This is a genomic window from Streptomyces sp. NPDC015144 (assembly GCF_043079735.1).
Classification (GTDB): domain Bacteria; phylum Actinomycetota; class Actinomycetes; order Streptomycetales; family Streptomycetaceae; genus Streptomyces.
Genome location: NZ_JBIBUU010000019.1, coordinates 1 through 55,998, shown reverse-complemented (window position 1 = coordinate 55,998; position 55,998 = coordinate 1). Strand labels below are relative to the sequence as shown.

The 55,998-nt window shown below is 71.4% G+C and carries 51 protein-coding genes and 1 pseudogene; 28 read left to right on the top strand and 24 right to left on the bottom strand.

Annotated features, from left to right (window positions below):
* Nucleotides 1-156: 156 nt before the first annotated feature.
* Together ACF08W_RS27495 and ACF08W_RS27490 are read left to right on the top strand one after the other, a co-directional pair.
* Nucleotides 157-1,722 (top strand): APC family permease, encoded by a 1,566-nt coding sequence (locus ACF08W_RS27495; protein ID WP_352278602.1) that lies wholly within the window; start codon nt 157-159, stop codon nt 1,720-1,722.
* Nucleotides 1,723-1,970: 248 nt separating this feature from the next.
* Nucleotides 1,971-3,170, top strand: coding sequence for a macrolide family glycosyltransferase (locus ACF08W_RS27490; protein ID WP_392280847.1), 1,200 nt, complete (start codon nt 1,971-1,973; stop codon nt 3,168-3,170).
* A 91-nt stretch (nt 3,171-3,261) separates the two neighbouring features.
* Here ACF08W_RS27490 and ACF08W_RS27485 read toward each other — a convergent pair whose 3' ends face one another.
* Nucleotides 3,262-3,840, bottom strand: a complete 579-nt coding sequence (locus tag ACF08W_RS27485) for a DNA polymerase ligase N-terminal domain-containing protein (RefSeq protein ID WP_392280846.1) — start codon at nt 3,838-3,840, stop codon at nt 3,262-3,264.
* 273 nt (nt 3,841-4,113) lie between these two features.
* Between ACF08W_RS27485 and ACF08W_RS27480 the strand changes: the two genes are divergently transcribed.
* From ACF08W_RS27480 to ACF08W_RS27465, 4 genes are all read left to right on the top strand, one after another.
* Nucleotides 4,114-5,457: an MFS transporter gene (locus ACF08W_RS27480; protein WP_392280845.1), complete on the top strand. Its 1,344-nt coding sequence runs from the start codon at nt 4,114-4,116 to the stop codon at nt 5,455-5,457.
* 35 nt (nt 5,458-5,492) lie between these two features.
* Nucleotides 5,493-6,158 (top strand): TetR/AcrR family transcriptional regulator, encoded by a 666-nt coding sequence (locus tag ACF08W_RS27475; RefSeq protein ID WP_392280844.1) that lies wholly within the window; start codon nt 5,493-5,495, stop codon nt 6,156-6,158.
* A gap of 83 nt (nt 6,159-6,241) precedes the next feature.
* Complete coding sequence (locus ACF08W_RS27470; RefSeq protein ID WP_392280916.1) at nt 6,242-7,174, top strand: DMT family transporter; 933 nt, start codon at nt 6,242-6,244, stop codon at nt 7,172-7,174.
* A gap of 177 nt (nt 7,175-7,351) precedes the next feature.
* Nucleotides 7,352-7,885 carry a DUF1062 domain-containing protein gene (locus tag ACF08W_RS27465; RefSeq protein WP_392280915.1) on the top strand — a complete coding sequence of 178 codons (534 nt, stop codon included), beginning with the start codon at nt 7,352-7,354 and terminating at the stop codon, nt 7,883-7,885.
* A gap of 75 nt (nt 7,886-7,960) precedes the next feature.
* On the opposite strand, the gene ACF08W_RS27460 is transcribed toward ACF08W_RS27465, so the two are convergent.
* Entirely contained in the window at nt 7,961-8,518 is a 558-nt protein-coding gene (locus ACF08W_RS27460; protein ID WP_392280843.1) for a DinB family protein, read from the bottom strand.
* Nucleotides 8,519-8,666: 148 nt separating this feature from the next.
* Between ACF08W_RS27460 and ACF08W_RS27455 the strand changes: the two genes are divergently transcribed.
* Both ACF08W_RS27455 and ACF08W_RS27450 read left to right on the top strand, forming a co-directional pair.
* On the top strand, nt 8,667-9,512 hold the full coding sequence (locus tag ACF08W_RS27455; RefSeq protein WP_385214645.1) for an LLM class F420-dependent oxidoreductase: 846 nt from the start codon (nt 8,667-8,669) through the stop codon (nt 9,510-9,512).
* A gap of 293 nt (nt 9,513-9,805) precedes the next feature.
* On the top strand, nt 9,806-10,540 hold the full coding sequence (locus tag ACF08W_RS27450; RefSeq protein ID WP_392280842.1) for a flavin reductase family protein: 735 nt from the start codon (nt 9,806-9,808) through the stop codon (nt 10,538-10,540).
* Nucleotides 10,541-10,606: 66 nt separating this feature from the next.
* On the opposite strand, the gene ACF08W_RS27445 is transcribed toward ACF08W_RS27450, so the two are convergent.
* From ACF08W_RS27445 to ACF08W_RS27435, 3 genes are all read right to left on the bottom strand, one after another.
* A complete protein-coding gene (locus ACF08W_RS27445) occupies nt 10,607-11,044 on the bottom strand; it encodes a MarR family transcriptional regulator (protein WP_352278614.1) in 438 nt (145 codons plus the stop codon).
* A 183-nt stretch (nt 11,045-11,227) separates the two neighbouring features.
* Nucleotides 11,228-11,590 (bottom strand): hypothetical protein, encoded by a 363-nt coding sequence (locus tag ACF08W_RS27440; protein ID WP_352278616.1) that lies wholly within the window; start codon nt 11,588-11,590, stop codon nt 11,228-11,230.
* Nucleotides 11,591-11,649: 59 nt separating this feature from the next.
* Nucleotides 11,650-12,306, bottom strand: coding sequence for an HAD family hydrolase (locus tag ACF08W_RS27435; protein ID WP_392280841.1), 657 nt, complete (start codon nt 12,304-12,306; stop codon nt 11,650-11,652).
* 60 nt (nt 12,307-12,366) lie between these two features.
* Here ACF08W_RS27435 and ACF08W_RS27430 point away from each other — a divergent pair, with 60 nt between their 5' ends.
* From ACF08W_RS27430 to ACF08W_RS27400, 7 genes are all read left to right on the top strand, one after another.
* On the top strand, nt 12,367-13,482 hold the full coding sequence (locus ACF08W_RS27430; protein WP_392280840.1) for a methyltransferase domain-containing protein: 1,116 nt from the start codon (nt 12,367-12,369) through the stop codon (nt 13,480-13,482).
* A 284-nt stretch (nt 13,483-13,766) separates the two neighbouring features.
* Nucleotides 13,767-16,748 carry a hypothetical protein gene (locus tag ACF08W_RS27425; RefSeq protein WP_392280839.1) on the top strand — a complete coding sequence of 994 codons (2,982 nt, stop codon included), beginning with the start codon at nt 13,767-13,769 and terminating at the stop codon, nt 16,746-16,748.
* 176 nt (nt 16,749-16,924) lie between these two features.
* On the top strand, nt 16,925-17,212 hold the full coding sequence (locus tag ACF08W_RS27420) for a lactococcin 972 family bacteriocin (protein ID WP_392280838.1): 288 nt from the start codon (nt 16,925-16,927) through the stop codon (nt 17,210-17,212).
* A gap of 108 nt (nt 17,213-17,320) precedes the next feature.
* Entirely contained in the window at nt 17,321-19,435 is a 2,115-nt protein-coding gene (locus tag ACF08W_RS27415; protein WP_392280837.1) for a hypothetical protein, read from the top strand.
* A complete protein-coding gene (locus tag ACF08W_RS27410) occupies nt 19,432-20,109 on the top strand; it encodes an ABC transporter ATP-binding protein (RefSeq protein ID WP_392280836.1) in 678 nt (225 codons plus the stop codon). Before ACF08W_RS27415 ends, ACF08W_RS27410 begins: the two co-directional genes overlap by 4 nt.
* Entirely contained in the window at nt 20,106-20,228 is a 123-nt protein-coding gene (locus tag ACF08W_RS27405) for a hypothetical protein (protein ID WP_392280835.1), read from the top strand. Before ACF08W_RS27410 ends, ACF08W_RS27405 begins: the two co-directional genes overlap by 4 nt.
* 202 nt (nt 20,229-20,430) lie before the next feature.
* Nucleotides 20,431-21,429, top strand: a complete 999-nt coding sequence (locus tag ACF08W_RS27400; protein ID WP_385214628.1) for an ArsR/SmtB family transcription factor — start codon at nt 20,431-20,433, stop codon at nt 21,427-21,429.
* Nucleotides 21,430-21,441: 12 nt separating this feature from the next.
* Here the strand turns inward: ACF08W_RS27400 and ACF08W_RS27395 are convergent, their stop codons facing one another.
* The 5 genes from ACF08W_RS27395 to ACF08W_RS27375 all read right to left on the bottom strand — a co-directional run bounded on the left by ACF08W_RS27395 (nt 21,442) and on the right by ACF08W_RS27375 (nt 26,037).
* Nucleotides 21,442-22,134, bottom strand: coding sequence for a hypothetical protein (locus ACF08W_RS27395; protein WP_392280834.1), 693 nt, complete (start codon nt 22,132-22,134; stop codon nt 21,442-21,444).
* 224 nt (nt 22,135-22,358) lie between these two features.
* A complete protein-coding gene (locus ACF08W_RS27390) occupies nt 22,359-22,787 on the bottom strand; it encodes an SRPBCC family protein (protein ID WP_392280833.1) in 429 nt (142 codons plus the stop codon).
* Nucleotides 22,788-23,030: 243 nt separating this feature from the next.
* Complete coding sequence (locus tag ACF08W_RS27385; RefSeq protein ID WP_392280832.1) at nt 23,031-23,990, bottom strand: helix-turn-helix domain-containing protein; 960 nt, start codon at nt 23,988-23,990, stop codon at nt 23,031-23,033.
* Between the two features lie 322 nt (nt 23,991-24,312).
* The gene (locus tag ACF08W_RS27380) at nt 24,313-25,110 is read right to left on the bottom strand and encodes a S1 family peptidase (RefSeq protein WP_392280914.1); all 798 of its coding nucleotides are present in this window, start codon (nt 25,108-25,110) and stop codon (nt 24,313-24,315) included.
* A 282-nt stretch (nt 25,111-25,392) separates the two neighbouring features.
* Entirely contained in the window at nt 25,393-26,037 is a 645-nt protein-coding gene (locus ACF08W_RS27375) for a hypothetical protein (RefSeq protein WP_392280831.1), read from the bottom strand.
* A gap of 286 nt (nt 26,038-26,323) precedes the next feature.
* Between ACF08W_RS27375 and ACF08W_RS27370 the strand changes: the two genes are divergently transcribed.
* Complete coding sequence (locus tag ACF08W_RS27370; protein WP_392280830.1) at nt 26,324-27,055, top strand: DUF4097 domain-containing protein; 732 nt, start codon at nt 26,324-26,326, stop codon at nt 27,053-27,055.
* A gap of 130 nt (nt 27,056-27,185) precedes the next feature.
* A complete protein-coding gene (locus ACF08W_RS27365; protein ID WP_385214612.1) occupies nt 27,186-27,809 on the top strand; it encodes a histidine phosphatase family protein in 624 nt (207 codons plus the stop codon).
* Nucleotides 27,810-28,089: 280 nt separating this feature from the next.
* On the opposite strand, the gene ACF08W_RS27360 is transcribed toward ACF08W_RS27365, so the two are convergent.
* A complete protein-coding gene (locus tag ACF08W_RS27360; RefSeq protein ID WP_352278635.1) occupies nt 28,090-28,314 on the bottom strand; it encodes a hypothetical protein in 225 nt (74 codons plus the stop codon).
* Nucleotides 28,315-28,533: 219 nt separating this feature from the next.
* On the opposite strand from ACF08W_RS27360, the gene ACF08W_RS27355 reads away from it, so the two are divergent.
* A complete protein-coding gene (locus ACF08W_RS27355) occupies nt 28,534-28,917 on the top strand; it encodes a cold-shock protein (RefSeq protein WP_352278636.1) in 384 nt (127 codons plus the stop codon).
* A 96-nt stretch (nt 28,918-29,013) separates the two neighbouring features.
* Here ACF08W_RS27355 and ACF08W_RS27350 read toward each other — a convergent pair whose 3' ends face one another.
* The 4 genes from ACF08W_RS27350 to ACF08W_RS27335 form a co-directional block, all read right to left on the bottom strand.
* Nucleotides 29,014-29,892: a 1,4-dihydroxy-6-naphthoate synthase gene (locus ACF08W_RS27350; protein WP_385214608.1), complete on the bottom strand. Its 879-nt coding sequence runs from the start codon at nt 29,890-29,892 to the stop codon at nt 29,014-29,016.
* A complete protein-coding gene (locus tag ACF08W_RS27345) occupies nt 29,873-30,583 on the bottom strand; it encodes a futalosine hydrolase (RefSeq protein WP_392280829.1) in 711 nt (236 codons plus the stop codon). The genes ACF08W_RS27350 and ACF08W_RS27345 overlap by 20 nt, the downstream gene beginning before the upstream one ends.
* Nucleotides 30,584-30,645: 62 nt before the next feature.
* Nucleotides 30,646-31,125 (bottom strand): DUF2771 domain-containing protein, encoded by a 480-nt coding sequence (locus ACF08W_RS27340; protein WP_385214603.1) that lies wholly within the window; start codon nt 31,123-31,125, stop codon nt 30,646-30,648.
* A 27-nt stretch (nt 31,126-31,152) separates the two neighbouring features.
* Nucleotides 31,153-32,550 carry an MFS transporter gene (locus ACF08W_RS27335; protein ID WP_392280828.1) on the bottom strand — a complete coding sequence of 466 codons (1,398 nt, stop codon included), beginning with the start codon at nt 32,548-32,550 and terminating at the stop codon, nt 31,153-31,155.
* Nucleotides 32,551-32,956: 406 nt separating this feature from the next.
* On the opposite strand from ACF08W_RS27335, the gene ACF08W_RS27330 reads away from it, so the two are divergent.
* The 4 genes from ACF08W_RS27330 (at nt 32,957) to ACF08W_RS27315 (ending at nt 39,471) form a co-directional block, all read left to right on the top strand.
* Nucleotides 32,957-33,901: a DUF3027 domain-containing protein gene (locus tag ACF08W_RS27330; RefSeq protein WP_385214597.1), complete on the top strand. Its 945-nt coding sequence runs from the start codon at nt 32,957-32,959 to the stop codon at nt 33,899-33,901.
* Nucleotides 33,902-34,218: 317 nt separating this feature from the next.
* On the top strand, nt 34,219-37,476 hold the full coding sequence (locus ACF08W_RS27325; protein WP_392280913.1) for a sacsin N-terminal ATP-binding-like domain-containing protein: 3,258 nt from the start codon (nt 34,219-34,221) through the stop codon (nt 37,474-37,476).
* 215 nt (nt 37,477-37,691) lie between these two features.
* On the top strand, nt 37,692-38,561 hold the full coding sequence (locus tag ACF08W_RS27320) for a DUF5707 domain-containing protein (protein ID WP_392280827.1): 870 nt from the start codon (nt 37,692-37,694) through the stop codon (nt 38,559-38,561).
* Between the two features lie 136 nt (nt 38,562-38,697).
* Nucleotides 38,698-39,471: a DUF5707 domain-containing protein gene (locus ACF08W_RS27315; RefSeq protein ID WP_392280826.1), complete on the top strand. Its 774-nt coding sequence runs from the start codon at nt 38,698-38,700 to the stop codon at nt 39,469-39,471.
* Nucleotides 39,472-39,537: 66 nt separating this feature from the next.
* Here ACF08W_RS27315 and ACF08W_RS27310 read toward each other — a convergent pair whose 3' ends face one another.
* A complete protein-coding gene (locus ACF08W_RS27310; RefSeq protein WP_392280825.1) occupies nt 39,538-42,018 on the bottom strand; it encodes a cation-translocating P-type ATPase in 2,481 nt (826 codons plus the stop codon).
* A gap of 145 nt (nt 42,019-42,163) precedes the next feature.
* Nucleotides 42,164-42,454, bottom strand: coding sequence for a DUF2530 domain-containing protein (locus tag ACF08W_RS27305; protein ID WP_392280824.1), 291 nt, complete (start codon nt 42,452-42,454; stop codon nt 42,164-42,166).
* A gap of 272 nt (nt 42,455-42,726) precedes the next feature.
* Here ACF08W_RS27305 and ACF08W_RS27300 point away from each other — a divergent pair, with 272 nt between their 5' ends.
* Entirely contained in the window at nt 42,727-44,181 is a 1,455-nt protein-coding gene (locus ACF08W_RS27300) for an NCS2 family permease (protein WP_352278651.1), read from the top strand.
* Here the strand turns inward: ACF08W_RS27300 and ACF08W_RS27295 are convergent.
* Entirely contained in the window at nt 44,174-44,398 is a 225-nt protein-coding gene (locus ACF08W_RS27295; protein WP_352278653.1) for a ribbon-helix-helix protein, CopG family, read from the bottom strand. The genes ACF08W_RS27300 and ACF08W_RS27295 overlap by 8 nt on opposite strands.
* A 144-nt stretch (nt 44,399-44,542) precedes the next feature.
* Here ACF08W_RS27295 and ACF08W_RS27290 point away from each other — a divergent pair, with 144 nt between their 5' ends.
* From ACF08W_RS27290 to thpR, 3 genes are all read left to right on the top strand, one after another.
* On the top strand, nt 44,543-44,983 hold the full coding sequence (locus ACF08W_RS27290) for a MarR family transcriptional regulator (protein ID WP_352278655.1): 441 nt from the start codon (nt 44,543-44,545) through the stop codon (nt 44,981-44,983).
* A gap of 93 nt (nt 44,984-45,076) precedes the next feature.
* Nucleotides 45,077-46,411: an MFS transporter gene (locus tag ACF08W_RS27285; RefSeq protein ID WP_392280823.1), complete on the top strand. Its 1,335-nt coding sequence runs from the start codon at nt 45,077-45,079 to the stop codon at nt 46,409-46,411.
* 72 nt (nt 46,412-46,483) lie between these two features.
* A complete protein-coding gene (thpR, locus tag ACF08W_RS27280; protein WP_385214574.1) occupies nt 46,484-47,059 on the top strand; it encodes an RNA 2',3'-cyclic phosphodiesterase in 576 nt (191 codons plus the stop codon).
* A 298-nt stretch (nt 47,060-47,357) separates the two neighbouring features.
* Here thpR and ACF08W_RS27275 read toward each other — a convergent pair whose 3' ends face one another.
* Complete coding sequence (locus ACF08W_RS27275) at nt 47,358-48,197, bottom strand: alpha/beta fold hydrolase (RefSeq protein WP_392280822.1); 840 nt, start codon at nt 48,195-48,197, stop codon at nt 47,358-47,360.
* Between the two features lie 86 nt (nt 48,198-48,283).
* Here ACF08W_RS27275 and ACF08W_RS27270 point away from each other — a divergent pair, with 86 nt between their 5' ends.
* Nucleotides 48,284-48,811, top strand: coding sequence for a PadR family transcriptional regulator (locus ACF08W_RS27270; RefSeq protein ID WP_385214568.1), 528 nt, complete (start codon nt 48,284-48,286; stop codon nt 48,809-48,811).
* Between the two features lie 61 nt (nt 48,812-48,872).
* On the opposite strand, the gene ACF08W_RS27265 is transcribed toward ACF08W_RS27270, so the two are convergent.
* From ACF08W_RS27265 to ACF08W_RS27255, 3 genes are all read right to left on the bottom strand, one after another.
* The gene (locus ACF08W_RS27265) at nt 48,873-49,238 is read right to left on the bottom strand and encodes a hypothetical protein (protein WP_392280821.1); all 366 of its coding nucleotides are present in this window, start codon (nt 49,236-49,238) and stop codon (nt 48,873-48,875) included.
* Nucleotides 49,239-49,400: 162 nt separating this feature from the next.
* On the bottom strand, nt 49,401-50,396 hold the full coding sequence (locus tag ACF08W_RS27260; protein WP_385214562.1) for an aldo/keto reductase: 996 nt from the start codon (nt 50,394-50,396) through the stop codon (nt 49,401-49,403).
* A 117-nt stretch (nt 50,397-50,513) separates the two neighbouring features.
* A complete protein-coding gene (locus ACF08W_RS27255) occupies nt 50,514-52,892 on the bottom strand; it encodes an N-acetylmuramoyl-L-alanine amidase (RefSeq protein WP_392280820.1) in 2,379 nt (792 codons plus the stop codon).
* A 192-nt stretch (nt 52,893-53,084) separates the two neighbouring features.
* Between ACF08W_RS27255 and ACF08W_RS27250 the strand changes: the two genes are divergently transcribed.
* Nucleotides 53,085-53,576, top strand: coding sequence for a cupin domain-containing protein (locus ACF08W_RS27250; RefSeq protein ID WP_392280819.1), 492 nt, complete (start codon nt 53,085-53,087; stop codon nt 53,574-53,576).
* An 80-nt stretch (nt 53,577-53,656) separates the two neighbouring features.
* On the opposite strand, the gene ACF08W_RS27245 is transcribed toward ACF08W_RS27250, so the two are convergent.
* Together ACF08W_RS27245 and ACF08W_RS27240 are read right to left on the bottom strand one after the other, a co-directional pair.
* A complete protein-coding gene (locus ACF08W_RS27245) occupies nt 53,657-54,355 on the bottom strand; it encodes a hypothetical protein (protein ID WP_392280818.1) in 699 nt (232 codons plus the stop codon).
* Between the two features lie 45 nt (nt 54,356-54,400).
* Nucleotides 54,401-55,998: pseudogene (locus tag ACF08W_RS27240) on the bottom strand (hypothetical protein); the annotation flags it as partial.

Sequence of the window (55,998 nt, the reverse complement as noted above, 5' to 3'; positions counted from 1 at the left end):
CGCTGCGATCTCGACTTGGCCTTGCATCAGAAGGCCGAAAACGCATGTACCCTTCAATTAAATCCTGCGACGCCGAATCGTCGCCCAAAATTCAAGGATGAGACGGCCGAGTCTCACCCCCGAAATGTGGAAATCGCAGGGTTTATCGTCCTTTTCATGACTGAGCTGGACGTGCGGCCACGGGCCGGAGACTCGGCACGGAGCACCGCTCCGGCCGACGGGGGCGTGCGGGGGAAGGGGCTCGGCGGGAACTCCGTCGGGCTGATGGGCAGTGCGGTGATCGGCATCTCCACCGTCGCCCCGGTCTACTGCCTCACCTCCACCCTCGGCTCCACCGCCGGTGAGGTCGGGCTCCAGATGCCCGCCGTCTTCCTCGCGGGCTTCCTGCCGATGCTGCTCGTCGCCTTCGCGTACCGCGAGCTGAACAAGGCGATGCCGGACTGCGGCACCTCCTTCACCTGGACGGTCAAGGCGTTCGGGCCCAAGCTCGGCTGGATGTGCGGCTGGGGCCTGGTGATCGCGACGATCATCGTGCTGTCCAACCTGGCGGGCGTCGCCACCTCGTTCTTCTGGCTCCTCGCCGGTGAGGTCACCAACAGCGACGCGATCGCCGCGCTCGACCACAACAAGGCCGTCCACATCGTGACCTGCCTCGCCCTGATCGCGGTCGCCACGGCGATCAGCTACCGGGGGATGACGGCCACCAAGGGGCTCCAGTACGGCCTGGTGGCGCTCCAACTCGTGGTGCTGGCGCTGTTCGTGGTGATGGCGGTGCAGAAGGCGAAGAGCGGGGCGTTCGCCACCTCGATGGACTTCTCCTGGTCCTGGCTCAATCCGTTCGCGGTGAAGTCCTTCGCCACGTTCACCGCCGGCCTCTCCCTGTCGATCTTCATGTTCTGGGGCTGGGACGCCTGTCTGACCGCGAACGAGGAGACCGTCGGCAGCGAGAAGACCCCGGGCCGGGCCGCGCTGATCGCGATGGTCGTGCTCGTCGGCTCCTACCTGGCGACCGCGGTCGCCGCGCAGATGGCCGTCGGCTCAGGCACCACCGGCCTGGGCCTGGCCAACTCCGACACCTCGGACAACGTCTTCGCCAACCTCGCGGGCCCGATCATGGGGCCGGGCCTGGGCGTCCTGCTCTTCGTCGCGGTGCTCGCCTCGGCCGCCGCGAGCCTCCAGACCACCTTCATCCCGGTGGCCCGCACGGTCCTCGCGATGTCCACGTACGAGGCCCTGCCCGCCTCGTACGCCCGTGTCCACCCGCGGTTCCGCACCCCGGGGAAGGCCACCATCACGGCGGGTGTCGCGACCGGCGTCTTCTACACGGTGATGACTCTGGTCAGCGAGCACGTCCTGGTCGACACGATCTACGCGCTCGGCCTCATGATCTGCTTCTACTACGCGCTGACCGCCTTCGGCTGCGTCTGGTTCTTCCGCGCCGACCTGACCCGCTCCTTCCGCGACCTGGTCTTCAAGGGCCTGTTCCCGGGCGTCGGCGGCCTCCTGCTCACCGCCGTGTTCGGCAAGACCCTCTACGACATGTGGAACCCGGCGTACGGCTCCGGCTCCTCGGTCTTCGGGGTCGGCTCGGTCTTCGTCATCGGGGTCGGGCTGCTGGTGCTCGGGGTGGTGCTGATGCTGGTGATGCAGCGGCGCAGCCCGGCGTTCTTCCGCGGCGAGGTCCTGACCCGCGAGACGCCCTCGCTGGTCGTCGAGGACTGAGCCCGTCTCCTGCCTGTACGGGCCGTGCGTGGCCGGAATTAATCCGGTGCGCGCGGCCCTGGGTCGGGTTACGGTTCCCGGCATGTTCTTCATGTTCCAGATCTACGGCTGACACGGGGCGGGGCACGCTCCCCGCCCGGCCCGATCGCGCCCCCGCGGTGTTTCGTCCCCGCGCGGCCGGTGCGTCGGGCTGTCGTGTCTTCATCCACCACGGATATCCGCCACGGATCTGAAACGAGTGATCTCCCATGTCACGCACGCCCCGTACGTCCCGTCGCCGCGCCCACATCGCGATGATCGGCATTCCGGCCGTCAGCCACGTCCTGCCCAGCCTGGAAGTCATCCGTGAGCTGGTCGCCCGGGGCCACCGGGTGACGTACGCCAACTCCCCGGCGGTCGCCGAGCTGATCGAGGCCACCGGCGCGGAGTTCGTCCGCTGCGACTCCGTCCTCCCGGTCGCCGACAACGACTGGCCCGAGGACCCCATCGGCGCGATGGGCGTCTTCCTCGACGACGCGGTCCAGGCCCTTCCGCAACTGCGAGCCGTCTACGACCCCGACCCCGCCGACCTGTACCTGTACGACATCGGAGCCTTCGCCGCGCGCGCCCTCGCCGAACTGCAGAACCGCCCCCTCCTGCAGCTGTCCCCGACGTACGTGGCCTGGGACGGCTACGAGGAGGACGTCGCGGCCCACATCTGGGCGCTGCCCGGCGCCGACGAGTACCGCGCCCGGTTCGATCGCTGGCTGGCCGAGTGCGGGGCGACGACCACGAAGATGGAGGTCTTCTGCGGCCGGCCCCAGAACACCGTGGCGACGGTTCCGCGGGCGATGCAGCCGCACGGCGACCGGGTCGATACCAGCACCGTCACCTTCGTCGGCCCCTGCTTCGGTACCCGGGTGCAGGACGGCGACTGGAGGCGTCCGGCCGGGGCGGAGAAGGTGCTGCTCGTCTCGATGGGCTCCGCGCTCACCCGGCTGCCCGCGTTCTACCGCCAGTGCCTGGCCGCCTTCGGTGACCTGCCGGGCTGGCACGTGGTGCTCCAGATCGGGAAGTACACCGACCCGGCGGAACTCGGTGAGATCCCGGCCAATGTCGAGGTGCACTCCTGGGTGCCGCAACTCGCGATCCTGGAGCAGGCCGACGCCTTCGTCACCCACGCGGGCATGGGCGGCAGCAGCGAGGGGCTCTACGCCGGCGTGCCGATGATCGCGGTGCCCCAGTCGGCCGACCAGCCCACCAACGCCGACCGGCTGGTCGAGCTGGGCGTGGCCCGCCGCATCGACACCGAGGACGCCACCGCCGAGGCGCTGCGCACGGCCCTGCTGGAACTCACCGCCGACCCGGAGGTGGCCCGCCGCTCGGCGCAGCTGCGGGCCGACGCGCGGGCCGAGGGCGGCACGGAGCGGGCCGCCGACCTGATCGAGGAGATGCTCGACCGGGGGTGACGCGGGTCGGCCGGGCTGATGGCCTGAGCGGTGGCTTGAGCCGGTTGGCCTGAACAGGTCTGCCGGTCCGGTTCGCTGGTCCGGGTCGTGGTCAGGAGGGTGCGCCGCCGCCCTCCTCGGCCGCGACCTGGGCCAGCGTCCGCCCCGTACGGGCGGAGCGGGCGCGGTACGGGTCGGGGGCGTCCGGCCCGGCGTGGGTGGCCCGGCCGTCCTTGGCCTTGATCAGCAGCCACACCTCCTCGCCGGGGACGGAGGGGCCGTCGCCGCCCTTGAAACGGGTGAGGGCGAACTCGCCGTGCAGCTTGGTCCCGTCGAGCCAGAACGTCGCGTGCCCGTCCGCCAGGGACTGCTCGAACGGCACGGGCGCGCCCCACCGGTCGTGGCTGAGCGGTCGGTAGGTGCCCTGGTCCCAGACGATGACGGTGCCGCCGCCGTACTCGCCCTGGGCGATCACGCCCTCGAAGGTGCGGTACTCCAGCGGGTGGTCCTGGGTCGGTACGGCCAGCCGTCGCACCCGGGGGTTCTCCGAGGGCCCGCGCGGTACGGCCCAGGACTTCAGCACACCCCCGACCTCCAGCCGGAAGTCGAAGTGCATGCGCCGTGCCTGGTGGATCTGAACGACGAAACAGGGGGCTGGGCCCGCCGGTCCGCCGTTGCCGGTCCCGTTCATCCGACACCTCCTCCGGCCGCCCCCGCCCGGTGGTTCTTTTCCACTCTCCCGCAGCTGCCCGTCTCCCGCACCGCAGGTATCTCGCCATCAAGTATCTCGTTATCGACTATCTCGTCGTCGACTATCTTGACATCGAGAGTGATTGTCGGGGAGGCTTCCCCGGGTCCGGGTCCGGGTCCGGGTCCGGGTCCGGGTTCGGGTCCGGGTTCGGGTCCGGGTTCGGGTTCGGGTCCGGGTTCGGGTCCGGGTCCGAGGTCTTCGGGGGAGTGTGGGATGCGACGAGACGGTGGAGCGGTGCGCGGTGGTGGCCGTGGGGCGGGGCTGCTGGCCCAGCTACGTGATCCGCCGGGCGGCCGCGACGCCCGGATCATGCTGCTCGCCCTGGCCGTGGACCGGACCGGTTCGGGGCTGTGGGCCGCGTCCTCGGTCCTGTACTTCACGTTCGTCACGCAACTGAGCGCCCAGCAGATCGGCGTCCTGCTGGGCGCCGCCGGGGTCGCGGGCATCGCCGGATCGCCGCTGGCCGGGTGGCTGGCCGGCCGCCTCCCGGTCCGTACTCTGCTGATCGGCTGCCATCTGCTCCGGCTGGTGACCCTCGCTCTGATCCTGGTCTGTGCGGGCTTCGGCGCGCTGCTGCCGGTCGTCGCCCTGACGTACCTGGGGGACAGGGCCGCCAAGACCCTGGAGATGCTCTTCGCCACCCGGGCCGCCGGTGAGCGGCGCGTGGCCTACCAGGCCCTGTCGCGCAGCGCCGCCAATGCGGGCTACGGCGTCGGCGCCGGGATCGCCGCCCTCGGCCTGGCGGTGGGCACCCTCGACGCCTACCGTGCGCTGATCCTGGGCAACGCGCTCTCCTTCGTCGTCGCGTCGGCGCTGGTGTGGCGCACGGTCGAACCGGCGCGGGGGCCGGTGCCCGGGGCGTCGACGGGTCCGGCGTCGACGGGTGGGGCACCGGCGGACGTGGCGTCGGGGGTCCGTCCGGCGGCGGGCCGGAGTCCCTGGCGGGACCGGGGCTACCTCCGCTTCGTCCTCCTGGACATCCCGATGAACCTCGACGACTCCGTCCTCGGCGTCGGCCTCCCGCTGTGGCTGGTGAGCTCCACCTCCGCCCCGCACGCCCTGGTCCCGGCGTTCCTCGTCCTCAACACCGTGCTGGTCGTGGTCTGCCAGCTGAGCGTGTCCCGGCGCGCCGAGGGCCCGCGCGGGGCGGCCCGCGCGGTACTGCTCTACGGGGTCCTGATGCTGGTCACCTGCCTCTTCATGGCCCTGGCGACCCGGGGCGGGGCGTGGGTGGCGGCGGTGGTGCTGCTCGCGGCGGCGCTGCTGGTGACGCTGGCGGAGCTGATGCGCTCGGTGAGCTCCTGGGAGTTGGCGGTGCTGCTCGCGCCGGAGGACGCCCGCGCCGCGTATCTGGGGGTTGCGGGGATGTCGCAGTCCATCCAGAAGTCCGCCGGGCCGCCGCTGATCACCGGGGTGGTGATGGCCGCGGGTCCGGTGGGCTGGCTGGTGCTCGGGGCGGCGGTCGCGGGCCTGGCGGTGGCCCAGAACCGGGGCTGCGCCCGCCGGCTCGGCGTCGGCCCGTCCGCCTTGGGCGCCCCTGCGCCCCCTGTTAGGTAGACTGACCTACCTAATTAGTGGTGGAGGTGGTCGGCATGGGCGTGGCGAGTGGGACGGACGCGGTGAATGTGGCGGGCGGGCCGACGACGGGTGAGTCGACGACGGGCGACCAGCGGCCGGTGAAGCGGCGGCGCGGGGCGGCGCGCGGCCGGATCCTCGACGCCGCCGCGCGCCGCTTCTACGCGGACGGGGTGACGGCGACGGGGATCGACACGATCACCGCCGAGGCCGGGGTCGCGAAGATGAGCCTGTACAACAACTTCGACTCCAAGGCCGACCTCGTCCGCGCCTACCTCATGGCCCGGCACGAGGAGTGGCTCGGCCTCTACGAGCACCGGTTGACCGCGGCCGCCCCCGGTCCGGCCGCGGCCGTGCTGGCGGTCTTCGACGCGTACGCCGACCACGCCGAGCTGGCCTACGAGCACGGCTTCCGGGGCTGCGGACTGCTCAACGCCGCCGCCGAACTGCCCGCCGGACACCCGGGCCGCGCCGTCGTCCGCGCACACAAGGAAGAGGTGGAGTCCCTGCTCGCCGCCCACCTGCGGGAGCTGCTGCCCGGTCAGGAGGAGCGGGCCGCGGGCCTGGCGGAACACCTGGCGTTCCTACTGGAGGGCGCCGTGGTGCGCGCGGGCCTGGAGGGCGACTCCACCCGCGTCCGGCACGCCAGGGAACTGGCATCGTCCCTGGTGGCAGCCCTGTGACCGGCGACCCTGTGACCGGCAGCCCTGTGACCGGCGGTGCGGCGGCTGCGAGAGGTACGGGTGCCGGGGCCGGGGCGCTCGCCGTGCTGCTGGCCTCCGTCCTCTGGGGCACCACCGGCACCGCGGCCACCTTCGCGCCCGGCGTGGGCCCGCTGGCGATCGGGGCCGCCGCGATGGGCCTGGGCGGACTGCTCCAGGCCGCGGTGGCGGGGCGCCGCATCGTACGGTCCCGGCACCGGCTGGCGGCGCGGTGGCCGACCGTCCTCGTCGGCGGCGCGGGCGTGGCCCTGTACCCGCTGGCGTTCTACACCTCGATGCACCTGGCCGGGGTCGCGGTCGGCACGGTGGTCTCCATCGGCTCGGCCCCACCCGCCTCGGCGCTGATCGAGCGGCTGGCCGACGGCCGCCGACTGTCCCGGCGCTGGCTGGCGGGCGCCGCCCTCGGCCTGGCCGGAACGGCCCTGCTCTGCGCCGCCGAGGCCACCGGCGGCGGGGCCACCGGCACCGCCTCCGCCGGACGCACCGTCCTGGGCGTGGGCCTCGGGCTGGTCGCGGGCGTCACGTACGCCGGATACGCCTGGGCCGCGCACCGCCTGATCACCCGGGACGTCCCCGCGCGGGCGGCGATGGGGGCGGTGTTCGGGCTCGGCGGGCTGATGCTGCTCCCGGTCCTGGCGGTCACCGGAGCCCCCTTGGTCGCCTCCTGGACCAACGCGGGCGTCGGGCTCTACATGGCCCTCGTCCCGATGTTCACCGGCTACGTCCTCTTCGGCTTCGGCCTCGCCCGTATCCCGGTCAGCGCCGCGACGACCCTGTCCCTGCTGGAGCCCGCCGTGGCAGCGGTGCTCGCCGTGCTGGTCGTGGGGGAGGAGCTGCCCGCCCTCGGCTGGGCGGGCGTCGCCCTCGTCCTCGCCTGCCTCGCCGTACTGACCACCCCGACGCCCCGGCGGACGCGGTCCCGGGTGCGGGCCCCCGTTGCCGCACCGGAATTCGATGGAGCTGCGCCACGCCCGTAAGTACCCTGCTGCCGACCGCAGTTGTCCAGGCAAAGGGCGTTCCGTTGTACACCGTGTGAGACCTCCCGAGAGCTGATCTGTCGCGCGTCGCGCTTCTGCGCCGCGCTCCTTTTTGCTGCGGATTTCTCACACTGGAACCGGTGTATACCTGTGCTCGAAAGCACGCTCGAAACCTGGGTGGTCACCCCCACCCGCCTGCCGCTCGTCCGCCGCCGCTGCCATGTCTGCGCGGCCGAACTCTTCCGGACGCACGGCAAGTTCCGGATCAACGCCCACCACAAGCTCATCGACGCCTGGCTCCTCGCGCTCTGCACCACCTGCGGGGAGACCACGAAGCTCACGGTCCTGGAACGGACGAACGTGCGCTCCGTACGGCCCGAGCTGCTGGACCGGATGCACGGCAACGACCCCTCCCTGGCAGCCCGACTACTGGAGGAACCAGCCCTTTTGCGCCGTAACCGTGTCGCCCTCGACTGGGCCGGAGCCTGGCGGCTGGACACCGGCGGACCGGTCGACACGGACCGCGAGGTCATCGACGTGTCGGTCCGGTTCGCGGCGCGGATACCGGTCCGGCCGTTCCGGCTGATCGCCGAGGGCTGCGGACTGGCCCGCGCGGAGGCGGAACGGCTGATCGAGTCGGGCGGGCTCGTCGCGGCGATCCGCCTGACCGGCAAGGTCTCTGGCGACTTCACCTTCACGCTGAAGCGCTGAGCGGATCCCCGTACGGGCCCGTGCGCCGCCACCACCACCTCGGACGGTGGCGGCGCACGGGACCAGGCACCGCCGCTACTGCTCCGTGGCGCCCGTGGCGCCCGTGGGGGTGGTGGTGGCGGCGCGCAGGAGTCGGAGCTGTCCGATCTCGGCCACGTTCTTCATCAGCTCGGCGTTCACCCACGCCACCATGTCAGCGACCGTGCGCCCCGCGTCCTCCGGCCAGGGGAATGGGGCGGTGGCGTCGAAGTCGGCCTCCGTCAGCTCGTCCAGTACGCCGAGCCAGCTACCACGCAGCGTCCGCAGCCACGCGACGGCACCGGCGGCGTCACCGGGCCACGTCACGTCCTCCCGCTCGCGCGGCCGCCGGCCCCGCGCATGCGCGACCGCGGCCTCCCACCACCAGCCGATGTGCCAGCTCAGCCAGCCGATCGTCGGAACGGGCACGGGCTCGGGCTCAGTGTCCGCCCAGTCCGCCACCCACCGTCCGTCGTCCTGGCGGCGCACGGTCCAGCAGTGCGCGGCAGGCTCCCACAGGACATCGTCGGGGTGCAGCCGCTCCAGGTGGTACTCGAAGAGTGCCCAGGTCAGGTCGAACTGTCCACGCAGTACGCCGACTCGCGAAGAATCCATCCGGCGACCCTTCCACAGCCACCCTGCCGACATCCGCCCCTTTTCCGCACCGCACGGCATACGTTGGGGCCACAGGGTCTCCGGAGCGCCGGTACCCACCGCCCCACCGGCCCACTGGAGCATCTGCTCACGACGGAGGTGTCCTCATATGCGGATCGGCACGACCATCTTCCTCACCGACCGGACGATCACCCCGCTGCGGCTCGCCCGCGAGCTCGAACAGCGCGGCTTCGACGGCCTCTACCTGCCCGAGCACACCCACATCCCGGTGAGCCGGGACACCCCGTACCCGATGGGCGGCGAACTCCCGCCCGAATACGGCCGCACCCTGGACCCCTTCGTCGCACTGGCCCAGGCCGCCGCCGTCACCGAACGCCTCACGCTGGGCACCGGCATCACCCTCGTCGCCCAGCACGACCCGATCGATCTGGCCAAGCAGATCGCCACCCTCGACCACCTCTCCGGCGGCCGCTTCACCCTGGGCGTGGGCTACGGCTGGAACGTCGAGGAGGCCGCCGACCACGGCGTCGACTGGCCGGCCCGCCGTGCCCTGGTCCGCGACCGCCTCGCCCTGATGCAGGCCCTGTGGGCGGACGAACCCACCGCGTACGCAGGCGAGTTCGGGTCCGTACGGGCCAGCCACGCCCACCCGAAGCCGACCCAACGCCCACGCGGCCCGGTGACCGGCCCCCGCACCCTGATCGGCGGCGCGGCGGGCCCGAAGCTCTTCGCGCACATCGCGGAACACACCGACGGCTGGCTCCCGATCGGCGGCGCGGGCCTGGCCGAATCCCTCCCGAAACTCCGCACCGCCTGGACCGCCGCCAACCGCGACCCGAACCACCTCCAGGTCGTCCCGTACGCCGTTCTCCCGACCCCCGGCAAACTCTCCCACTACGCGGACCTGGGCATCGAAGAGGTGGTCCTCCAACTCCCCTCAGCCACCGAACCGGAAGTCCTGCGCACGCTGGACGCGTACGCGAAGTTCCTCTGACGTGCCGCTGCCGCCGGGAACGCTCAGGGTGAGCCGAGGCGTTGGCCCACCAGAACCAAATGAATGAAAACAGCCACCTCGCTCAGCGAAGCCCCAGCTCAACAAGTGTCGTCCCCGCGCGTGCGGGGGTGGTCCGTGCCCCGAGTACCAGCCCGGGGAATCCTGCGCGGTCGTCCCCGCACATGCGGGGGTGGTACTCCGGCTCTTGAGTCAGGTGGCGTCATCGACGTGTCGTCCCCGCGCGGGCGGATTGTTCGGCGTCGGCCGAAGCGTCCGGGTCCTACGGTCGGCGCATGCGAACCGCACCACAGCACCAGGTCACAGCCTCAGGCAGCCATCTGGCCATCACTCCGAGCATCCTCTACTTCGGCACGCCCGTCGTGCTGCTGACCACCGAGAATCCCGACGGCACCTTCAACCTCGCTCCGATCTCGTCCGCGTGGGCCCTCGGGCAGGTGGTCGTGCTGGGGCTTTCGCGGGAGGGGTGGACCGGGGCGAACCTGGCGGAGCGGCCGGAGCTGGTCATCAGCCTGCCGGAGCCCGGTCAGTGGGCGGCCGTCGAGCGGTTGGGCGGTCTGACGGGACGGCCTCCGGAGACCGGGCCCGGGAACCGGGCGGCGCGGTACGAGCCGGACAAGTTCTCGGCGACCGGCTTCCGGGCACAGCCCTCGCAGAGGGTGCGCCCGCCCCGGGTGGCGGAGTGCCCGATCCAGTTGGAGGCGCGGGCCGTCCGGGTCGCCCCCGACGCCGCAGGGGAGTTCCTGATCGTCGAGGCCCGGGTGGCGAAGGTGCACGCCGATGAGCGCCTGGTGGTTCCGGGGACCCAGCACATCGACCCCGCCGCGTGGAGCCCGCTCATCTACAACTTCCGTCACTACTTCGGTCTCGGCCCGGAGATCGGTCACAGTGGCATCTCCGAGACCCCGCGCGAGGGTCGGCGGATACTCGACCCCGGCCCGGACGACATTGGCGGACAGGTACTGACCGGACGACGGGCCCCCTTCTTCGTACCGGCTCGGAAGCCGTAGGCGAGGCTGTTCCCGCCGCGTGGGGCCGTTCCTGCCGCGTGGGGCTGTTGCGCCGCGTGGGCGCGCTCAGTCGTCGTCGCGCTCGATCGCCTGGACGCAGCGGGCCAGCAGGGTGCGGAGGGTTTCCCGCTCCTCGGCGGTGAACTCGTCCGCGATACGGCGTTCGATGCGGACCGCCTCCTTGTCGGCGGCGGCGAGGGCACGTTGGCCGGGCTCGGTCAGCCTGGTCTCCAGGACCCTCTGGTGCCAGGGGTGCGCCGTCCGCCCGATCAGGCCCCGCGTCTGCAAGGTCTTGAGCATCGCCGTCATGGCCTGCGGCGTGACCATGCAGACGCGGGCCAGCGCGGCGGCGGACATGCCCGGGTACCGGGAGAGGGCGAGGAGCGTGGCGTACTGCGCGACCGTCAGGTCGGCCCCGCGTACGGCGTTTCCCTTGGCGGCTGTCAGCGCCTGCTCGGCCCGTTTGATGTCCAGTCCGAGCCGGGCATCCGGCGGCATATCCATCCGTGCAGCCTAGCAATTCCCGACCACATCAACTGTGGAATGGATATAAGGGATTTGGTATAAGCGCGGGGTGTATGGGCGCCGACCCGCATTCGGCGACGGGCCGGTTTCGGCCTGTCGGCCGAAGTCGCGCGGTGAGGCGTCACGTTGACGCGGGCGGAGCGGGAGGCGGGTGCGGTCGGTTCAGCAGATCACGTTGACGACGGTGACGAGGTTGTTCTCGTCCAGGCCGCGGCTGGTCCAGGGCCGCACCTCGTCCCACCGGCCGTCCAGGTAGACGACCTGGAAGGCGTTGCCGTGCGCGGTGGCGCCGGCGTAGCGGTCCCGGACCTGGTGGTAGCCGCAGCCGTTCACGTTCCAGTACGGACCGCCCGGTCCGGAGCGGCCTTGCGAGAGCTTGATGCAGGCCCGCCCGTACTCGCAGGTCGGCGCCCAGAATCCTCCGCCGTCGGCGGCGGAGGCCGGGCTCCCCGCGAGGGCGACGGCGGCTCCCGCAGTGGTGGCCAGGGTCGTGACCCATGCGGTGAATCGGCTGGTCGGTCGCACGTGGAATTCCCCTCTTCCCGTCGCGGACGGCATCGCGGCCCTCGCGGTGCTTGCGTCGCTCAGCGCACCCCGGCGACCAGCTGCGGAAGCTTGCGCATGTCGTCGAAGACGATGGTGTCCGGCCCTTCCAGCCAGTGTGCCGGGGTCAGGCCTCCCGCGTAGCCGAAGGACCGCATTCCCGCCGAACGGGCGGCCTGCACGCCGTACTTGCTGTCCTCGACGACGACGCACGCGGCCGGAGAGACGCCCATCCGCGCGGCCGCGTGGAGGAAGAGGTCGGGGGCCGGTTTGCCGTGGGCGACCTCGGTGGCGGAGTAGATCCGGCCCTCGAAGTGGTCGTGGAGCCCCGTACGGCCGAGGGTGTGGCGCATCTTCTCGTGGCTGCCGCTCGACGCGACGCAGGTGGGGAGCGTGATCCCGGCCAGCGCCTCGTGGATGCCGTCCACCGCCACGAGCTCGGCGTCGACGGCGGCGCGGTGGAGTTCCTGGTAGCGCTGCTGCCAGTCGGCGGACCTGCCCGGCAGGCGGGCCTCGACCAGCTCGCCGATCGATTTCTCGGACCGGCCGACGAACTTCTCCAGCACCTCCCGCGCCGTCAGCGGCCAGCCCAGCTCGGCCCCCACCTGGACCTCGACGCGGACGGCGAGGCGTTCGCTGTCGACGAGCACACCGTCGCAGTCGAATATGACGAGTTCGGGAGCGGGAGGAGCGATCATGCGGCCAGGATAGGCCCCGCGCTTGACCCTCACGCGGCGTCAGACACCAGGGTGGACGGCATGGCGGAGCACCTGACCGTGGGACGCGTGGCCGAGCTGGCCGGAGTGAGCGTCCGCACGCTGCATCACTACGACGGGATCGGTCTCGTCAGGGCCTCGGCGCGGACGGCGGCCGGTTACCGGGCCTACTCGCCCGACGACGTGGAGCGGCTGCGGGAGGTGCTCGGCTACCGGCGGCTGGGCTTCGGGCTGCGCGAGATCGCCGATCTCGTCGACGACCCGGCCACCGACACGGGCGCCCGCCTGCACCGGCTGCGCGGCCTGCTGCTGGAGCAGCGCGACCGGGCCTCCGCCGCGGTCGCCGCCATCGACACGGAGCTGAGGGGACGGGCCATGGGGATCAGGACGACGTCGGAGGACCAGCTCAAGATGTTCGGGGCACGGCTGTACGAGACCATCGGCGCCGACTATCCGGCGACCCGCCGCACCGAGCCGCGCATCGCCGCCCGGGTCTGGGAGGCGCTCGGCGACGCGCGCACGGTGCTGAACGTGGGCGCGGGCACCGGCTCCTACGAGCCGCCGGACCGGGAGGTGACGGCGGTGGAGCCGTCGGCGGTGATGCGGGCCCAGCGCCCCCGGGGCGCGGCGCGGTGCGTGGCGGCCACGGCGGAGAGCCTGCCGTTCGAGGACCAGTCCTTCGACGCGGCGATGGCCTTCAGCACCGTGCACCACTGGGACGACCCGATCGCCGGGCTGCGCGAGATGCGCCGGGTGGCCCGCCGGGTGGTGGTGTTCACGTACGACGCCGGCCCGCCCGGCTGGCGCGACCGGTTCTGGCTCACCCGCGACTATCTCCCCGAGTTCGCCGGTCTGCTCGACGACTGGCCCTCGCTGGCCGATCTGACCCGAGCGGTCGGGGGCCGTGCGGAGCCGGTGCTCGTCCCGTGGGACTGCGCCGACGGGTTCTTCGAGGCCCACTGGCGCCGTCCCGAGGCATACCTGGAGGAGGAGGTGCGCCGCGCGGTCTCGGTGTGGACCAGGGTCGGGGCCGAGGCGGAGGCGCGCGCGGTGGACCGGCTCCGCGAGGATCTCGGGTCGGGCCGGTGGGCGGAGCGCAACCGCGACCTCGTCGCCCTCGACGCGGCGGAGCTCGGCCTGCGCCTGATCGTGGCCTGAGCCGAGGCCCGATCGCGGCCCGAGCCCGGGACCGATCGCGGCCCGAGCACAGGACCGACCGTGGCCTGAAAGGTCTGAAGAGCTGGGGAGCGCTGAGCGCCCCCGGAGACCCCGGTACGCGAAGGACGGCGCCGATACCCCGGTGACCAGCCGCAACACCTGTGCGATCATCATGTGCGCTCGTCTTTATGAATTATTCACACCAGGCTGGAAGTCGCCGGTGTGTCACCGCTCCGGGGGGAACGGACTTGCTCACTCGCCCACGTACGCGCACGCGCACCCGCGTGAGATCCGGGCGGCGTGCCGCCCGTACCGCGCCGCTGCTCGCACTCTCTGTACTGCTCTCGCTGCTCCTGCCCGCCGCCGCCGCCACCGCCGCCACCGCCGCCACCACGGCCACCGGCCAGGAAGCCGCGACCAGCCAGGAATCGGCCGCCACCGGCCAGGAAACAGCCACCACCAGCCAGGTAACTGGCACCACCAGCCAGGAACCCGCCGCCACAGGCCAGGAATCCGCCACCACGCGGAACGCCGCCGCCGGAACCGATTGCGCCCACCCCCCACTCAACGGGTACAACTCGGCCCCCACCGCCGCCGACCCGGCAAGCGGTTGCCGCACCTTCACCGCCCCGGCCGCCGGGCTCTACGACGCGTACGCCATCCGCGACGACGGCTACCGCACCCCGCTCCGCGTCGAGGACGCGACCGGTGCGGCCGTCTGCGAGTACTGGATCAGCTGCACGCTCCCGGCCGCAGGCGAGTACACCGTCCGCACCGAGTCCGCGAGCCTGATCATCGACCGCTCCGCCACCACCGGCTGTGAACCGGTCGGACTCGGCCTGTACAAGGGCGAGTTCACCGCCGCCGGTGAGACGGACTGCCTGTCCCTCCCGCTGCCCGCCGGTGCGCAGATCGCCGCCGTGGAGCCCACGAGCTCCGGCGCCCCGCACCCGGCCGTGACGGTCGTCGACGCGGCCGGCGAGGACGCCTGCCCCTACCCGGCCAACCCCGGCAGCGGCACCTGCGTGCTCACCGGCAAGGCCCCCTTCCGGGTGCTGACCGTCAACGACGGCACCGCGAAGCCGACCGGCCCGTACGCCCTCTCGCTGCACCGCACCGACGCGGCGGCCGACTGCCAGGTCCTCCCGGCCGGCGACTTTACCGCCGCCTCGCCCTCCGCCCGCGCCACCACCGGCAACGGCTCCGTAGTGGACTGCCTGACCATCCCGGCCTCCGACCACAGCGTCATGGAGGTCGTCCAGCTCCAGGCCGCCCCCGGCACCGGCTCCCTCGCCCACCTCCTCGTCGTGGACACCCAGGGCAAGGAGAGCTGCCGGACCTACACCCCGACCACCTCCACCTGGATCTCCTGCGCCCTCACCCCCGGCGTCGCCCACACCGTCCTCGTCATCGGCCGCGACGCCGCCTCCGAGTACGTCGTGACCCGCCGGGACGTCACCGCCACCGCCAAGGGCTGCACCGCGAACCCGGCGACCAGGCCCGGCGGCGCCTCCACCGAGGGCACCCTCGGCGCCCCCGGCGAGCTGCGCTGCCGCCAGGTCACCACCGGCGACACCGAGGACGTCCTCCACATCGACGCCCGCGACGCCCAGGGCACCGCCACCGTCGCGCTCTTCGGCGACCAGGGCCAGGGCAGCGGCGCCGTCAGCAGCGGCCCCCGCTGCACGGGCGACCGGGCGTGCGCCGTCACCGGTTCCACGCACTACCAGGCCGTCGTCCACGTCCCGGCCGCGAAGAAGGCCGCCGACACCTACCGCTTCGACGCGATCCGCATCGCCGGCGCGGACGGCCCGGCCGCCGAGTGCGACCAGGTGAAGAGCATCGCGTACGGGTACGGCCCGATCACCGGCACCCTGGACGAGCAGCACGCCACCGTGTGCGCCGCGCTGCCCACCGTGTACAGCGACCGCTTCCCGATGGAGATCAGCGACACGACCGGCGCCACCGAGACGGCCGTGCCCGCACTCCACGACCCCAGCCTTGACAACGGCTGCTCGTACTCCACCCTCACCAAGAGCTACGAGTGCCGGGTGATCGAGAGCTACTCCCGTGAGCTCACCCCGAGCATCCTCGTCCTCTCCCTGCCGGAGAAGGCGTCGACGACCTCGTACAAGGCCGAGGCGGTCTGCTCCGGGCTCTGCGGCGGCGAGCGGGTCACCCTCACGAAGGTGTCCCCGAACACCGCGCCCGCCGGGGGGAAGACCACCGTCACGGTCACCGGCTCCGCCCTGCACGAGCAGTCCCGTCTCCTCCTGCGCAACGGCGACCGCGAGATCACCGGCACCACCCTCGCCGTCTCGCCCGACCGCCGCACCCTCACCGCCGAGGTGGACCTGACCGGCGCGCCCGAGGGCGCCTGGTCGGCGATCCTCCTCGGCCGGGGGAACGGCGAGTACGGCAAGCTCTCCTTCACCGTCACCTCGGCCCCGCTCACCAGCACGGCCCCGCCCACCCTCAGCGGGGAGGCCCGCGTCGGCGAGTACCTCACCGCGACGACCGGCACGTGGTCGCCGAAGCCGACGTCGTACTCGTACCAGTGGTACGGCGACGGGAAGCCGATCAGCGGGGCCACCCGGTCCGTGTTCACCATCCCTGCCTCCCTGATGGGGAAGAAGGTCGGCGTCACCGTCACCGCCCACCGGGAGACCGCGCCGGACGCCACCGCCTCCTCGGCGACGCTCACCGCCGCCAAGGGCTACCCCCTCGGCTGCGTGGTCTGCCCGGAGGTCAAGGGCACGGTGAAGGTGGGCGCCAAGCTCACGGCCACGAGCGGCACCTGGAACTGGACCCCCAGCTCCGTCGCCTACCAGTGGAAGGCGGACGGCAAGGCGATCTCCGGCGCCACCTCCGCCGGCTACACCGTCCCGGCCTCCCTGCTCGGCAAGCGGCTCAGCCTCACGGTCACCGCCCGCCTCAACGGTTTCGGGGACGGCCAGGCCAACACGGTCGGCGTGAAGGTCGCCACCGGCAGCGCGCCCAAGGCCACCAAGAAGCCCACGATCTCGGGCACCGCGAAGGTCGGCCGCGTCCTCAAGGCCGTCCACGGCACCTGGACGCCCGCCCCGACGTCGTACACCTACCAGTGGTACGCCAACGGCAAGGCGATCTCCAAGGCCACCAAGTCCTCGCTGACCCTCAAGTCGGCCCAGCGCGGCAAGAAGATCACGGTCAAGGTGACCGCCCGCCGCACCGGCCACGCCAACGGAACGGCCACCAGCGCGGCCACCAAGGCGGTCGCCCGCTGACCATCCCTCGTCCTCCAGGGCCGTTCGACGGTGATATGCCAAGCGAATATTCATTTTTGGCCACCGCATGGCTCGGAGATTGCTTTCCCTTTGCTGTGGCGCGCTGCCATGATTCTCGACGTTCAAGATCGTTCGGCCCTGCAACATGCTTTCCTACATGAGGAGTTGGGTTGAGGATGAACTTCAAGCGCGTAGCCAAGGTGGCGGCAGTGTCCACGGCGCTGGTGGTGGCCGCGGCCACTCCCGCGCTGGCAACCGTGGTGAGCATCGGCGGTGGCACCTGGGACTACGGTGCGGGCACCGCCATCGTCTGGTCCGACTACTACCACGGCTCCAAGTGCCACGGCTCGACCTCGGTCGGCAAGTACATAGACAGCGATGAGGAGGCCGCGGGCGGCTGGTCCCTCACGCAGGCCGAGGTCGCTCTGTCGGGCAACGAAAGCTATTACAAGACCACCTGCTGATTTCACGGGCAGTGTGCGCAGCACCCCCCGAGGCGCCGCCTTGCGCTCCTCGGGGGGTGTGCTCTCCCAGCCGCCTGGTCGGTCGATCTCTCCCGGTAGGACACACGCATGCTGCATCGTGGCGTCACGTTCGCGCACGCCGTCATCCTCGCGTTCTCCGCCCTGTTCTCCTTCCTCTTCCTGAGAGGTTTCGAAGACCAGTGGACCCTGGGGTACGACGCGGTCATCCAGGTCGACAACTCCCGTGACACCAGTACGAGTCGCGCCGTCAGTGAAGCGCTGGAAGCCTTCGCCCGTGACCGTGGTGTCACCGTGGGCCGTCAGGAACCCGATCTGAAGCGCCCGGACCGGAGCCGGCACCTCTACCTGACCGCGAGCGGTCCCCGGGCCGACTGGCTCGACAGCGGTTACCCGGCATTCAGCCCCGGCCAGACCACCACCACGCACCCCCTGTCCGATCTTTCGAACCGAGATCCTCGGGGCCTCTACTACCTCTTCGGTGACTCCGGCACGGTCGAGCCCTTCGTCGCGCTCCTGGAGGAAAACGGTCTCACCGCCAGGCATGTCCGGCCCGCCTCCGTCGAGCAGATCTCCTTCGCATACGGCGGCGGTGCGCTGGCCCGGTCCCTGGTGGTCATCGCCCTGGTCTGTGTCACCCTGACCGGTGCGGGCGTGCTGCTCAACGCCAAGTCGTACGGTGTGCTGCGCCTTCAGGGAATGTCGCTGCCCGGGATTCTCACGCGTGATCTGCTGCGGCTCGCCCGCTTCTGGGGCGTCCTCGTCGCGGCTCTGGCAGTGGTGGCGGCAGCCCTGCTGGCCTGGTACAACGACCTGGCATGGTTCGGGCTGTTCGTCCTTCTCGCGATGGCGACAGCCGGAGCTTTCACCGCACTCACCCTCGCCACCCACGCGGGAATGCTCGCCCTGACCGCCCGGACCAGCACCCTGGCCGCGCTGAAGGGGGAGATCCCCGCCCGTTCCACGGCCGTTGCCACCTACCTCGTGCGCGTTCCCGCCCTGCTTCTCGCTCTGGGAATCGCCGCCTCGGTCCTTCAGGCCGGGCAGGATCTTACCCGGCGGAAGGACGCCTTCGCGAAGTACGAGCAGGCCGGGCAGGCGTCCACCGTACGGTTCAACGGCTACTTGGGAGCCCCCGACGCTCTCCGGGAACTCGAAGCGAAGGTCGGTCCCTGGTTGCGTGCGGCCGACGCCGACGGCGAACTCGTCCTGGCGGGCCGGAAGGACATCCGGAGATCCAGGGACGGGCAGAACATTCCGGCGGACGGACTGATGATCGTCAACCGGACTTTCCTGGAACACGAGGTGATCCGGGGGCCGGGCGGCCGTCGCTACGCATCACGCGACCTCGCGCAGAACCCGGGCGACACGGTCGGCCCGGAGCAGATCCTGCTGCTGGTCCCCCAGCGTCTCGCCTCCCATACCGACCAGTTCAAGGCGATGGTGCCGGGCCTGGTCAGCCCGCCCGACCCGGACCGGATCACGCCCGGGATGATCACCATCCTCCCTGCCGCGGACGGCCAGAAGGTCTTCACCTACAACGCGCGAGGCAGTTTCCGGCCCGGGCAGGACCAGCGCGCGGACGAATCGTCCCTCACCGACCCCGTGATCGTCGTCGTCCCCAACGGAGCCGACTACATCAGCGACAAGGGCTACACCGCCTACGCCTCCCAGCGGAGCATCATCTTCCCGGACCCCGATGACATCACCGCCGGCATCGCCACCCACGAGCTGCACAGCGAGGTCATCGCGGTCAGCCCCGTAGCGAGCGACGCGGCCCAGGCGATCCGTGAGATCACTGCTGACTTCCGTCTCCAGGTCTTCAATCTCTTCATCGCGCTCGCGGTCCTGATCACCACGGGCGTCGGCGTGGTCATCGTCCACACCCGCAAGAACGCACAACAGATCTTCGCCCGGCACATCCACGGCTGGACCTTCGCCGGGACCCATCGCGTGCTGCTGGCGGCCGAAGCCGCGATCATCCTGCTGCTCGCCTCCTGGACCCCGTTCCAGGTCTGGCGAAGCAATCAGGACCTCGCCCGGTACCAGGCGCTCGGCATCCCGGCCCCCCGGGCCGCGGCCACGGTCACCGGCCTGGACCTGATCGTCATCGTCGGCCTGATCGTGGTCGAGATCAGTGCCACGCTGACGGTCCTGGCCTACTTCCACCGCCGCATCATCAAGGAAGGATCCACCGAAGCGTGATTGACATCGCCGGGTTGTCCAAGTCCTTCGGTACCCGAGTGCTCTGGCAGGATCTGACCTTCTCCGTCGAGGCCGGGCGGATGCTCGCGCTGACCGGACCCAGCGGATCCGGCAAGTCGACTCTGCTCAATTGCCTCGGGCTCCTGGACACTCCCACCTCGGGCACGATCAGTCACAACGGGCGGGCGCTCGTCGGGCTCGGCGCTCGAAGGACCCGTATCTACCGTCGCGACACCCTTGGCTATCTCTTCCAGAACTATGCCCTGATCGACAATGCGACCATCGCCGACAACCTCGACATCGCCGTCCGGCCCGGCCGCGCCCGGGGCCGGAAACAGCCCGCGCCCACCCCGGCCGAGGCTCTGGAACGGGTCGGTCTCGCCGGCCGCGAAGGGGACATCGTCCACCGCCTCTCGGGTGGCGAACAACAGCGTGTCGCACTCGCCCGTCTCATCGTCAAACAGCCCGCACTCGTTCTGGCGGACGAGCCCACCGGCGCGCTCGACCTCGACAACACCCACATGGTCATCGACACCCTGCGCAGCCTGGCCGACAGTGGCTGTGCGGTGGTGATCGCCACCCATGACCCCACGGTCAGGGACCTGTGCGACAGCGTCCTTCGTGTAGGAACATCAACCTCCCCCGTACCCGTCAAGGAGATCAGCGCTTCATGAAGTCCCGCCTGACCTGGTCCGTCGCCGCCGTCGTCGCGCTGGCCGTCATCGTTGTCCTGCTCGTCTACGGCACTCATGCGCTGACGATCGTCGGACGCGTCGCAGAGAGAGTCTTCTGAGGCCCCCGGCGTAACGCAACGACGCGCGGGACGGACCCGCTGATACACCGACCGCCCCCGGGGACTGCCCTCCGGGGGCGGTTTCCGTTGCCCCTTCGGGCACTCCGTGCCCGCTCCCGTCGCGCCGACTTGTCCGCCGTGCGGTGAATGCCAGGCTTGTTTATCGACTTTTGCCAAGCGATGGCGACCTCGGGGGGAACCCATGCTGCGTATCCACTTCACCAGCGGAGACCTGGAGAACGTGCGCATCGCGCGTCGACCGGATCCGCTCTGGGAGATCCTCTGCAGCATCTGCTGCCTCCAGCACCGCGAAGGCACGCTCGCCTTCGGCGAATGGCGCCGGACGGCGCGCGAGCTGCTGCGCCGGGGCGGCCCGGCCCGCGAGGCGGCCGCCGTCTTACGCAGCCTGATGCCGCGCGCCGCCTACTTCCCGGACTTCCTCACCCCGCCCGTCGAGGAGGACTCCGACGATCTCGGCGCCTACGGTCTGCGCTCCGGTGTCGATCGGGTGCTCTCGACCCCGAAACGCCAACTCCGCCATGAGCTGTCCCTGCTGGCGGCGAGCAGCGGAAGCCCGTGGGCGGGTACGGAGCTGGCCCGGGGCGATACCGGTGCCCTGGCCGTGCTGGGGAACCAGTTCCACACCTACCACCGGGAGTTCATCGAGCCCGCCTGGAACCGGATGGATGCCGAGATAGCCGCCGACACCGCCCGACGCACCCGCTCCCTGGCCCACGGCGGGACGCGCGCGCTGCTGGCGGGGCTGCGGCCGATGGCCGTCTGGGAGCCGCCGGTGCTGACCGCGCGCTATCCGGTCGACCGCGATCTCCACCTCGGGGGCCGGGGACTGCTCCTGATCCCGTCGTACTTCTGCTGGCGCGATCCGATCACGCTGGTGGACGACGGGATGATGCCCGTGCTCATCTACCCGATCGACCGTACGGCCGACGCGCCCGTGTCCACGTCCGCCTCGCTGGGGCGGCTGCTGGGCCCGGCCCGCGCTTCGCTCCTGTACGAGGCCGCCGTACGCCCGTCCGCCTCCACCTCCGAACTGGCCGAGGCGACCGGTCTCTCCCTGCCCAGCGTCAGCCAGCAGCTCGCCGTGCTGCGGGAGGGCGGTCTGGTGACCAGCCGCCGCGACGGCAAGCGCGTCCGCCATACGGCGACTCCGCTGGGCCGCCGCCTCCTCCAGGGCTGCTGACCGCCCCGGGATTCAGGCGACGCGCGGGATGGTCTCGTTGACCTTGGTGGACCAGTTGGTGACGACCGGCTTGTCGACGGTGGCCATGTCGGGGAGTTCGAGGTCGGCCGGGTTGGGGTCGTCCTCGGTGGTGGCGACGATGACGTGGTCGAACTGCACGCCGTTTTCGCCGTCGGTGGTCTTGGGGTTGATACCGGCGTACGCGACGGCCGGGCCCGAGAGCTTGATCGGGTCCTCGCCGCCCTGCCCGACCGGGGAGGCGACGCCCTCGGCCTTGGAGCCGAAGGAGACGCTCGGGGTGTTCACGTCCAGGTAGCAGGTGATCCCGGGCTTGGCCTTGGCGGTGAGGCGGTAGTGGCTGATGGGCTGGGCTTCCCAGGTGACCGTGAGGTCCAGGTCGTTGGTGCCGCAGGACTGTCCGTAACCGCTCTTGTCACCGGAGCCGGTGCCGTTGCCGCTGCCGCTGCCGCTGGTGCCGCCCTTGTCGCCGGAGCCGTTGCTCGCGCCCTTGTCGGCCGAGGAACCGGCGGAGGCCCCGGCGGACGCTCCGGCCGAAGCCCCGGCCGAAGCCCCGGCGGAGGCCCCGGCCCCGATGGCCTCCGCGTTGTCCTCGGGGTCGCAGGCGGTCGTGGTGACGGCGAGGGCCGTCACGGCCGTGGCGGCCAGGAGGAGGCGGGCGGAACGGGCGGCGAGACGCGAGCGCATCGTGATCTCCAGTGGCTTCGGGTGAGGGTGTTTCCTGCTGACACCGAAGACATTAGGGCTGGGTCGATCCTCAAACGATCGCGCGATTGTCCGTGTTCTGTCTCACTGGATCGGTTCCATGAAAGGCCGTCGGATTTCGTGAATCCCCAGGTCAGGAACGGTGGAACGGTGCTCCCGGAGAGGCGTGTCCCGGCCGGGAGCGTCGCGCGGGCGGGCTGTGGCGGTCAGGCGGAGAGGACCTGATGGAGGGCTTCGAGGCCGTCGCTGTAGATCTTCTCGAACACGTCGACCGCCTCTTCGTCGGTGGCGTTGAGCGGGTTGAAGCGCCCGGACCACTGGACCTCGGCCATGTCCTCCTGGCCGGGCACCGCGTGGACCCGGAGAGTCGCGATGTAGTCGTCGACGGGGAACGGGGACTCGACGATGACGTAACTCAGCGAGCGCTCGGCGTCGTTGAAGCTCACCAGCCGCTCGACGATGACGATGCTCTCCGGGTTCGACGGGTCCTCCAGCCGGCGGACCCGCCCGCCTTCGAGCATCGTGCTCTGCGGGACGTACGGAAGCCACTCGGGCAGGCCGTGGAAGCCGCCGACGAGGTCCCACACCTTGGCGGGCGAGGCGGGGACCGTGCGGGTGATGGACGTCGAGGCCATGGTCTTTTCTCCTTGATCCGGTTGCATGCGGGGCGAGTTGGGCGCCATGAGGAAGGGGTGCCCGGCGGGGGCTTCCTGGCTAACTGCGCGGACGCCCTCCGCGACACGGCCGTCCGGCCGCACGCTTTGGCCGGAGGCAAAAGGACGCGCGCCCCGATCCCGGTACCTCGCAGACTCCAAGGGAGCGGCGCGGTAAAGAGGTCAACTCGGCTGATTCGGAAAGGAGTTCAACGGCACGCCCGTCTAGCCGAGCCGGTCGCAGGCGGGGCAGTGGCCGGGAACGGGGGCCCGGTAGGCGCGGTCGCAGATGTCGCAGTTCTGGAGGGGGTCGGTGAGTACGACGGCCCGGGGCGGCGAGGGGAGGTAGGTCGTGAGGCGGTAGCGGAGGAGTTTGACGGGGTGCTTGAGCGGGCGCGGGAGATCGTTGGTGAGGGCGTGGCGGAGGGCGCTGGGGGTGGTGTCGCGCTCAAACCAGGTGGCGGCGAGGGGCGCGAGGAGCGCGACGTCGTTCCCGGTGAGGGTGATCTCGGGGGCGTGGCGGTGGAGGTCGGAGAGGAGGGAGGTGGCGGCGAGCGTGTACTTGGGGTGGGGCTCGTGGGGGTGAGGCTCGCGGGGGTGGGGGAGCCGGGCTACGGGGGCCGCCTTGGCCGCAGGTGAAGGCATAGGCGCAGGCGCAGGCGCAGGCACAGGAACCGGCGCAGGCACCGGCACAGGCACCGGCGCAGGTGCGGACACAGGGACTGGGGCGGTGGCCGGTTGGTGACGTGCGGGACGGGGGTCCGGGCGTCGGTGACCGGTCTCCGCTTCCTTTGCCCGGGAGGAGGTTGCCCGGGAGGCGTCTGCTCGGGACGCGGTTGCCTGGGGCTGGTTGTAGGAGCGGGTGCGGGTGACGATCTGGCCGTTGGCGAGGTGCTCGGTTTCGCGGCTGAGGTAGCCGTGGGTTTCGAGTTCGCGTAACGCCTTGGCGATGCGGGTTTCGCCTTCGGGGAAGCGTTCGGCGAGGTGCTTGATGGTGATGCGGGCGCCGTCGGGGAGCGACTGGATGTGGGTGGCGAGTCCGATCGCCAGCAGGGTCAGTTCGCGGTGCTGGGCGAGGTGGTTGCCGATGACGGTGAACCGGCTGGTGTGACGGGTGTTGACGTGTTCGACGCCGCGTACGGCGGACACGGGGCGCGCGGGCGCGCTAGCCTGCTGGGTACCCATTGGGGAAGCTCTCTTCTTCCTTGGTGGTCAGGCCCTCGGTTGGGAGTGGAGTCCCGGTCGGGGGCCGACGTATGTGCTGTGGGGTGGTGTTGGCGTGAGCATATGCCCGCAAGCCGCACCAATATCCAGCTCAGTTGGCCAAAGTCACCCAAGTGGGTGACGTAGGGGCCCGCAGGTTACAGACGGGTGGGTTGGGTTTTTTTCCACGTCCTCAAGACAAAGGCCTTAAAAGCTTTTTACGTCGTGGAACGCCGGGTCCCGGCTTACCGAGACCCGGTTGACCGGGCCCCGGTTCGCCGCGACCCGGCGATCCACGATCCGGTTAACGGGCCGACGTGTGGACCGGCTTTCCGGGCGTGGGGCGGTTGGTCTTCATGGTGTGGTGGATCCAGTCCGTGTAGGCGGGGGCGCTGCTGTAGAGGCCGGGCCCCTGCGAGCAGGGCACGCCCGGGGCGCCGGGGCCCGAGGTGACGCCGATCAACTCCCAGCGCCCGTTGCGGCCCCTGGTGATCTGCGGGCCGCCGGAGTCCCCGAAGCAGGCCATGGAGCCGGGCTTGGTGGTGATGGTGCAGAGCCGGGTGCGGTCCGCGTAACCGGGGGCGCATTCGGACTCCGCGCCCCTGCGGGTGTCCAGTTCCTGGAGCCGGTCGGGGAAGGCGAACTCGGTGTCGACGGTGGTGCCGAAACCGAGCAGCCTGGTCGGGGTGCCGGGCTTCCCGGGCTGTCCGGCGATCCGGATGGGCCGCTGGGTCACGGGGCGGTCCAGGCGTACGAGGGCGACGTCGTCCTTGTTGGCGAACGCGTTATTGCCGTTCACGTAACCGGGGTGGACGAAGGTCCGGTCGATCCCGCGTACGGTGCCGCCGGACTTCCGGTCCGCGCTGCCGACGCGCACGATGCCTTCCAGTTCGAGCCCGTCGCCCCGCACGCAGTGGGCCGCCGTCAGCACCCACTGCCGGTCGATGAGCGACGCCCCGCAGTTGCCGTCCTCCAGGCCCTGGGTGGGGGCCGACATGGGGATGGTCGCCATGAACGGGTAGCTCTCGCTCGAATCGGACCCGTTGACGATCGCCGAGGCGTTGCCCGCCAGGGCGGTCGCGCCGACCGTGGCGGCGAGCAGTCCGACAGCTGCGGCCCGGACGGCGCGGTGGCGGGGGCGACGGGAACGGGTCCCGGCCGGGGAGGGGCGGGACGCGGCGGAGGGGGACGCGGCAGGGTCGGGTGAGGGGGAGCGGAACGCGGAGAGGCTGAACACGGAGGGTTCCTTCTTGCTCGGTGGATCCTTGCGTATTCAGCCTCGGCGTTCCGGCCCCGGCGGCCCATCCGGGCAGCAGGCCACCCCGGGGTACGGAAAACCCCCGCCCGGGGCGGGGGCGGCCCGCCCGGGGCGGGCCGGGGTGGGTCAGCCGCCGACCGGGACGGCCTCCTCGGCGGAGGTGTGCCAGTTGGTCACGGCGGGGGAGTCGACCGTGATGGTGTCGATGTTCAGCGTCTCCGGATTCGCGTCGCTCTCACCGGTGGCCACGACCATGATGCCGATCTCCAGGCCGCCGTTCGTGTTGGTGGTCTTCGGAGTCATCCCGGCGTAGGCGGTGGTGGTGCCGCTCAGCTTGATCTCCTTGGCCGGGGCCTGGTCGAACGGCTTCGCCTCGGTGCCGTCGGAGCCGAAGGCCACGGTCGGGGGGTTGGCGGGGAGGAAGCAGGTGATGCCCGGCTTCGCCTTCGCGGTGATGAGGAGGTAGCCGCCCGCCTGGCTCTCGGTCCTGGTGCCCCAGGTGAGATCGTTCGCGCCGCAGACCTGGCCGACCTGTCCCCGGCCGGTGCCGCCGTCGGTGCCCGAGCCACCGGCCTGGTCGTTCCCCTTGTCCGAGCCCTGGCCGCTGTCCGCGCCGGAGGAACCGGACGAGGCGGCGGCGGAGGCGGAATTCTGCGGGGCGGCGCTGTCCGCGCCCCCGTCGCCACCCGGGTCCTCGCAGGCCGTCATCAGCATCGCGCCGCCCACGAGCACAGCGGATACGAGAAAGGCCTTGCGCCGGTTGCCGGACATGAGAGAACCCCTTGCTGATCGATGACGTGCTGATCTGCGGCCTGCCGCGAAGCTCCGTCGGCCCCGCGCCGCCCGCTTGATCACTATGAGGGAACCGCGAGGTCAGAGGGTGTGGAAGTCCCCGTATCCGGACGCCGTTGTGGCATGTCCGTGACATGATCGCGATGTGGTTGCCCCTCCGTCGAACCGGGGGTTTCCCCCATGGCCGCCCCTCGAAGGCTTCTCGTAGCTTGGGTGCCATCGGGTCCGGAGGGCCGGATGACCGAGGGACTGGGGGGGCCTGTTCATGCGTCAGGAACTGCACCGTATCGGAGCGTTGACGGCGGCCGCGCTCGCGGTCGCCGGACTCGCCGGGTGCGGTCTGGTCATGGGGGAGAAGACGGAGGACACCAGCACCCTGTCCGGGAAGATCACCTCCGTACGGCTGGAGAACCGGGCGGGCGGTGTGACCGTCAACGGCAGGGCGGGCGGCGGGAAGCTCTCCCTGCACCGGGAGATCACCTACCGGGACGAGCGGCCCACGGGCGCCACCCACCGGATCGAGAACGGTGTGCTGATCCTCGGCGGCTGCGGCAGCGGCTGTTCCGTCCGCTACACCGTCGACGTACCGGCGGGCATCCCGGTGACCGGGGAGGTCTCCAGCGGCAGCGTGCACCTGGCCAAGGTGGGGGCGGTGAAGGTGACCACCAGCTCCGGCCGGATCGAGATGGACGGCGTGTCCGGCGCGGTGGAGGTCGGGACCACCAACGGCAGGATCACCGGGAAGAACATCGCGGCCGAACGCATCCGGGCGCGGACCTCCAACGGCGCGATCGACCTGACCGCGACGACACCCCCGGACGTACGGGCCACGACGTCCAACGGGGACATCACCCTGACCCTGCCGAAGGCCGACTACGCGGTCACGGCGGAGACGACGAACGGCGACCGGACCATCGACGTCCCCGACGCCCCGGCGGGCAAGCACCATCTCGGGCTGAAGAGCAGCAACGGCGACATCACCGTCAGGAACCCCTGACCGGCCTCACGTCTTTTACAAGGGGTACCCCGACCCACGGCTTCGCGCCCTCGCCCTCCGGGAACCGGGGCCGTGCGCGGTGGCGTCCCTCCGTGGGATCGCGGCACCGACCCCACGGAGGAACCAGTCCATGACCGGCACGGCCGCCCGCTACCTCTATCTGACCCGGCACGGCGAGGCGTCGCCGGACGAGAGCGAGCTGACCGACGCGGGTCGACGGCAGGCGCGGCTGCTGGGGGAGCGGCTCGACGGGGTGCCGCTCGCGGTGATCCACCACGGCCCGCTGGCCCGCGCCCGGCAGACCGCGCGGCTGGTCGGAGAAGGGTTCGACGGGGTTCCGCTGCGGTGCTCGGAAGAGGCCGGGGACTACGTTCCCCACCTCCCCGCGCGCGAGGAACTGCCGCCCGAGGCGGCCGACGACTGGACGGCGTTCCTGGACCGGTTCACCGCCGAGGAACGCGCGGAGGGCCCCCGTCTCGCGGCGGCGGCGCTCGACCGGTTCACCGGGCCCGTCGCCGGGGACGAGCCCCGCCACGAACTGCTCGTCACCCACAACTTCCTCACCGGCTGGCTGATCCGCGCCGCGCTCGGTGCGCCGAAGTGGCGGTGGCTGGGCATCAACCACGCCAATGCGGCCCTGACCGTCATCCACTACGCGCCGGACCGCCCGCCGGCCGTCCTCCTCTTCAACGACACCGGCCACCTCCCCGCCGGGATCCGCTGGACCGGCTGTCCGCCGGAGCTCCGCGTCTGAGCCGGAGGGCCGTCGACGTCCCCCGCGAGCGGGGCACCCGTTCAGCCCAGGAGTTCGCGGAGCCCGGCGGTGTCGATGACGCGGGCCCGGGGCTGCTCTCACCGGGAGCCTTCACCCAGGTCGATGGCGGCCGGCCGCTCCAGGAGCTCGATCGCCCTGCCCACGTCCGCGTGTCCGCTCCGTGCGCAGCCGCGCCCGCCGCCGCTTGACCGCGTCATGGAGGCGCTCGGCGGTCGCGGTGCGGGTGCCCGGCAGGGGCCCGGGGTCCTGGGGTCAGCCATCAGCGTTTGGCCGAGTTCGCCCGGGCGGAGCGGATCACGCCCGCCGCGGCGATCAGGAAGCCGACGCCCATCAGCATGCAGAGCGACCAGGCGATGGACGGCAGGGGGTGGGTGCCGAGGAAGAGCGGGGCCATGGTGGCCAGGGTGGACAGTGCGCCGACGAAGAAGACGATCGCGCCGATCCGGACCAGCCGGTCGCCCGCGCCAGAAGGTGTAGTACTCACCCCGCCAGGGTATGTCCCGGCGGCGGCGAACCGCTGTTCGGCCACTGGGGTCCCCGAGGGGTGTCGTTTCCGGACAGAGTCCGGATGATCAGGCTTGACGGCGGGTACCCCCCCTGGGGAGGCTGCTGCCAGCAGGGGACAGCACCACCACTGGATAGCCTGACCTGCTGAGGCTTTGTTCCGGCATACGGGCATACGGGTTGAGATGGGGTGCGTGCTTTGCCGACTGGCAAGGTCAAGTGGTTCAACAGCGAGAAGGGCTTCGGTTTCCTTTCCCGCGACGACGGCGGAGATGTCTTCGTGCACTCCTCCGTGCTGCCCGACGGCGTGGACGCCCTCAAGCCGGGCCAGCGCGTCGAATTCGGCGTCGTCGCAGGTCAGCGTGGGGACCAGGCGCTCTCGGTGACGGTTTTGGACCCGACCCCCTCCGTCGCGGCCGCACAGCGCCGCAAGCCGGACGAGCTCGCGTCCATCGTGCAGGACCTGACCACCCTGCTGGAGAACATCACCCCGATGCTGGAGCGCGGCCGGTACCCCGACAAGGCGGCCGGCAAGAAGATCGGCGGTCTGCTGCGCGCGGTGGCCGATCAGCTCGACGTCTGACCGGATCGACGTCCGGCCGGCAGCCCGGCTCGATGTCCGGCCGGCTGACCGGCTCGACGTCGCACGTCCGACCCGGCCCCCGAACGGTGGCCGGGATCAGACGAACGCCAGTGCGTCCGGGGCGAGGGGCGGTACGAGTCCCTCGGCCGCCGCGCGGGTCAGCAGGCCCCGGATCGCCGCGTAACCGGCCTCGCCGAGGTCGGCGGTGAACTCGTTGACGTACAGCCCGATGTGCTGGTCCGCCACGGCGGGATCCATCTCCTGGGCGTGCTCCAGCACATAGGGGCGGGACGCCTCCGGGTCGTCCCAGGCCGCCCGCACCGAGGCGCGCACCGACTCGGCGAGCAGCTTCAGGGTCTCCGCGCCCAGCGAGCGCTTGGCGATGATCGCGCCCAGCGGGATCGGCAGCCCGGTCGTGTCCTCCCAGTGGCGGCCCATGTCGGCGAGGTTGTGCAGCCCGTAGTTCTGGTACGTGAACCGGGCCTCGTGGATCACGAGACCGGCGTCCACCTTCCCGTCCCGCACCGCGGGCATGATCTCGTCGAACGGCATGACGACGATCTCGCCGACCCCGCCCGGCACCACCTCGGCCGCCCAGAGGCGGAACAGCAGATAGGCGGTGGAGCGCTCGCTCGGCACGGCGACGGTCCGGCCCGTCAGGTCCGTACCCGGCTCCCGGGTGAGGACGAGCGGGCCGCAGCCCCGGCCCAGCGCCCCGCCGCACGGCAGCAGCGCGTACTCGTCGAGGACCCACGGCAGCACCGCGTACGAGACCTTCAGGACGTCCAGCTCACCGCGCTCGGCCAGGCCGTTGGTGATGTCGATGTCCGCGAAGGTGACATCGAGGGCGGGCGCGTCCGGGATCCGGCCGTGCGCCCAGGCATCGAAGACGAAGGTGTCGTTCGGGCAGGGAGAGTAGGCGATCCGGAGCGGGGCCGCCGGGGCGGGCACCTGGTCAGGCGTCGTGGTGGTCATGGCTGGTCCAACCTTCCAGTACGGGGGCGAGCTTCCCGAACGCGGTCGCGAGCGCGGTCAGGGCGTCGCCGATGCGCCAGGCGTCCCGGTCGCGCGGGCCGACCGCGTTCGACACGGCCCTGATCTCCAGGACGGGCACGCCGGCGAGCCCGGCGGCCTCCGCGACCCCGAAGCCCTCCATCGCCTCGGCGGCGGCCGCCGGGTGCGCGGCGCGCAGGGCGGCGGCGCGCTCGGCGCTGCCGGTCACGGTGGAGACGGTGAGCACGTCACCGGTGGCCGCGCCGGTGGCGTCGGCCACGGCCCGGACCAGCGACCGGGGCGGGAGGTGCTGGTCGCGCCCGAAGCCCAGGCCGGTGACGGGCACGAAGCCCTCGGGCGTCTCGGCGCCCAGGTCGGCGGCGACGAGACGGCCGGCCACCACGAGGGAGCCGACCGGGGCGAGCGGGGCGAACCCGCCGCCGATCCCGGCCGACACCACCAGGCCGTAACCGTCCCCGGCCGGGCCGCCGGCGGCCAGGGCGAAGGCCGTCGACGCCGCCGCGGCGGCCGGGCCCACACCGCCCGCCAGCACGTCGAAGGGGCCCGCACGGTGGATCTCCGCACCGGGCACCCGGTGCACGGAAGTCTCCCCGAACGTGCGCGTGACCGCGTCCCGTTCCACCGGGACAGCGGTCACGACGAGCACACGCACGGAAAGAACTCTCCGGAGTCGGGAAGAGGCCGGAAGCCGGCCGGGCGACGGTCGGAAGACGGTCAGGAGGACTTCTTCAGCTCGAAGTGCCAGACGCCGACGAGCTGCTTGTCCTTGGTCTCCACGATGGAGATCTGCGTCTTGTCCGCCGTCTCACCGGTCTGGCTGGAGAAGAACGCGGAGCCCGGGATGGACCGGTAGGTCTTCGTGTACGGCTCCTGCTCGGCCTGCTGGCCGTTGATGAACAGGGTCCAGCCGTTGTCCGCGATCTCGGGGTCGACGCCGAAGCGGACCTTGTCGTCCATCGCGACCTCGACGGACTTCTCCGCCTTCTTGTTGAGGCAGCTCTGGTAATCGGACTTCTTGAGGGCCTTGCCGTCGTTGTAGCAGGACGCCTCGGTGCTCACCGAGTTGCCACCGACCGTTACGGTCGCGAGCGGCGTCGGCTTGTCGCAGGCGGAGAGGACGAGGAGTCCCGCGGACACGGCACCAAGAGCGACGCCGATTCGACGGCCCTTACCGGAGAAGAACGCAACGGTCATGGGCCGAAGGCTATCGGGCGCTCCGGTTCACGCCACGCGGGGGTGCGGCGAGCCGCGTCGTGCGGCGCCCACCAGACCCCGTACGGACGTTGCGGCGCCGAGGGCGAGGAGGCCCGCCGCGACCGCCATGCCCAGTACGCCGTTGAGGGGCAGGGCGATGCCGATACCGCCCCCGACCACCCACGCCATCTGGAGCGCCGTCTCGGACCGGGCGAACGCGGAGGCCCGCACCTCCTCCGGTACGTCCCGCTGGATCATCGCGTCCAGCGACAGCTTCGACAGGGCCAGGGTGAAACCCGCGACGCCGCTCAGCGCGGCGACCGTCACCGTGCCGAAGAGGAGCGCGGCGAGCACCGCGGTGGCCAGGGCCAGGGCCAGCACCGCCACGACGATCGCCTCGGGGGCGCGGGCCCGCAGCCAGGAGCCGACCGCCGTACCGATCGCGTTCCCCGCCCCGGCGGCGACGCCGACGACGCCGAGCGAGACGACGGCGCTCTGCCCGGGGAACGGGTGCTCGCGCAGCAGGAAGGCCAGGAAGAAGATCAGGAAGCCGGAGAGCGCGCGGTGCGCGGCGTTGGCCTGGAGACCGTTCAGTACGGACGGGCCCACCGAACGCAGCCCGGGGCGCCTCTCCCCGTTGTTCTTCCGGCCGCCCCGCCCCGCGCGGGACGGGGCGGCCGCCCCGTGCGGCGGGACCAGCCGGGCCCGCCGCTCGCCCTTCGCGGAGTCGACCTTGCCCGGCAGCGTGAAGGCCAGCACGGTCCCGCCGAGGAAGACCACGCACGCCCCGTACAGCGGCCAGGCGGACCCGACGAGCTGGAGCCCGGCCCCGATCGGCGCGGCGATCCCGGTCGCCAGCAGCCCGGCCAGGGTCACCCGGGAGTTCGCCTTCACCAGCGAGAAGCGCGGCGGCAGCAGCCTGGGCACCACGGCGCTGCGCACCACCCCGTACGCCTTCGAGCAGACCAGGACGCCCAGTGCGGCCGGATACAGCTCCAGCCCGCCGGTGGCCACCGCACCCGAGAGGGCGACCGCGAGCACCGTACGGGCCAGCATCGACGCCGCCATCGCGGCGCGGCGGCCGTGCGGCAGCCGGTCCAGGAGCGGGCCGATCACCGGGGCGAGCAGGACGAACGGCGCCATCGTCACGGCCAGGTAGAGGGCGACCCGGCCGCGGGCCTCGTCGGTCGGCACGGAGAAGAAGACCGTCGAGGCGAGCGCGACCGTGATCATCACGTCGCCCGCGCCGTTCACGGCGTGCAGCTCGATCAGCTTGCCGAGGCCGGACTCCCCGGCGCCGTGCGCGTGCGTCGCCCGCCGGACGGCGCGGGCGGTGCCGGTGAACGGGGCGCGCAGGGCGCGGCCGACCGCCCGGCCCGTCCTGCGGACCGGCCCGGGGTCCTGGTGCGACCTGGCGGCAGCCACGTCGCCATACTGCCCCAGAGGCGGTCGGGACGTACGGGCTTCGGCGCACGGCGCGCCCCGTACGGTCAGCGGTCCGGCACCGCGTCCCGGCGGACGTGCCCGGCGGCCCGTTCGCGGACGGAGGGCCCCGGACACGACACCGGATACGGCCTCGTTTGGGACGGGCAGGTGGGCGGGGCGCGGCGGAGAGGGTAGCGTGCGTAGCGCGCCACCGGCGATTGTTCTCGGCCGCGCGCCTCTCGGCGATCCCGCAGAATGGGAAGCGAAAGGTGTGCCCGAGGCAGGCAACAACGGGTGTGGACGTCGACGCGGCCCCCAGGTCCGCTCCGCCCGCGTCCGTCATGGCCGAAACCGATGGATGTGCTGGCGGCGCTCGTGAGACTGGCGTAGGAGAGAAGCGAGACCTGTGAGTGCTGCGACGACGCGAAGCCGTACGGCCCGTGCGGCCCGTACCCCCGTTCCCGACCGCCTGTGCGCCGAGGCGGTAGACCTGGCCCGGTCGGCCGCCGAGGAGGCCGCCGCCCCGGGCATCGTGGGCGAGCATGTGGCCGTGGTCTCCGAGGGGGACCGGGTCGTCACCCACTTCTTCGAGTGCAAGGAGCCGGGCTACCGGGGCTGGCGCTGGGCGGTGACCGTGGCCCGGGCCTCCCGCGCCCGGTACGTGACCATCGACGAAACGGTGCTGCTGCCGGGCAGTGACGCCCTCCTCGCCCCGGAGTGGGTGCCGTGGAGCGAGCGGCTGCGCCCGGGCGACATGGGCCCCGGCGACCTGCTGCCCACCGAGGCGGACGACATCCGTCTGGAGCCCGGCTACACCGGCGAGGACGAGCCGCCGCCGAACTCGGTGGTCCCCGAGGTCTCCCACGAGCTGGCCGAGCGGGCCGACGCGGAGGACGCCGAGCTGACCACCCGCCCTGCGACGACGACCCGGGGATCGATCGCGGCGGTCGCGGACGAGCTGGGCATGCGGCGGGCCCGGGTGCTGTCCCGGTACGGGCTGCACATGGCGGCCGACCGGTGGGACGAGGAGTTCGGCGCCCGGACGCCGATGGCGCAGGCGGCCCCGGCCTCCTGCTCCTCCTGCGCCTTCCTGGTGCCGCTGGCCGGGTCGCTCCGGCAGGCGTTCGGGGTCTGCGCCAACGAGTTCGGCCCGGCCGACGGGCGGGTCGTCTCGCTCGCGTACGGCTGCGGCGGGCACTCCGAGGCGGCCGTCATGCCGAAGACGCCGAAGCCCGCGCCGCACGCCCTGGACACGATGCGGGTCGACGAGTACCCGCTCCGTCCGGCCCGCGACTCCGGGTCGGTCCCGGCGGAGGCGGACGAGCCGACGGAGGACCTCGGCCACTCGTAGGCCCTGTCCCCGACCCTGTCCCGGGCGGCCGCACGGCCCGGGGCGCGTACGGTCCGCGCCTCCGGGGGATCCCGGCCACGCGTCGGTGCGGCGCGGTCCGGGGGCGCGTACCGGCCCCGGCCCCGGCCGGTTCCGGCGCCGCCCGCGTACGGGCACGCCCCCGGGCCGCCGCATTCCGCAGGTGGGCAGCGCCCGAACCGGTCGATGCCCCGTCCCGTGGCCACGCCCCGCGCGAGGACCCGGTACCTTCGGGCGCACACTGGGCCCCATGGGCCGTGCGTGACCGGATACCGGAAAGAGCGGAGCAGAGCGTGGGCATGAATGCGACCGAGGGGGCCGACCCGTTCGGGACCGCGCGACTGCGGCGCGGAGTGCTCGACTCCTGGGGCGCCGGCCCCACCCGGTTCCGCGAGGACGCCAACGCGGAGGAGGAGCTGGCGCTCGGCGGCTACCGCGACCGCCTCGTCGTCGAGCTGGCCCAGAACGCCGCCGACGCCGCCGCCCGCGCCGGTGTCCCCGGCCGCCTCCGCCTCACCCTGCGCCCCGCCGGGCCGGACGGCCCCGCCGTCCTCGCCGCCGCCAACACCGGGGCACCGCTGGACGCCACCGGCGTCGAGTCGCTCTCCACGCTCCGCGCCTCCGCCAAGCGGGAGGGGCACGAGGGCGCGGTCGGCCGGTTCGGCGTCGGCTTCGCCGCGGTCCTCGCGGTGAGCGACGAACCCGCCGTGGTCGGCCGGCACGGCGGCGTCCGCTGGTCCCTCGCCGAGGCCCGCGACCTCGCCGCCCGGGCCGCCACCGCCAGCCCCGGACTCGGCGACGAACTGCGCCGCCGCGACGGCCACGTACCGCTGCTCCGGCTCCCGCTGCCCGCCGAGGGCACCGCACCCGAGGGCTACGACACCGTCGTCGTCCTCCCCCTGCGCGACGGCACCGCCGAGGACCTGGTGGACCGGCTGCTCTCCGCGGTCGACGACGCCCTGCTGCTCACCCTGCGCGGCCTCGAAGAGATCGTGGTCGAGACCCCCGGGACCGTACGCACCCTGCGCCGCACCGAACACGGTCCGTACACCCACGTCGAGGACACCGCGCACGGCACCAACCGCTGGCGCACCGTCACCCACCACGGCCCCGTCGGACCCGAACTCCTCGCCGACCGCCCCCGCGAGGAGCGGCTGCGCCCGCACTGGTCGGTCACCTGGGCGGTCCCGGTGGACGCGGAGGGCGCCCCGGTCCGCCCCCGCACCCTCCCCGTCGTCCACGCCCCGACCCCCACCGACGAACCCCTCGGCGTCCCCGCGCTGCTCATCGCCTCGCTGCCCCTGGACACCGCGCGCCGCCACTTCGCCCCGGGACCGCTCACCGACTTCCTGGTGGAGCGCGCCGCCGACGCGTACGCCGAACTGCTCGCCGCCTGGCGGCCGGTCACCGCAGCCACCGTCGACCTGGTGCCCGGCCCGCTCGGCACCGGCGAACTCGACGGGAGGCTGCGCGCCGCGATCCTGGAGCGGCTGCCGCGCATCGCGTTCCTGGCCCCCGCCGCCCCCCGCGACACCACCACCGACGAGGCCGCCGGCCGGTATGACTGGGAGGACGCTTCCACGGACGGCCCCACGGGCGCACCCGCCGCCGAGGAGGCCACCGGGGCGCTGCGCCCCATCGAGGCCGAGGTGGTGGAGGGCGTCGGCGCCGAGACCGTGCGGGTGCTCGCCGAGGTGCTGCCGTGCCTGCTGCCCGCCGGCCTCGAACGCCGTGCCGAGCTGCGCACGCTGGGCGTCGCCCGGGTGCCGCTCACCGAGGCGATCGACCGGCTCGCCGGACTGGAGCGCGACCCCGGCTGGTGGCGGCGGCTCTACGACAGCCTCTCCGGCATCGACCCGGACCGCCTCACCGGCCTGCCCGTGCCGCTGGCCGGGACGCCGGGCACGGACGGACCGGGGGGCGGCGCGCCGGAGGACGGCGGGCCCCTCGCCCCCGTCCTGCCCCGCACCACCATCGGGCCGCGCCAGGTCCTCCTCCCGCTCCCCGACGCCCTCACCGGCCCCGTTCTCGAACGGCTCGCCCGGCTCGGGCTGAAAGTCGCCCACCCGGACGCCGCCCACCCCCTCCTGGAGAAGCTGGGCGCCCTGCCCGCCACCCCGCGCGCCGTGCTGACCACCCCGCAGGTGCGGGCCGCCGTCGCCGGATCGCTGGACGCGGGCGAGATCTGGGACGAGGACGGACTGGACGCCGACGAGCTCGCCGAGACCGTCCTCACCCTGGTGCGGGACGCCGAGCTGGCCCCCGGCGACGAACCCTGGCTGGGCGCCCTCGCCCTCCCCGACGAGGACGGCGAACCGGCCCCCGCAGGCGAACTCGTCCTCCCCGACAGCCCGTTCGCCGCCATCATGCGCGAGGACGAACTGGCCCTGGTCGACCAGGAACTGGCCGACCGCTGGGGCGAGCAGCCGCTCACCGCCTGCGGGGTGCTCGCCACCTTCGCCCTCGTCCGGGCCACCGACGTCGTCCTCGACCCGGACGAACTCGAACCGCGCGAGGGAGACTTCGCCGAACCCGACGACGCCGGGCTGCTGGACGCCGTCGACGTCTGGTGCGAGGACGTCCTCGACCGGCTCCCCGACAGCCCCGTACCGCCGGTCGCCACCGAGATCGTCGCCGTCCGCGACCTCGACCTCGTCGCCGACGACGCCTGGCCGCAGGCGCTCGCCCTGCTCGCCCGGCCGCCGCTGCGGGACGCGCTGACCCAGCCGGTGCGGGTGCTGCTCCCGGACGGCACCACGCAGTCCGTCCGCCCCTACACCGCCTGGTGGCTGCGCGACCACCCGGTGCTCGACGGCCGCCGCCCCGCCGGGCTGCGCGCCGCCGGCGGCGACCCGCGACTGGCCGGGCTGTACGACGCGGCCGACGCGACCGGCTTCGACGACGCGCAGGTGCTGCACGCACTGGGCGTACGGACCTCCGTGGCCGCGCTGCTCGACGAGCCGGGCGGCGCCGCCGAACTCCTCGGCCGGCTCGCGGACCCGGACCGCCCGGTCGACCCCGTACAGCTGCACGCGCTGTACACGGCGCTGGCCGACCTGGACCCCGAGCAGGTCACGCTGGTGGACGAGGTGCGCGCGGTGGTCGACGGCGAGGTGCGGGTGGTGGACGCGGCGGACGCCCTGATCGCGGACGCCCCCGACCTGCTGCCGCTCACCGCCGGGCTGCCGCTGCTGCCGGTCGCCCCGGCGCGGGCGGCGGAGCTGGCCGAGCTGCTCCAGGTGCGGCGGCTCGGCGAGAGCGTGGCGGCGGAGGTGACGACGGAGGGCGAGGAGCACCGCGTACCGGAGTCGGTGCGGGCCCTCCTCGGCGCGGGCACCCCGGACGTGTACGTGGAACACGGTGAGCTGCGCGCGGGCGGTGTCGAGCTGGACTGGCGCCGGACGCCGGACGGCACGGTGCACGCCGCCACGCTGGAGGGCGTCGCGGCGGGGCTGGCCTGGGCGGCCGGGCAGTGGCCGCGGCGCTTCGAGGTCGCGGCGCTGCTGGAGGACCCGTCCCGTACGGAGGAGTTGGCCCGGGACCGCTGGTTCGACTGAGCCGGGGCCGTCCGGCCGGGCCGCCCGCTTCCGGTCGGCCCGGGCGGCCGATCCGTACGTACGCATATGCGCGACCTTCGCAGGAAATCCATTTCCTTGTACAACCCTTTACGCGCCTCGCGGGTCTGGTCTCACGAGTCAGCAGACTCACGTCCGAACCAGCCCCGCCCGAGGCGCGTCCCGCGCCCGCGGGGCCTTCCTCCACGGGGAAATACATGCGAATTCGAGCCACTGTTGCTGCCGTCTCCGGCGCCTTGGCCCTGTCTGCTCTGGTTGTCCCGGCCGCTCAGGCGGGCGACTCCACCCCGAACCTGAACAAGCCGACGTCGGGCGCCGAGGTCTTCGGCACCGCCGCCCGGGGTGCGGCGAAGGCGTCCGCGTTCGCCGCCGCCGACGTGACGGAGCCGGTCATCTCGAAGGTCGTCGTCAACGGCGGCAAGGACATCGTCCTGGGCACCACGGCCAAGAAGACGATCTCCGTCTCCGTCACCGCCTCGCACCCCACCGGCGTCGTCGACGCCTACGTCGACCTGTGGCACGGCACCAACGGGGAGGACCTCGACGGCGCCCTGCTGCCGAACGGCGAGCAGGCCAACTGCACCAAGGTCAACGCGACGACCTCGACGTGCAAGATGACGATCACGATCGACCCGCGCGACGACCTCTACAAGAACTCCCTGGCCGGCACCTGGCACGTCACGGCGGCCGCGCTCTCCGGCGACGAGAGCATCGCGTACACCGACTACTACAGCACCGCCCGGGTCCAGCGGCTGTCGAAGCTGACGGTCAACGCCGCGCCCGAGCCGGTGAAGAAGGGCAAGACCCTCACCATCACCGGCAAGCTCTCCCGGGCCAACTGGGAGACCTTCAAGTACCAGGGCTACGCGACCCAGCCGGTGAAGCTCCAGTTCCGCAAGAAGAACAGCAGCACCTACACCACCGTCAAGACCATCAAGACCAGCAGCACCGGCACGCTGAAGACCACGGCCAAGGCCTCGGTCGACGGCTACTGGCGCTACAGCTTCGCCGGTACGTCCACCACCCCGGCCGTCAGCGCCGCCGGTGACTTCGTCGACGTGAAGTAGTCCGTGAAGCAACGCGTGAAGTAGCTCGTCCCCGTACGCAGCGGAATCCCCCACCGAGGGGGTCCCGCTGCGTACGTATATGCCCTGCCTTCGTGCCCTGCCGGTGTCCCCGGCCCCACACCCACGGAGAGACCCCATGCGTACCCGTTTCGCCGTCGCCGCGGCCTCCGGCGCCCTGGTCCTGTCCGCCCTCGGCCTCCCGGCGGCGCACGCCGCTCCGGTCGCCCCCGTCGTCTCGAAGGTCACCGTCAACGGGGGCAAGGACATCGTCCTCGGGACGACCGCGCCGCGCACGGTCACCGTCTCGGTCACCGCCTCCCACCCCTCCGGCATCGCCACCGGCTGGCTGCTCCTGTGGCACGGCAAGGACCAGGAGGAGGGACTGGACGCCGTCCTGCTGCCGAACGAGGAACGGGCGACCTGCGCCGCGGTGGACGCGACCACCAGCACCTGCTCGCTCACCCTGACCGTCGACCCCAGGACGGACCTGCCGAAGAACGCGGTGGCGGGCACCTGGCACGTACTGGCGGGCGCCCGGGCCGTGGACGGCTCCGACACCTCCTCCGACTTCGCCTCGACCGCCCGGGTGCAGCGCTACTCGAAGCTGACGGTGAACGCCGCGCCCGAGCCGGTGAAGAAGGGCAGGACCCTCACCATCACCGGCAAGCTCTCCCGGGCCAACTGGGAGGACCACGCGTACCACGGTTACGCGGGCCAGTCGGTGAAGCTGCAGTTCCGCAAGAAGAACAGCAGCACCTACACCACCGTCAAGACCATCAGGACCAGCAGCACCGGCACGCTGAAGACCACGGCCAAGGCCTCGGTCGACGGCTACTGGCGCTACAGCTTCGCCGGTACGTCCACCACCCCGGCCGTCAGCGCCGCCGGTGACTTCGTCGACGTGAAGTGAAGTGACGAAAGGGCGGCCCCCGATCGGGGACCGCCCTTCTTCGTGCCGGGACGCGGGCCGCGCGCGTCAGGAGGGGAAGCGCCGCCCGACCAGCCGCCAGGCGTACTCCAGCAGGGCCGACGCCGCCACCGCGATCCCCACCGCTGTCCACGGCATCGTCGTACCCACCAGCTTCAGCGCGAAGAACTCCTGGAGCCACGGCACCACCAGCACCAGCAGGAACGCCAGCCCCATCGCCAGCACCAGGCCGATCCGCCACCAGGTGTACGGACGGGCGATGATCGCCAGCACCCACATCGAGACCAGGAACAGCGTGAGCGTGGCCGCGCTGGTCTCGGCGTCGAGGGCGTCCGGGCCGGTGTAGTGGTGGCGGGCGATCAGATACGTCACGAAGGTCGCGACGGCCGCGATGACGCCGGACGGGATCGCGTACCGCATGACCCGGCGCACGAAGTGCGGATGGGCCCGTTCCGTGTTGGGCGCGAGGGCCAGGAAGAACGCCGGTACGCCGATGGTCAGCGTGGACAGCAGGGTCAGATGGCGCGGCAGGAACGGGTAGTCGACCTGCGAGCAGACCACCAGGATCGCCAGCAGCACCGAGTAGACGGTCTTGGTCAGGAACAGGGTCGCGACCCGGGTGATGTTGCCGATCACCCGGCGGCCCTCGGCGACGACGGACGGCAGCGTCGCGAAGCTGTTGTTCAGCAGCACGATCTGGGCGACGGCCCGGGTGGCCTCGGAGCCCGAGCCCATGGAGACGCCGATGTCGGCGTCCTTCAGCGCCAGCACGTCGTTGACGCCGTCGCCGGTCATCGCGACGGTGTGGCCGCGGGACTGGAGGGCGGCGACCATGTCGCGCTTCTGCTGCGGGGTGACCCGGCCGAAGACCGCGTTCTCCTCCACGGCGGTGGCCATCTCGTCCGGGTCGGTGGGCAGCCGGCGCGCGTCCAGGGTGTGCTCGGCGCCCTGCATGCCGAGCTTCGCCGCGACCGCGCCGACCGAGACCGCGTTGTCACCGGAGATCACCTTGGCGGCGACCCGCTGGTCCGCGAAGTACGCCAGGGTCTCCTCGGCGTCCGGCCGCAGCCGCTGCTCCAGGACCACCAGGGCGCTCGGTACGGCGCCGACGGCCGCCTCCGGGCCGTCCAGCGAACCCTGCGCGCGGGCGAGCAGCAGCACCCGCAGGCCCTGCTGGTTGAGCTGCTCGATCTCGGCGAGCGCCGGGTCCTGCTCGGGCAGCAGGACGTCGGGGGCGCCGAGCAGCCAGGTGGAGTCGCGGCCGTCGCCCTCGTCGAAGGCGGCGCCGCTGTACTTGCGGGCCGAGGAGAACGGCAGCGTGGCGGTGCACCGCCAGGACCCGGCGTCCGGGTAGGCGTCCACGATGGCCTGGAGGCTGGCGTTGGGGCGGGGGTCGGAGGCGCCGAGGGCGCCGAGCACGGCGCCCGTGTACTTCTCGTCGGCGTCGCCCAGCGTCCGCACCTCGGTGACGTCCATGCCGCCCTCGGTGAGGGTGCCGGTCTTGTCCAGGCAGACGACGTCGACCCGGGCCAGCCCCTCGATGGCGGGCAGCTCCTGCACCAGGCACTGCTTGCGGCCGAGCCGCACCACCCCGATCGCGAAGGCGACGGAGGTCAGCAGCACCAGCCCCTCGGGGATCATCGGGACGATGCCGCCGACGGTGCGGGCGATCGACTCCTTGACGTTGTTGTCCTTGACGACGAGCTGGCTGATGACCAGGCCCAGCGCGGTCGGCACCATCATCCAGGTGACGTACTTGAGGATCGTGGAGATGCCAGTGCGCAGCTCGGACTGGACGAGCGTGAAGCGGGACGCTTCCTCGGCGAGCTGGGCGGCGTAGGCCTCGCGGCCGACCTTGGTGGCGGTGAACGCGCCACCGCCGGAGACCACGAAGCTGCCGGACATGACCGGGTCGCCGGGCCGCTTCAGCACCGGGTCGGCCTCGCCGGTGAGCAGCGACTCGTCGATCTCCAGCCCGTCGGCCTCGGCGACCGTGCCGTCCACCACGGCCTTGTCGCCGGGGCCCAGCTCGATGAGGTCGCCGAGGACGATCTCCGAGGTGGAGATCTCGGCGGCCACCCCGTCCCGGCGCACCGTGGGCTTCGCCTCGCCGATGACCGCCAGGGAGTCCAGGGTCTTCTTGGCCCGCCACTCCTGGATGATGCCGATACCGGTGTTCGCGATGATCACGAACCCGAAGAGGCTGTCCTGGAACGGCGCCACGAACAGCATGATCAGCCAGAGCACGCCGATGATCAGGTTGAACCGGGTGAAGACGTTGGCCCGGACGATCTCGCGCAGCGAGCGGGAGGACCGGACCGGTACGTCGTTGACCTCGCCGCGGGCGATCCGCTCGGCGACCTCGGCCGCGGTCAGCCCGCGGGGGTCCACCGCCGGGGCGGGCAACTCCACCGGGTGGACCGGATCCAGTTCGGCCCCGGCGTCGATCGTCGCCGGGCCGGGCAGGCCGGTGGAGCCGGCTATGCCCGGGTTGTGCTCATCGGAGGGATTCGATGCCCGCTGCGTCATGGTTTCGACGGTACGGGCAGATGGCCTGAATCACCCACCGGCCGGTACGAAGATCAGACCGGCGGAGGACGTCGACCAGGGGTGAATGGTCCTGTGGGGGTACGGGACGACCCGTGCCGGGGTAGTACGCCCTACGGGACCCGCCCTACGTGCCGCTCCCGCCGCCCGCGGCCGGAGCGGCGGGGGCGGCCGCTGCCGCCGCCCGCTTGATCGCCGCGTCGCGCTTGCGGACGTACCAGATGCCGATCAGGCCGAGCCCGGCACCGGCCAGGCACGTCCACACCCACCACAGGTGGCCGTGGTCGTCGAACCAGCGGTAGAAGGGGATCTGGACCAGGAAGAGGACGAACCAGAGGATCGTGCCGCCGGTGATGGTGGCGACGACGGGCCCCTCCAGGGGCTCGGGTGCCTCGTGCTTCGGTGTCCACTTCGCCATGGGGTCAGTGTATGGGGCCCCTGTTCGAGGCGTCCCGGAAGCCTTCCGCAGGGCCGAACGGAGGGTGCCGACGCGCCTTGGGGTGGCTGCGCCCGGCCGCTCCAAAACGTTATGAAGCCCTTCCAGCCCAGGTCACCGATGTTCTACGCGCGGAGATAGCGATCTTCACCTCATGTATTCATACTGAATCTGCTTCATAATGACTTGATTTGTTCGTTAGAACGTCCAAATCTCTCTCATTCCTCCCCAACTACGTACGACTGAGGTCATACATGTCCCCCTCGGCCACCGCTCCGGTCGACGCCCAGCAGCCTGCGGCCCCCCAGCCGCAGAACGGTCTGGACCGTTTCTTCAAGATTTCCGAGCGGGGGTCGTCGGTCGCCCGCGAAATCCGTGGCGGATTCGCGACGTTCTTCGCGATGGCGTACATCATCGTGCTGAACCCGATCATTCTCGGCAGCGCGAAGGACATGTACGGCCACCAGCTCGACGGTGGTCAGCTGGTCACCGCCACCGTGCTGTCCGCCGCGTTCTCCACCCTCCTGATGGGTGTCATCGGCAATGTGCCGATCGCCCTGGCGGCCGGTCTCGGCGTCAACACCGTCGTGGCCCTCCAGCTCGCCCCCCGGATGAGCTGGCCGGACGCGATGGGCATGGTGGTCCTCGCGGGCATCGTGGTCATGCTGCTGGTCGCGACCGGGCTCCGGGAACGCGTGATGCACGCCGTACCGACATCGCTCCGCAAGGGCATCGCGATCGGCATCGGCCTCTTCATCCTGCTGATCGGCCTGGTCGACTCGGGCTTCGTCTCCCGCATCCCGGACGCCGCCCACACCACCGTCCCGCTCCAGCTCGGCGGCGACGGCCACCTCAACGGCTGGCCGGTCCTGGTCTTCGTCCTCGGCGCGCTGCTCACCCTCGGGCTGATCGTCCGCAAGGTGCCGGGCGCGATCCTGATCTCCATCGTCGCGATGACGATCGTCGCGGTGATCATCGACGCCGTCGGCGACCTGCCGGCCGGTTCCTGGGGCCTGACCGTCCCGCAGTGGCCGGGCAACCCGGTCGCCACCCCGGACTTCGGGCTGATCGGTGAGGCCAGTCTGTTCGGCGGCTTCAGCAAGGTGGGCGTGCTCACCGGCATCCTGTTCGTCTTCACCGTGCTGCTGTCCTGCTTCTTCGACGCGATGGGCACCATCCTCGGCGTCGGCGACGAGGCCAAGCTGACGGACGCCGACGGCAACTTCCCCGGCATCAACAAGGTGCTGTTCGTGGACGGCATCGCGGTCGCCGCCGGCGGTGGCACCTCCTCCTCGGCCACCACCTGCTTCGTGGAGTCCACGGCGGGCGTCGGCGAGGGCGCGCGCACCGGCTTCGCCAGCATCGTGACGGGCCTGCTCTTCACCGCGGCGCTGTTCTTCACCCCGCTCGCGACGATGGTCCCCTCGCAGGCGGCCACCCCCGCGCTGCTGGCGGTCGGCTTCCTGATCATCTCGGGCTCGGTGCGGGACATCGACTGGAGCGACTACACGCTCTCCATCCCGGCCTTCCTGGCCATGCTGATGATGCCGTTCACGTACTCGATCACCAACGGCATCGGCATCGGCTTCATCGCCTTCTCCGTGCTGCGCGTGGTCGCCGGCCGCTGGCGCGAGGTGCCGGTCCCGATGTACGTGGTCTCGGCGGTCTTCGTCTTCTACTACGCGATGCCGGCCCTCGGCCTCACGTGATCCCTCCGGCCCTGATCCCGGTGTCCCCGTCGGCGTCCCCGGGGCCGTAGAACTTCTCCGTCTCGTCGACGGCCGCCTTGAAGCGTTCGTCGAAGTCGTCGCGAATGAGCGTCCGGACCACATAGTCCTGGACGCTCATTCCGCGTTTCGCGGCGTGCTGCCGGAGCCGGTCGAGCAGCTCGCCGTCCACCCGCAGACTGAGCACAGTCGATCCCATGGCCAGCAGGGTTACGTTCCGCTGCGCCGCCCCGTGTCACTTTCCGGAGGTGACTCACTCGTTCGAGTGAGGGATTGGGCGAAGTGCCTCCGCGTGTACACCTCGAATGGTCTTTAGGTTGAGTAATGAGTTACGCTAATGAACATGCCTGACCTGATCCACGACGGCGACAGTGCCGCCGCCGTGAGCTCCCTCCGCTCCGCCGTGATGCTGCTCAGCCGGCGACTCAAGCACCAGCGCGTCGACGAGTCGCTGAGCCCCACCGAGATGTCGGTGCTCGGCACGCTCGCCCGGTGCGGCTCGGCCACCCCGGGCGAGCTGGCCCGCAAGGAGCACGTGCAGCCCCCGTCGATGACCCGCATCGTCGCGCTGCTGGAAGCGAAGGGCCTCGTCAGACTGGAACCGCACCCCGATGACCGTCGCCAGAAGGTGGTCAGCCAGACCGAGCGGGCGGAAGCCATGCTCGACGAGAGCCGCTCCAAGCGGAACGCCTGGCTGACCGCCCTCGCCGAGGGCCTGGACGAGGAGGAGTGGGAGACGCTTCGCAAGGCCGCACCCGTGCTGGAGAAGCTCGCCCACCTGTAGCGGGGCGGGCGGCCGCCGGTCCACAGCCGGCGCGCCGCCCGTCCGGCCGCCCCGTCACCCCGTGACCGCAGATGCCCGAGGAGGCGAACCCTTTTGAGTACGGGATCCGGAGCAGACTCCGCCCCCGCACCGACTTCCACCCACGAGAGCAAGCCCGGCGGGACCTTCTCGTCGCTGAAGATACGTAACTACCGCCTGTTCGCCACGGGCGCCGTGATATCCAACACGGGCACCTGGATGGCCCGGATCACCCAGGACTGGCTCGTACTGAGCCTCACCGGCTCCGCCGCCGCGGTCGGCATCACCACCGCCCTCCAGTTCCTCCCGATGCTCCTGTTCGGCCTCTACGGCGGAGTCATCGCGGACCGCTTCCCGAAGCGGAAGCTGCTGCTCGTCAGCCAGGCGGCGCTCGGCCTCTGCGGCCTCGCGCTCGCGGTGCTCACGCTCTCCGGCGTGGTCCAGGTGTGGCACGTCTACCTGATCGCCTTCCTGCTCGGCGTGGTGACGGTCGTCGACAACCCGGCCCGCCAGTCCTTCGTCTCCGAGATGGTCGGCCCCGCCCAGCTCCGCAACGCGGTCAGCCTCAACTCGGCGAACTTCCAGTCCGCCCGGCTCATCGGCCCGGCCGTCGCCGGTGTCCTCATCACCACCGTCGGCAGCGGCTGGGCCTTCATGTTCAACGGCCTGTCCTTCGCCGCCCCGCTCATCGGCCTGCTGCTGATGCGCCCCGCGGAGTTCCACAGGACCACCGTCGTCCCGCGGGCCAAGGGCCAGCTCCGCGAGGGGCTGCGCTACGTCTCCGGCCGCCCCGACCTGATCTGGCCGATCGTCCTGGTCGGCTTCGTCGGCACCTTCGGGTTCAACTTCCCGATCTGGCTCACCGCCTTCGCCGACGAGATCTTCCACGGCGGCGCCGGGATGTACTCCTTCTTCAACATCCTCATGGCGGCCGGCTCCCTCGCCGGAGCCCTGCTCGCCGCCCGCCGCCGCTCCTCCCGGCTGCGGATGCTGGTGGCCGCGGGAACCGCCTTCGGGCTGCTGGAGATCATCGCGTCGATGGCCCCGACCGTCTGGATCTTCGCGATCCTGCTGCTCCCGATCGGCATGATCGGGCTGACGACCAACATCAGCGCGAACACCAGCGTCCAGATGGCCGCCGACCCGGCCATGCGGGGCCGCGTCATGAGCCTCTACATGATGGTCTTCGCCGGGGGTACACCGGTCGGCGCCCCGATCGTCGGCTGGATCAGCGACGCCTACGGGGTCCGTACCGGCATGGCCGTCGGCGGGGCGTTCTCGCTGCTGGCAGCGGTCGGCGTCGGACTGATGCTGGCCCGCGCGGGCGGCCTCAGGCTCCGGGTGGACCTGCGCCCCGGGCGACCGCACGTCCGTTTCGTACCCCGCGAGGAGCTGGCCGCCGCGGCCTGACCCCCTCCCCGGGACCCCACCGCCCCGGCCGTGCCCCCACGGGTACCGCCGGGGCGGTGCCACACTCGGCACATGAGCCGTCTCCGACTCTTCGTCGCCGTGCTGCCGCCCGCCCCCGCCGTGGAGGAGCTGCGGCGCGCCGTCGCCCCGCTGCACGCCTCGCCCGAGGCCGCCGGGCTCCGCTGGACCGGCGTGCCCGGCTGGCACTTCACGCTCGCCTTCCTCGGACCCGTGGACGAGGGACTCCTGCCCGAGCTGACGGAGCGCCTCGGCCGGGCCGCCCGCCGCACCGACCCCTTTCCGCTGCGCATTCATGGCGCCGGGCGGTTCGGCGGCCGGGCGCTCTGGGCCGGGGCGGCGGGCGCCCTGGACGAGTTGCGGCTCCTCGCCGAGCGCGCCGACGCCGCCGCCCGCCGCACCGGCATCCCCATGGACGAGCACCGCCGCTACACCCCGCACCTCACCCTCGCCCGCAGCCGCCGTGCCGAGGTCGACCTGCGTCCCTGTGTCGAGGCGCTCGCCGACTTCGAGGGCACGGCGTGGGAGGTCGGCGAGCTGGCCCTCGTCCGCAGCAACCTGCCGGACTCCGGGGTGCCCGGCGAACGCCCCCGGTACGAGGTGGTCGCCTCCTGGGCGCTGGGACACTGAGCCGGGCGGTTAGGCTCGAAGGGTGGATCCCAAGACCAGAAACCGCATCATGGCGGCCGCTCTCGTACTGATGTTCGCCGTCGTCGCCGTGGCAGCCGCCGTCGGAGCCTGACCGGCGCTCCGCCGGGGCCCCGACACCCGGTTCCGGCGAGCGTGCCGCAGGAGGCCGAACCGGTACGGCGGCCCCGCGGCGGTCGGCGCGCGCCCGTCCGCGGACGGCGTACGCCCTCCGCGTGCGCCCGGCGCGGTAGGCCCGTGGCGTGCGGCGGTACCTCCGTCGCCGACCAGGCGCGCAGGCTCAGGGGGCGAGTGCCGCCGCGGTCTCCCGGGCGAACGCCTCCGGGTTGTCCAGCATGATGTTGTGCCCGCAGTCCGGGACCGCCACGACGCGTACCCCGTGGTCGACGAGCACGGCTTCCCCGGGTAGCGGCCCGTCGGCGGACGGGCGCAGGAACGTACGCGGGATCCGCAGGTCCAGCAGGATCTCCCGCATGGTCGGCGCCGTCCCGCGGGCGAGGTTCACCGCGCTGCGGTACAGCGCCTCGGGGCCCGCCAGCCGCATGGTCGCCCACCAGGACGGGCTCACCCGCTCGCGCACCTCGGCCAGGCCGCCGGCCAGGAACTCCTCCTCCGTGTACGCCGCGATGCCACTGCTGCCGGGCCGGCCGGGGGCGGGGGCGGCCGGGTCCAGATTGGCGTCGACCAGGACCAGCCGGTCCACCAGTCGCGGATGGCGCGCCGCGAGCACGATGGCCACCGCGCCGCCCATGCTGTGCCCGATCACGTCCGCGCCGTGCGCTCCGGCCGCGTCCATGGCCCTCGCCACCGCGTCGGCGTGCTCCTCCAGGGTGTAGCCGAAGTCGGTGGGGCGGTCGCTGACGCCGAAACCGAGCAGGTCGACGAGGAGCGACCGGCCCCCGGCCAGCAGGGGGTGCGTCGCGCTCGCGGCGAAGTACGGGGCGGAGGAGGCGCCGAGCCCGTGCAGGTAGACCCGGTCGGGGAGGCCGCAGGGACCTTCGGTGACCCCCTGATCGCCGGAGGCCCCGGCAGGACCAGCGGCCCCGGCAGCAGCAGTGGCCCCGGGGAGCTCCACCCATCTGATGCGTGCGCCGCCGTCCGTCACCTGTGCGTCGTGCATGACTCTCCCCCTCGCCGGACCTTCAAAGCATCGGGGAGACTATACATAGATGCCGATGTATAAGGTTCTCGGGGGAGGATACGCGCATGCTGGAACTGGCCATCCTTGGATTTCTGTACGAGCAACCCCTGCACGGCTACGAGCTGAAGCGCCGGGTAGCCCACCTCACCGGACACGTCCGCCCCATCGCGGACGGCACGCTCTACCCGGCGATCAAGCGGCTGGAGCGCGCCGGATGGCTGGAGCGCCGGACCGAACCGGGTACCAGGGCCGCCCCCCGCCACACCCTGACCCTGACCGGGCCGGGCCGCGAGGAGCTGCTGCGACGGCTCCGCCAGGCCGACGAGGTGGACATCAGCGACGAGAACCGCTGGTTCACCGTCCTCGCCTTCCTGCGCCACCTGCCCTCCCCGGCGGAGCAGGTGGCGGTGTTGCGGCGCAGGCTCGCGTTCCTGGAGGAGCCGAGCAGCTTCTTCTACGAGGACGACCGGCCGCTCGGCGCCGAGTCCTTCGACGACCCGTTCCGGCGGGGCCTGCTCACGATCGCCCGCGCGACGAGCGAGGCGGAGCTGGAGTGGCTGGCGACGACCCTGGAGCGGCTGGAAGCCGCCTGAGGCGGGAAACCGGATCCCTCGTGGAGTCGGGCGGGGTCCGGGGTCCGGGGGCCGGGTGACGTCAGGGGCAGAGGGTCGCGCGCAGCGCGGCGTTCAGCCGCTTGCCCTGCGCGTCGGTGAGCGGCCGGGCATCGGTTCCGAACCGCTGGGCCGCCAGCGCGTCGGCCTTCGGGGAAGTGATCGAGGAGCACTGGTTCCGCCCGGCGTCGATCGCCCGCTCCTCGTCCACGACGAGCTGAGGGTCGACGGCCGCGATCGCGTCCAGGTACGCGTCCCGGGCGTCGCCGGTCGGAGCGGCCGGGATACCGGCTGCCCGCTCGGCGGCGGCGACTCCCTCCGGCGCGGGCTTCGTGACGTCCTTCTCGGCCGAACAGGCGGTCAGCGCGAGCAGCGCGGCGGCGGCGAGAAGGAGGTGAACGGGTCTCACGGTGGCACTCTCCGTACGTAGTTCTGTGCCCCGTGAGACGGGCGAGCTCCCCGAAGGGTTGTGACGCCGCCCGTGCGAGGGCGAACGGGAGGCCGTCGTCGTACCGCTCCCGGAGGAGAACGGAACGACGACGGCCCGACCGTCCGGGCACCCGTCGGGGTCCTACCAGGCGAACGCCTCCGGCGAGGGCCCCGGGCCCGGGAAGATCTCGTCCAGCGAGGCCAGCAGCTCCGCCGACAGCTCCAGCTCCAGCGCCCGCAGCGCCGAGTCCAACTGCTCCTGGTTGCGCGGCCCGACGATCGGCCCGGTCACCCCGGGACGGGTCAGCAGCCAGGCCAGACCGACCTCGCCCGGCTCCAGTCCGTGCTTGTCCAGCAGGTCCTCGTACGCCTGGATCCGCTCGCGCTGCGCCGCGTCCTTGAGCGTGTCCGCGCTGCGGCCCGAGACCGAGCGGCTGCCCGTGCCCTCGCGCTCCTTGCGGAGCACCCCGCCCAGCAGCCCGCCGTGCAGCGGGGACCACGGGATGACCCCGAGCCCGTACTCCTGCGCGGCCGGGATGACCTCCATCTCGGCGCGGCGCTCGAACAGGTTGTAGACGCACTGCTCGCTGACCAGGCCCATCGAACCCCGCCGGGCGGCCAGCTCGTTGGCCTGGGCGATCTTGTAGCCGGGGAAGTTCGACGAACCCGCGTAGAGGATCTTGCCCTGCTGGACCAGGACGTCGATCGCCTGCCAGATCTCCTCGAACGGGGTGTTCCGGTCGACGTGGTGGAACTGGTACAGATCGATGTAGTCGGTCTGGAGCCGCTTCAGCGACGCCTCGACCGAGCGCCGGATGTTCACGGCGGAGAGCTTGTCGTGGTTGGGCCAGGCCTCGCCGTCGGGGCCCATGTTCCCGTACATCTTGGTGGCCAGGACCACCTTGTCGCGGCGCCCGCCGCCCTGGGCGAACCAGGTGCCGATGATCTCCTCGGTGCGGCCCTTGTTCTCGCCCCAGCCGTACACATTCGCGGTGTCGAAGAAGTTCAGACCCGTGTCCAGCGCCGCGTCCATGAGGACGTGACTGTCCGCCTCGTTGGTCTGCGGGCCGAAGTTCATGGTGCCGAGGACGAGACGGCTGACCTTGAGTCCGGTGCGTCCGAGCTGTGTGTACTCCATGGACGACCACCCAACGCCTTCGAGTCCGCTCGAAGCAAGGGCATCGGGTACGCGCCGCCCCCGGCCGTCCCGTTCGCGGGACGGCCGGGGGCGGACACTGTTGCGTCGTCCGGCCCGCTACTTCAGGTAGACGATCCCGTCGGCGGTGACCGTGGGGCGGCCCGAGGTGGCCACGACAACGATCTTGACGGTGTGCTTGGCACTGGACGACCAGCTCTTCGTCCACAGCGCGTCGCGGTACTTGGTGGTACTGGACTTCAGGTCCACCGTGGACACCTTCTTCCCGTCCACGTACACGTACACCTGGCCCGAGCCGCTGGCCCGGGAGGCCACCAGCGCGACCGAGCGCCCGGTGAACGTCCAGCTCAGGGCGGCGTTCTTCTTGGAGCTGGAGTACGACTTGCCGCCCAGGTAGCTGGTGGACGACTTGGTCGTCCACGTGCCGGTCTTCGTGGCGGCGGTCTCCTGCATGATCACCGGCGTACCGGCGACCGACGCGGTGGCGGTGTTGCCCGCCAGGTCGTACGCCTTCATGGACCAGGTGGTCGCGGCGCCCGACTTCGCGGTGTGCGAGGCGCTGGTGGTGGCCGGACCGTACGTCTTGGCGACCGGCGCGGTGAGCCGGACCTCCTTCAGTACGGCGGTGTCGGCGGCCTTCCACTTCAGGGTGAGCGGCACGGCGGTGGTGTTCACGGTGCCGGTGCGCAGCGCCAGGTTCGGCTTGGTGGGGAACGTCGGCGCGGTCTTCTCGGCGACCACGGTGGCCGCCGCGGAGGTGGTGGTCCTCCCCGACTGGTGGGTGGCGCGGACCTGGACCTTGTGGGTGCCGAGCGCCAGGGTGGCGGACGCCGAGGTGGTGGTGGAGGCGGTGGTGGCGACGGACTTCCCGTCGACCAGCAGCTCGTACTTGCTGATGAACACGTTCGGGGTGCTCGCCGACCAGCCGACGGTCACCGCGGACTTGGTGTAGTACGTCGAGCCCGAGAGCCCGGCACCGGTCACCGACTTGATCGCCAGCCCGGTGACGGGGCCCGCGGCGAGCGCCCGGACCGTGCCCAGCTGCCCGTACAGCGCGGTGCCGGGGCACTGGGTGTTGAAGCCGTCGCGGTGCCCGGAGATCTGGTTGAAGGGGTACTTCACACCGGCGGTGAACGCCTTGCCGAAGTAGTTCTTCCCGGAGGCGCCCGCGGTGAGCGTGGTGGTGCCCGCCGGGTCGCCCTTGTACTGGCCGAGCTTCCACGCGGCGACCCGGGCCACCGCCGTGGTCACCGCGGCGGGCGCGGTCGCGTCGGTGTACGTACCGATCACGGCGATACCGGCCGACTCACGGTTGAAGCCGTAGGTGTGCGCGCCGAGCACCGGCCGGTCCACGCCGCCCTTGCGGCCCTCGAAGACGGTGCCGCACTTGTCGACGAGGAAGTTGTAGCCGATGTCCTTCCAGCCCTCGCTCTTGACGTGGTACGCGTACAGGCTGCGCACGATCGCCGGGGACTCGGCGCAGGTGTAGGCGCTGTTCCCGGCGGTGTGGTGGACGAAGACGGCCTTGACGCCGTCCAGGTACTCCGGCGCCTCCGGGCTCATCGACTCGTCGGCTCCCCAGCCGGCCCGCGAGGTGATCGGCGGCTTCGGCACGCTCGACGACGGCGCGGGCGGCAGCGTCGTGGCGGGGGCCGAGGCGGTTGGGGCCGAGGGGGTCGGGGTCGCCGGTGCGGTGGGCTGCCCGGTGGTGGGCGCGGGGGACTCCGGGGCGGGCGGCGTCGGTTCGGCGGGCGTGGTGCCCTCGTCCGGGGCGGCCGGGTCGGTGGTCTCCGGGGCGGCGGGCCCGGTCGGGTCGGCCGGGTCGGTGGCGGGCGGGTCCTCGGCGGGGAGGTCGGCGGCGTACGCGGCCGGCTCGGCGAGGAGGTCGGAGGCGGTGGCGGCCCGGGGGGCCTCGGCGGCCCGGGCGGCCGACAGGGTGGTGGAGACGGTGCCGCGGCCCGGGTCCACGGTGTCCAGCCGGAGCCCGGCGGGCAGCTTCGTGGAGATCCTGCCGCCCGCGTTGATCCGTGCCTCGACCCCGTTGGAGGGGCCCACCCAGAGCGGCTCGGTGCTGCCCCGGGTGCCGGACCTGCCGGCCTCCGTACGCCCGTCGCGGTCGGTCTCCAGCGGCGTCCACGCCGTCCACTTCCCGGTGGCGGCGGACCGGGTCCGGACCTCGACGGCACCGGTCACGCGGGCCGCCGGGTCGGTCCAGGTGATGCCCAGCATGCTGAACGCCGCGGTGTCACGCCTGCCGAGCACCGCGGACGTGCCGCCCTCGCCGAGCTCCAGCGAGGTGCTGCGTACGTCGGTCTTCGGCGGGACGGACGTGGCCTCGCTGTCCACGGAGGAGTTGCCCGTCACCCCCTCGAAGATCAGGACACCGGCGACGGCCGAGGCCGCGACGGCGGCCGTGACCCGGGCTCTTCGGTTCGACAGCAGCCGTCTCTTCGGCGCTGTTCCGTGCTTCGCTCTCATGTCGTACCCCCAGGGATCGTCTTCGACGTCTTCTCATCCGCTGACAAGCCGCTGCGGTCGACGGCGAGCACCGGTCGAGGATGACCTGGTGGGGGATACGAGTGCTCCCGCGCCCTGCACAGCGGACCCCAAGCTTCGCATGCGTGTGCGATGCCTCTTCCGGGCCCCCTGCCGGGGCGTAGCCTGGCTGCCGTGAACTCCGTGCCGAGCGTCCTGGCCGTACTCGACGAACTGATCCACAGCGTGACCCCCGAGGAACGGGGGGCCATCTGGCAACTGGCCGAACAGGGCCGCGAGTTGGACGCTAACCTGGTGCGCCTGCCGCCCGGCGGCGAGGTCGGCACGCATCAGGAGGACGTGCTGGACGTCCTGCTGATCGCCCTCGACGGCGACGGCCGGCTCGACACGGGCGACACGTCCCTGAAGCTGACCCCGTCCACGGTGCTCTGGCTCCCGAAGACCTCCCGCCGCGCGCTCGCCGCGGGCCCGGACGGCCTCACCTACCTGACCGTCCACCGCCGCCGCCCCGGCCTCACCATCAAGCCCGCCCCGACGCCCGCCGCCCCCACGTACGAGGCCGGCGAGCCCCCGTGCATGCTCGACCGCGTCTGCCCCGCCTGCGGCCGCCTCTCCCAGGACCCGGAGCCCCTCTTCTGCAGCCGCTGCGGCGAACGCTTCGCGTAGGTCTTCCCGGTAGGGCCCATGGGCCTGGGGCCCGATGGCAGTCCCCGGGGTGCCCGCACCTTCGGAAAGCCGGGGCGGAGCTATGCCGTCTCGTCCATGACCCGGGCGCGCTGTTCCAGCCTGTCCTGGAGGTCCGCCAGGTCGTCTTCCGGGAATTCATGGGTGAGGAATTCGATACCCTTGCGTAGATAGGGAAGTGAAACGCGCATTCCATAATTCTGGGGATCCGGTTGCGCGAAGAGATACTGCCAGTCGTAGAGCCCCTTGGTGCGCAGCATGGCGTCAAGATATTCGCCGTACTTGATGTGGAGCCGGGTGGGCCCCTGCCTGAGGTCGAAGTACCAGAGTTCCGCTGATCCTGGATCGGAAGTCAGCCTCAGGGCGGAGTATGTGCCGGTTCCTCCGACGGGATGTGTTTCAAAGATTCTTAAATCGGCGACCAGCTTCTCTGTTTGGGAGGCATTCCCGGCGAGCGGGTTCCTGTGTGTTCCCCGGATCAGGACATCGGCGACATGGGTGATGTGGAACTCCCCGGCGATTTCCTGAAAAGGTTGCAGGCCCCGCCAGGCGAAGAAGAGGTTGGATCTCCGGTGGAAGTTATCGGTCAGTTCATCGGGCAGCGGAGATTTCTCCACGATCCGTACGATCTCGAGCGCTTGCCGGGCACTCTCCAAGTGATCTGCGATCGGGCCTGGATCATACTTTTCCACGCGTACCGAACTGCACTCCTGAACCTGTTCCACCGTCGTGCGAAGCCTGTGCTCGTACGGAGTTTCCATGTCTTCTCCAGGTCGGATGTCGCTTTTCGGTCGATCGAGTGAAAGTCAGTCGAACCTGAGCCTCTTCTGTCCGTCCGCGTTCACCAGTTCCGCGCTGAGGTTCGGGAGTCTCAGAATTGCATCGGAGAGGTCGGTGAACTCTTTCTTCTTCGCCTCGTCCTTGACTCTCCTTGCTTCCGTCCTTCCTATTCCGAGCGAGGCGAAAACGCTGTACTTAACCCCTCGTGCGTTGATTCTCAGCACATCTTTTGCCAGTTCGGCAGGAGGGTCCTGCCTGTCGGAAAATGCGGCGGTCGCGGAACCCTTCGGCGAGCGTTCTTTCCATGCGCCGTCCGTGTGGTCGTAGCCGCCCCACTTGACTCCGATGGTTTCCGGGAATCCCGGATGTGCGGCGAAGTACGTGACGTTCACTTCGTACCAGACCATGCGCTCGTAAGCCGGGTCCCCAGCAGGCTTGTCGAGCGATTTTCTTGCCGGGTTCTCCACGGCGTGCAGGAACATCGGATTGTTCACGAAACCGCGGGCAGGAACCAGGTTCGAGTCGACGGCGTCACCACCCAGGAAGGCCGGGAGCAGGTGCATCTTGACCCAGGCGTTCTGGTCCGCCCTGTTCGGGGTCGTGTTGTAGCCGGCCGCCGTGCTCCATCCGGTCAACGTCGCGCCGTCGTACGTGTTTGCCTCCGTTCCTCTTTTGATGTCCTTGTTGATGTAGCTCGCCGTGGAAGGCTGGGCGAGGACACCATTCGTCATCGGAGGGAGAACCGGAGGGGGCAGCGGTGGTGCGGCCCCTGGCCGGTGCGCCAGACAGTCGGCAAGTCGGGAGAGGGAGCCGAGGAGGTCTTCGTAGGCTCCTTGGGTTCCGTCCGCCCCGGCGGACAGGGAGCGGAAGCGGCGGTTCAGCGAGGTGACCCCGTCCTTCTTTTCTTTCGCCTCCTTCAGTGCTGTATGAGAAGGGCTTCCCTCCGCTTCTCCGGAGGCCTTCAGCTCGTCATCCCACTCCTTGAAATATTGCTCGATTCCCTGAGGGGTGCTGTGCACCATGAGGTCCGAGTTCGCGGATTTCCCATCGAACAGGACCTTGTGATTCTCCTTGTCGGCCGACTGGAAATTCTTCTTCGGAGTGGGATAGTCGGCGGAGTTCGACTTCCCTTGCTCGCCCGCCTTCTTGTTCTTCTTGGGGTCTGATTTTCTTTTGAGTTTGTTCCAGAGGGCTTTGCCTTTTTTGGTGATGAGGTTGATGATTTTGTCGATGGCGCGGTTGACGGGTTTGGCGACGGTGTGGAAGACGGATTTGACTTTGTTGGCGAGGCCGTTGATGCCGAGGAGTGAGGCGAGGAAGCCGATGAGGAGGGGGATGCTGGTGGCGAGGGCGGTTTCGACCATTTTCGGGACGCTTGCTGCGCCGCCGTTGGCGATGGCGATGACGGCGTCGAGGACGGCGTTGACGAAGTCGACTATTTGGGCGCCCTGGTTCACGATGAACGTGACGATGTCGATGATGCCCTTGACGGCGCGGACGAAGGCGGAGGCGGGGTTGAGGAGGGAGACGATCCAGGTGATGCCGGCGATGAGGACGGTGGGGATGAGGTAGGTGGTGAGTTTTTCGAGGATGGTGGCTTTGAGGTCGCCTGTTTCGGCGGTGA

What these genes read in the sequence shown, in the direction of transcription:
- ACF08W_RS27295 (WP_352278653.1), bottom strand. Translation starts at nt 44,398, where the DNA reads ATGGGATCGACTGTGCTCAGTCTGCGGGTGGACGGCGAGCTGCTCGAC.
- thpR (WP_385214574.1), top strand. Translation starts at nt 46,484, where the DNA reads ATGAGCCGTCTCCGACTCTTCGTCGCCGTGCTGCCGCCCGCCCCCGCC.
- ACF08W_RS27320 (WP_392280827.1), top strand. Translation starts at nt 37,692, where the DNA reads ATGCGAATTCGAGCCACTGTTGCTGCCGTCTCCGGCGCCTTGGCCCTG.
- ACF08W_RS27350 (WP_385214608.1), bottom strand. Translation starts at nt 29,892, where the DNA reads ATGACCACCACGACGCCTGACCAGGTGCCCGCCCCGGCGGCCCCGCTC.
- ACF08W_RS27485 (WP_392280846.1), bottom strand. Translation starts at nt 3,840, where the DNA reads ATGAACGGGACCGGCAACGGCGGACCGGCGGGCCCAGCCCCCTGTTTC.
- ACF08W_RS27415 (WP_392280837.1), top strand. Translation starts at nt 17,321, where the DNA reads ATGCTGCATCGTGGCGTCACGTTCGCGCACGCCGTCATCCTCGCGTTC.
- ACF08W_RS27385 (WP_392280832.1), bottom strand. Translation starts at nt 23,990, where the DNA reads ATGGGTACCCAGCAGGCTAGCGCGCCCGCGCGCCCCGTGTCCGCCGTA.
- ACF08W_RS27450 (WP_392280842.1), top strand. Translation starts at nt 9,806, where the DNA reads ATGCGAACCGCACCACAGCACCAGGTCACAGCCTCAGGCAGCCATCTG.
- ACF08W_RS27475 (WP_392280844.1), top strand. Translation starts at nt 5,493, where the DNA reads ATGGGCGTGGCGAGTGGGACGGACGCGGTGAATGTGGCGGGCGGGCCG.
- ACF08W_RS27310 (WP_392280825.1), bottom strand. Translation starts at nt 42,018, where the DNA reads ATGACGCAGCGGGCATCGAATCCCTCCGATGAGCACAACCCGGGCATA.
- ACF08W_RS27340 (WP_385214603.1), bottom strand. Translation starts at nt 31,125, where the DNA reads ATGACCGTTGCGTTCTTCTCCGGTAAGGGCCGTCGAATCGGCGTCGCT.
- ACF08W_RS27275 (WP_392280822.1), bottom strand. Translation starts at nt 48,197, where the DNA reads ATGCACGACGCACAGGTGACGGACGGCGGCGCACGCATCAGATGGGTG.
- ACF08W_RS27260 (WP_385214562.1), bottom strand. Translation starts at nt 50,396, where the DNA reads ATGGAGTACACACAGCTCGGACGCACCGGACTCAAGGTCAGCCGTCTC.
- ACF08W_RS27300 (WP_352278651.1), top strand. Translation starts at nt 42,727, where the DNA reads ATGTCCCCCTCGGCCACCGCTCCGGTCGACGCCCAGCAGCCTGCGGCC.
- ACF08W_RS27325 (WP_392280913.1), top strand. Translation starts at nt 34,219, where the DNA reads ATGAATGCGACCGAGGGGGCCGACCCGTTCGGGACCGCGCGACTGCGG.
- ACF08W_RS27375 (WP_392280831.1), bottom strand. Translation starts at nt 26,037, where the DNA reads ATGTCCGGCAACCGGCGCAAGGCCTTTCTCGTATCCGCTGTGCTCGTG.
- ACF08W_RS27395 (WP_392280834.1), bottom strand. Translation starts at nt 22,134, where the DNA reads ATGCGCTCGCGTCTCGCCGCCCGTTCCGCCCGCCTCCTCCTGGCCGCC.
- ACF08W_RS27435 (WP_392280841.1), bottom strand. Translation starts at nt 12,306, where the DNA reads ATGATCGCTCCTCCCGCTCCCGAACTCGTCATATTCGACTGCGACGGT.
- ACF08W_RS27445 (WP_352278614.1), bottom strand. Translation starts at nt 11,044, where the DNA reads ATGGATATGCCGCCGGATGCCCGGCTCGGACTGGACATCAAACGGGCC.
- ACF08W_RS27270 (WP_385214568.1), top strand. Translation starts at nt 48,284, where the DNA reads ATGCTGGAACTGGCCATCCTTGGATTTCTGTACGAGCAACCCCTGCAC.
- ACF08W_RS27400 (WP_385214628.1), top strand. Translation starts at nt 20,431, where the DNA reads ATGCTGCGTATCCACTTCACCAGCGGAGACCTGGAGAACGTGCGCATC.
- ACF08W_RS27245 (WP_392280818.1), bottom strand. Translation starts at nt 54,355, where the DNA reads ATGGAAACTCCGTACGAGCACAGGCTTCGCACGACGGTGGAACAGGTT.
- ACF08W_RS27495 (WP_352278602.1), top strand. Translation starts at nt 157, where the DNA reads ATGACTGAGCTGGACGTGCGGCCACGGGCCGGAGACTCGGCACGGAGC.
- ACF08W_RS27255 (WP_392280820.1), bottom strand. Translation starts at nt 52,892, where the DNA reads ATGAGAGCGAAGCACGGAACAGCGCCGAAGAGACGGCTGCTGTCGAAC.
- ACF08W_RS27390 (WP_392280833.1), bottom strand. Translation starts at nt 22,787, where the DNA reads ATGGCCTCGACGTCCATCACCCGCACGGTCCCCGCCTCGCCCGCCAAG.
- ACF08W_RS27420 (WP_392280838.1), top strand. Translation starts at nt 16,925, where the DNA reads ATGAACTTCAAGCGCGTAGCCAAGGTGGCGGCAGTGTCCACGGCGCTG.
- ACF08W_RS27370 (WP_392280830.1), top strand. Translation starts at nt 26,324, where the DNA reads ATGCGTCAGGAACTGCACCGTATCGGAGCGTTGACGGCGGCCGCGCTC.
- ACF08W_RS27305 (WP_392280824.1), bottom strand. Translation starts at nt 42,454, where the DNA reads ATGGCGAAGTGGACACCGAAGCACGAGGCACCCGAGCCCCTGGAGGGG.
- ACF08W_RS27365 (WP_385214612.1), top strand. Translation starts at nt 27,186, where the DNA reads ATGACCGGCACGGCCGCCCGCTACCTCTATCTGACCCGGCACGGCGAG.
- ACF08W_RS27315 (WP_392280826.1), top strand. Translation starts at nt 38,698, where the DNA reads ATGCGTACCCGTTTCGCCGTCGCCGCGGCCTCCGGCGCCCTGGTCCTG.
- ACF08W_RS27455 (WP_385214645.1), top strand. Translation starts at nt 8,667, where the DNA reads ATGCGGATCGGCACGACCATCTTCCTCACCGACCGGACGATCACCCCG.
- ACF08W_RS27460 (WP_392280843.1), bottom strand. Translation starts at nt 8,518, where the DNA reads ATGGATTCTTCGCGAGTCGGCGTACTGCGTGGACAGTTCGACCTGACC.
- ACF08W_RS27405 (WP_392280835.1), top strand. Translation starts at nt 20,106, where the DNA reads ATGAAGTCCCGCCTGACCTGGTCCGTCGCCGCCGTCGTCGCGCTGGCC.
- ACF08W_RS27490 (WP_392280847.1), top strand. Translation starts at nt 1,971, where the DNA reads ATGTCACGCACGCCCCGTACGTCCCGTCGCCGCGCCCACATCGCGATG.
- ACF08W_RS27290 (WP_352278655.1), top strand. Translation starts at nt 44,543, where the DNA reads ATGCCTGACCTGATCCACGACGGCGACAGTGCCGCCGCCGTGAGCTCC.
- ACF08W_RS27480 (WP_392280845.1), top strand. Translation starts at nt 4,114, where the DNA reads ATGCGACGAGACGGTGGAGCGGTGCGCGGTGGTGGCCGTGGGGCGGGG.
- ACF08W_RS27430 (WP_392280840.1), top strand. Translation starts at nt 12,367, where the DNA reads ATGGCGGAGCACCTGACCGTGGGACGCGTGGCCGAGCTGGCCGGAGTG.